We start from the raw sequence: 55827 nt of genomic DNA, 5'->3' as shown, positions 1-55827 counted from the left end.
GTCATTCGAGCCAGTACCGACAAAAACTGTACTGCTGTACCGGTGTTTTCTTACAGTCTTTTCCCATGAAACAGCGCCGAACGCACTAAATTGCACCAATATCGTGCAGATAGGTACAGTTGCCTCAATATCGACCAGTACACCACTCTTTAACAGTTAACTGGTCTCTCACAATACAGATGAACTGTATCTAGAGAGACTGGCCAAACGAGAGGATCATGGGCACCAGTCAAACCACTACCTAATCCCGCCACAAGCGGAAGGATGTCAACCATGGAACGTACACTCAGTTCCGAGCTGTTTTTCGAAGACAAAGCTGCAAAAAACCAGGCTTCCCTGCCTCTTCGCGTTATTGCCAACCTGATGTTGTGGCAGCGCCGCATCGCCAGCCGTCACCAACTGGCTCGTCTGGATTCGCGCCTGCTGGCTGATGCCGGTATCAGCGAAGCACAACGCTACGAAGAGCTGAGCAAGCCGTTCTGGCGCTAACTCAGCGTCGCTGGCCCTGACCCACCGGGTCCACCGCCAGCACCGAATTGAACACACAAGACCCGTCGCGGGTAACCGCGACGGGTCTTGTCGTTTCCGGGCCCGATTTGAACGAAAGCATTGGAGACATAACAGTTTAAAAAATATATAAAACACACCAGTACAGTAAGCCGGCTCCCTGCCGTCAATGACTGTCACAAGGGCTGTCAGCCAACGCGTTCCTGTCCTAATATCGAGCCGAACGTGGCGAAGCGAGTCGAACATGCGTCTCTTCTTCCAGCTACACGCACCGGCATCACCTCATCATTCAAGGAGTTTCATCATGATCCGTCTTCGCCTGCTCAGCGCAGTTGCCCTGCTGGCCGTAGCCGCCCACTCCAACGCCAGCAGCTTCATCGTCACCACCGACTCCATCGTCGGAGCACTCAAGGCCACCTCCGACGCGACCTCCGATGCAACCTCATCCCTGCGTGACAACAAGATCGTTCAAGCCGCCCGTGATGACGCCGCCAGCTTCGTCGCCAGCGAAGGCGCCATCCGTGGCGTAAAACTGGAAAGTGCCCTGGATTACATCCGTCAGCAGGCACCGCAGCTCAACGCCACCGATGCGCAATTGGCCCAAGCCATCCTGGTAATCTGATGCAACATGAAACATCGGGCGCCAAATGGTGTTCCGATGTTTCAGTGCTGGCTCTGGCCCGCGGGTTTGCGCTAGCCTTCAAACTCGCCATCAACCGTCGAGTCCCATGCGTTTCTACTCAGATCTGTTCATCGCGTCTTTCTTCATCGTTTTTTGCTGGTCTGTTCCGGCCCATGCCTTCGATGTGTCCACCCAGCAAGTGGTGGTCAGCGGCTATGCCACGAGCATGGTGACCTCCGCGCCCTTCGACCATAAACTGATCGTCGCCGCTCACGATGACGCTGCGGCATTCGTCGCCAGCGACGGGCAACTGCGAGATGCACAACTGGAGTCGGCCCTGGATTACCTGCGCCGGACCCAGCCAAAACTTCACGTCAGCGACCTTGAACTGGCACAGGCAATTCTCGTCCAATAGCTATCCTTATTTTTCCGGAGTCGTTCCATGCGTAGCCCGCTGATTGCTGCCGCCTTAGGCCTGCTGGTGTTGGCCGATGTGGCCCAGGCACATACCCTGGTAGCCACCAGTAACATCATCGTTCGCGCTTCCCAGCGCACGATCGATTTCACTTCCGACACCACCACGTCCATCCGTGATTCGAAAATCGTCCGCGAAGCCCATGACGATGCGGCCAGTTTTGTCGCCAGCAATGGTGAAATTCGTGGCGCTCACCTCGAGGCCGCCTTCGACACCTTGCGCACCCGCGTGCCGGAAGCCCGCGACGCCAGTGACCAGGTTCTCGCCGAAGCCATCCTCGCATTGTGAGGCGGTTCGCCGCCTGGCTGGCGGCCGGGGTCTTGCTGCTCACGGGCAGCATGGCTCAGGCCGGCCTGCGATTGCACCTCAACGTCGAAGGCCTGAGCCCGGCGCAACAGCAGGCCAGCCAGGCGCTGCTCGACGAAGCCATGCAGGCCCTGCCGCCGCGCTTCATCGAGCGGCTGGACCGGCGCATCGATGTCGGCTGGACCGACCAGATGCCCGCCAATGCCTACGGCCAGGCCTCGCTGGTGTCGCAACTGGACCTCAATAGCAACCTGCTCGACAGCCTTGTCGACGGCAGCGCCGCGACACAAAAGACCCATCGCCCCCACGGCACCGTGCGCCGGGAAATGCTCGCCACGGTCCTGCACGAACTGACCCATATCTATGACCGCTCGCGTCTATGGCCAGAGACCGAACGCGCACTGATCCAGCGTTGCACTCGACGCCACAGCAGCGCCGGGTTGATCGGGCTTCCCGATGAATGCCGGGGCCAGAACGACCGCCGTTTCACCCTCAGCGATGATCCTCGCTTGTTGGACCTCGCCGGCTGGCCACAATACGTCGGTCGTCGCGGTGAACGGGAACAGCACAACCGCCAGGTCGCCCGCAGCCCGGATCTCTATGAAACGAGCAGCCCCAAGGAGTTCGTCGCGGTCAACATGGAGTACTTTCTCCTGGACTCCAGCTATGCCTGCCGACGCCCCGCCCTGTATCGCTATTACCAGGAACACTTCGGTTGGGCCCCCGCCGCCAAGGACACCTGCGCCCAATCGTTCGCCTTCCTCAACGCCGGAAACGACTTCGCCAAGACACCGCTGGGCAAGGTCGATCCGGAACGGGTCTATGCCATCGATTACCTGCTGGCCGAGGCCAATCAGAACTGGGTGAGCCGCTGGGGCCACAGCATGCTCCGGCTGGTGATCTGCGCACCGGGCCGCCCACGTGGCCCGGACTGCCGACTGGATCTGGATCAACACCTGGTGCTGTCATACCGCGCCTTCGTGGGCGATGTGCAGTTGTCGAGCTGGGACGGGCTGGTCGGCAAATACCCGTCGCGCCTGTTCGTATTGCCGTTGGCCCAGGTGATCGACGAATACACCAAGACCGAGCTGCGCAGCCTGGCATCGGTGCCGCTGAACCTGTCACGCACCGAGATCGAGGAAACGGTCGAGCACGCCGCCGAAATGCACTGGAGCTACGACGGCAACTATTACTTCCTGTCCAATAACTGCGCCGTGGAGAGCTTGAAGCTGTTGCGCAGCGGCAGCAATAACGAGCAACTCAAGGGCCTGGACAGCATCATGCCCAACGGCCTGCTGGAAGTACTCAAGGGCCGGGGCCTGGCGGATACCAGCGTGCTGGATGATCCCAAGGAAGCCTTGCGGCTGGGCTACCGCTTCGACTCGTTCCGCGAGCGATACCAGGCGATGTTCGAGGTGCTGAAGAAGTATCTGCCGATCAAGCAGCAAACGGTGGAAGACTGGCTGGCCCTCGACGCCGCCGAACGCCGGGTCTGGTTCGAACAGGCCGACCTGCGCACCAGCGCGGCATTGTTGCTGCTGGAACAGGCCAGTTATCGCCGGCAATTGTTGTTGGCGCAGGATGAAGTCAAACAGCGCTACCTCGGCGCCCGTGAATTGCAGAACGGCGGTATGGAACGGGCCAATGCGACGCTGCAGCAGATCCTCGCCAACAGCGGTTTCCTGAGCCGTCCGGCCGAACTGTTGGGCAGCAGCGGCTACGGCTTGCCGCAACCCAGCGAGTGGCAACGCCTGGAATCGGAAAGCAGCTTACGGCAGAAACAACTGCAAACGCTGACAGGCGACCTGGACAAGGAAGTCCGGGCGTTGCTCGAGCCTGGCCGCGCGGCTGAAATTGCGGCGAGCGAGGCCAATGTGAAAGAAATTGGCGAGCATTTGCGCAAGCTGCACAAGGCCGGGGGCGGGTTGGAGTTGCCTTGAGCCTGCAAAAGGCAGCGTCAAGACTGCTCTTGGTGGAATAAAAAAGGGTTCAGAACCGAGTTCTGAACCCTTTTTTCGTGGCTGTCAGTTGAATCAAATCAGCTGAGACGCGCCTTGCGCACACCATCGGCCAGGGCGGCACACAAGCTCAACACCCCATCAATTGCCTGTTCCGATGTTTCGGCGCTGGCGATATGGTCGATCAGCGCCGAGCCCACCACCACCCCATCGGCCAATCGTGCGATGGCGGCAGCCTGCTCCGGCGTGCGGATGCCAAAACCAATGCTGATGGGCAGATCGGTATGGCGACGCAGGCGCGCCACGGCTTCTTCCACATGCTCCAGCGTCGCGGCACCGGCACCCGTCACGCCCGCCACCGACACGTAGTACACAAAACCCGAACTGCCGTTGAGCACCGTCGGCAAACGCGCATCATCGGTGGTCGGCGTCGTCAGGCGAATGAAGTCCAGGCCAGCCGCCTGGGCCGGTTCGCACAGTTCGCTGTTGTGCTCGGGCGGCATGTCCACAACGATCAGGCCATCGACACCGCAATCCAGCGCTTCGCCAATGAAACGTTGCACGCCATAACGGTGGATCGGGTTGAAGTAGCCCATCAGCACCAGCGGCGTCTCGGTATTGTCCTTACGGAACTCGCGAACCATCTGCAGGGTTTTCGCCAGGTTCTGCTGGGCGCCCAAGGCACGAATATTCGCCAACTGGATCGCCGGGCCGTCGGCCATCGGGTCGGTGAACGGCATGCCCAACTCGATCACGTCGGCACCGGCCGCCGGCAGCCCCTTGAGAATCGCCAGCGACGTGTCGTAGTTCGGGTCGCCGGCCGTGACGAAAGTGACCAGGGCGGCGCGGTTCTGTTCCTTGAGTTCGGCAAAACGGGTTTGCAGGCGGCTCATCAGTGTTTCTCCTGCTGGGACTGTTCCATGTGGTGCATCACGGTTTGCATGTCTTTGTCGCCACGGCCGGACAGGTTGACCACCATCAGGTGATCTTTCGGCAGGTTGGGTGCGCGCTTGAACACTTCCGCCAGGGCATGGGCGCTTTCCAGTGCAGGAATGATCCCTTCCAGGCGACAGCATTTGTGAAAGGCTTCCAGGGCTTCGGCGTCGGTCACCGAGGTGTACTGGACGCGACCGATGTCGTGCAACCAGGCATGTTCCGGGCCGATACCGGGGTAGTCGAGACCTGCGGAAATCGAATGGGCATCGATGATCTGGCCGTCGTCGTCCTGCAACAGGAAGGTGCGGTTGCCGTGCAGTACACCCGGAACGCCGCCGTTCAGGCTCGCCGCATGCTTACCGGTCTCGATGCCATAACCGGCGGCTTCGACGCCGATGATCTCGACACTCTTGTCGTCCAGGAACGGGTGGAACAGGCCCATGGCGTTGGAGCCGCCGCCGATGCATGCCACCAGGCTATCCGGCAGGCGACCTTCCTGGGCTTGCAGTTGATCGCGGGTTTCCTTGCCGATCACGGCCTGGAAGTCGCGCACCATGGCCGGATACGGATGCGGGCCAGCCACGGTGCCGATCAGGTAGAACGTGCTGTCGACGTTGGTGACCCAGTCGCGCAGGGCCTCGTTCATGGCGTCCTTCAGGGTGCCGGTACCGGCGACCACCGGGATCACTTCGGCGCCCAGCAGCTTCATGCGGAACACGTTGGCCTGCTGGCGTTCGATGTCGGTGGTGCCCATGTAGATCACGCAATCCAGACCGAAACGCGCGGCCACGGTGGCGGTGGCCACGCCGTGCATGCCGGCGCCAGTCTCGGCGATGATGCGTTTTTTGCCCATGCGCCGCGCCAGCAGGATCTGGCCGATGCAGTTGTTGATCTTGTGCGCGCCGGTGTGGTTCAGCTCTTCACGCTTGAGGTAGATCTTGGCGCCGCCGCAGTATTCGGTCAGGCGCTCGGCGAAATAGAGCGGGCTCGGGCGACCGACGTAGTCGCGCTGGAAGTAGGCCAATTCCTCAATGAAGGCCGGATCTTCCTTCGCCACTTCATATTCACGGGCCAGATCAAGGATCAGCGGCATCAAGGTCTCGGCCACATAGCGGCCGCCGAATGCACCGAACAGGCCGTTGGCGTCGGGGCCGCTGCGCAGGTTGAAAGGGGTCGTAGGCTGGGTCATCGGGGGCTCCAGGCAAATGCGTTGAAAGACGATGAGGTTCACTCTACCCCTGACATCCCCCAGTGAAAACCGATAAGATCGCCGCAACCTGTCAGGAAAACTCACAGATAAAATGAGCCACGATCTTCCTCCTCTCAACGCCCTGCGCGCCTTCGAGGCTACCGCCCGCCTGAACAGCGTAAGCCAGGCGGCCGAACAGCTGCATGTCACCCATGGGGCCGTGAGTCGACAGCTGAAAGTGCTGGAAGAGCATCTGGGCGTCAGCTTGTTCATCAAGGACGGGCGCGGCCTGAAACTCACAGATTCCGGCTTGCGCCTGCGGGACGTCAGCGCCGATGCGTTCGAGCGGTTGCGCGGTGTTTGCGCGGAGCTGATGCAAAGTACGGCAGATGCCCCGTTTGTCCTGGGCTGCTCGGGAAGCCTGCTGGCGCGCTGGTTCATTCCCCGTCTGGGCAGGCTCAACGCCGACCTGCCGAATTTGCGCCTGCACCTGTCCGCCGGCGAAGGCGACCTGGACCCCAGGCGACCGGGGCTGGATGCCTTGCTGGTATTCGCCGAGCCGCCATGGCCGGCCGACATGCAGGTGTACGAACTGGTGAGCGAGCGGATCGGCCCCGTGATGAGCCCCCACTACGCCGGATTCGAGCGCCTGCAAGCCACACCGGCCAGCGCGCTGCTGGACGAGCCGTTGCTGCACACCACGTCCCGCCCTCAGGCCTGGCCGGCCTGGGCACGACAAAACGCCCTGGAACCCCAGGCACTGAAGTTCGGGCAAGGATTCGAGCATTTGTATTATTTGCTGGAGGCCGCCGTGGCGGGGTTAGGCGTGGCGATCGCGCCCGAGCCGTTGGTGGCCGAGGACGTACGCGCCGGTCGCCTGGTCGCGCCGTGGGGCTTCGATGAAACCGCGGCGCGACTGGCGTTGTGGCTGCCCAAGCGCGCCGCAGACGGGCGCGCTCGGCAATTGGCCCAGTGGCTCAGGCATGAGCTGAGCCAACCGACTCAGTCACCGCGCTTGCACAGCAGGTAAGCAGCCAGCAGACCCAGCGCACCGACTGCGACACCGGCCGTGGTCCATGGGTGTTCCTGGGCGTAGTCGCGTGTGGCGATCCCGGTTTCACGGGTTTTCACCTTGACCTCTTCATAGGCATCGCTGAGCAGATGACGAGAATGTTTCAGCGCGTTCTCGGCATTGGCCTTGAGCGACTTGAGGGTCTTACGCGACTCGTCCGATGCGTCGTCCTTCAGGCTTTCCAACGACTTGAGCAGACTCTCGATCTCCGCTTCCATGCTTTGCAACGAGGCTTTGCGTAACGAATTGCTGGCCATGGTGGCTCTCTCCTGCAGTGGTTGAGTGGCGTGTGTGAATTGGGACTCCGGTCGTTTCTGAAAGTGCAGTAAATCTGAACTTCAGCGCGCGAACGACGACACACGTAAGGCGAAAAATCGCTGCTAGGCTGTTAAACACAACCAAGGAGAATCCCCATGAGTGATCATCACACTTACAAGAAAGTCGAGCTGGTCGGCTCGTCTCCCACCAGCATTGAAGACGCCATCAACAATGCCTTGGCCGAGGCCAGCAAAAGCCTCAAGCATCTGGAATGGTTCGAAGTCACGGAAACCCGCGGCCACATCGAGAACGGCCGGGCCGCGCACTTTCAAGTGACCATCAAAGTCGGGTTCCGGATAGCCAATAGCTGAGGTTCTTTTGAACTTGCACGCTGGCGGAGTGCCATAGGGAGTGGCGATGCGCTATGGTCTGCGCATTACGTTTTTCCAAGACCTGCCCTATTTGATCCGACCAAGGAGTGCGAGCGATGAAAAAGTTGATGGTGGCCCTGGGTTTGCTGAGCCTTGCCGGTGGTGCGTTTGCGGCCGGTAAGCCCTGCGAAGAGCTGAAAAGCGAGATCGCAGCGAAGCTGGACGCCAAGGGCGTGCCAGGCTACTCGCTGGAAATCGTCGATAAAGGCGCAAATGCTGACGGAAAAGTCGTCGGCTCCTGTGAGGGCGGTGCGAAAGAAATCATCTATAAAAATTGATTCTTTCGAACATCAAAGCCGACGCATTGCGTCGGCTTTTTCATGGGCGTCATTCAGCCTTTCATGACCTGCGCCAACAACTCGTAGGAATGCAAGCGATCGGCATGTTCGTACAGGTCACTGGTGAAAATCAGCTCATCGGCCTGGGTTTGCTCGATCAATACTTGCAGCTTGGCGCGAATCTTCTGCGGACCGCCAACCATGGCCAGGCCCAGGAAATCGCCAACCGCCTCTTTCTCATGGGGCAACCACAGACCGTTCATGGTTTCCACCGGCGGACGCTGCACCAGGCTCTGGCCCCGCATCAGTGCCAGGATCCGCTGGTACACCGACGTCGCCAGGTAATCGGCCTGTTCATCGGTATCCGCCGCGACCAGCGGCACGCCGAGCATCACATAAGGCTTGTCGAGCACCGCCGACGGTTTGAAGTGGTTACGGTAGATGCGAATCGCCTCGTGCATGAAGCGCGGCGCGAAATGGGAGGCGAATGCGTAGGGCAAACCACGCTCACCGGCCAATTGCGCACTAAACAGACTCGACCCCAGCAGCCATACCGGCACATTGGTCCCGGTGCCGGGCATGGCGATGATGCGTTGATCCGGGGTACGCGGGCCGAGATAGCGCATCAGTTCGGCCACGTCCTCGGGGAAATCGTCCGCGCTGCCGGAACGCTCGCGACGCAGCGCCCGCGCGGTCATCTGGTCGGAACCTGGCGCACGTCCCAACCCCAAATCGATTCGACCCGGGTAGAGGCTTTCCAGCGTGCCGAACTGTTCGGCAATGATCAACGGCGCGTGATTGGGCAGCATGACGCCGCCGGAGCCGACGCGAATGGTCGAAGTGCCCCCCGCCAGATAGCCCAGCAGCACTGCCGTCGCCGAACTGGCGATACCGTCCATGTTGTGGTGTTCGGCCACCCAGAAACGGGTGTAGCCGTATTTTTCCACGTGCTGCGCCAGGTCCAGCGAGTTGCGCAAGGACTGGGCGGCATTGCCATCGGCGCGCACGGGCACCAGGTCGAGGGTTGAGAATTTCACGTCGGACAGCTGTTTCATGGGCCGGGATCTCCAACGGCGTTCCGGGCTTTTCCTACGGGCAAAAGCCTGCCGTTTCTATAGGTGTGTTCCATGCAATGTGGGCATATACCCGAGTTTCAATAGCTGTGACAAAATTTCCTACTAAATTCGTCGGCTAATCGACAGGGTGAACTTTTACGGGCGGTCTATCCTCACAACCCAGACAGTTAAAAAACACCCAGGCGCGGCTTTCGCGCCGAATCTTCAGGAGGCAGACATGGCTATCATCAAGAAAGCATCGGCTCATTGGGAAGGTGACCTGAAAACCGGTATCGGCTCCATCTCCACGGAAACCGGTGTGTTGCGCGAAGCGCCCTATGGCTTCAAGGCACGATTCGAAGGCGGCAAGGGGACCAACCCCGAGGAGTTGATCGGCGCGGCCCATGCCGGCTGCTTTTCCATGGCCTTTTCGATGATCCTCGGCGATGCCGGGCTCAAGGCCGACAGCATCGACACCAACGCCGAAGTGACCCTGGACCAGGTTGAGGGCGGTTTTGCGATCACGGCGGTCAAGCTGGTGCTCAAGGCGAAAATCCCCGGTGCCAGCCAGGCGCAATTCGATGAGCTGAGCAAGAAGGCCAAGGAAGGGTGCCCGGTTTCCAAGGTACTGAATGCCAACATCACCCTGGATGCGACGCTGGTGAGCTGACGCATGAAAGGATCGCAGCCTTTGCCGACGCTGGCGAAGGCTGCGATTTTATTGAATGCGGTCGAGCTGTTTACCCTGGCGCAATTATGGTCGAATGAAGCCTGCAGTTTCAGCGCACAGGCAGTGCGCGCTGCCACGAGGAATTCGAACATGAAACGATCAGCCCTGGTGGTCATCGGCTGCGCATTCGCGGCATCAGCCCTTGCCGCACCCAAATCCTGTGAAGAGCTAAAAGCGGAAATCGAAGCGAAGATCCAGGCCAACAACGTGTCGTCCTATACCCTGGAAATCGTCACGAATGATGAAGTCCACGACCAGAACATGGTGGTGGGCACTTGCGAAAACGGCACGAAGAAAATCATCTACCAGAAGAACGACCGCTAAGAGGCCCTATGGCATGCAGCGGGCTTGTCGGTCTTCGGCAACGCCTTCTCGCTTGGCGTTATAAAGTCGGGCGCTTGGGGTGTATGCCAGGTTACGCGCCTCCAGGCGATAGCGTTGGCCGGCCTTGAAATGATCGTATCGCACGGTCAGATAACACAGTCGTTCTTGCGGCTCGCTCATCAAACCCAGCCCACCGCCACCAAATACCTCGAAGTCGAAGCGCACTTCCAATTCATGGCTACCCGGCGAAACCTGGAAGAAGCGCCCGTCTCGCAGCCGCTGGCCATCCAGCTTTTCAGCCATCAGTACCTTGCCACCCGGCGTAGGCGTCGCGAAATCGACCCAGGCCATGTTCGGGTCGACCGATGGCAGCGGGGTCGCTGTGCAACCGCCCATGGCAACGGAGGCCATTAACAGCATGTGAAGGCGCATCGTGAGTTTCCTGAATGATCAGGTCTTGAGCATAACGCTGATCAACTTTGCTGGCAGCCCGCCGGTGTACCCTGCCCCACTACTTTACGCTGCTGATCGTAAAGCTTGGCCCACGGTCGGAAACCAATGCTGCCGGCCTGTAGCTGGTAACGTTGGCCCGCGTTAAAGTCCTTGAATTTCAGGTTCAACCGGCAATCGCGCCACAGCGGCTCGGCATCGGGGCCGATGTTGCCGGGTTCGACGGCAAATTGATAACGCACCGTCAACTCGTGGCTGCCGGGTTGCACTTCGAAATAACGCCGGTCAATGGACATCTTGTCATCGACTTCCAGCGCTTGTAGCGCGGTGTCCTGCTGGTTTCCCAGGTCGATCCACGCCTGGGAGGGATCAGGATCAGGCAAACCGGCGCAACCGGTCAGCAGCAACAGGCCACTCGTCAGCATCAACACGCGCATAGCGAAGCTCCAGGCAAGCGAGATAGTCTGTGGGCAGACTTCCCAGGGTGATTCCAATTGATCAGGCCGCGTTCAAGCCATCGGTTACTCGACCGTGTTTTCCAGATTTTGTTTCCAGGCCTCCTGCTTTTGTTACTGAACGGTTGCAGTAGCGTCGGTTACTACAGCCAGCTCGTCGGCGGACAGCTGCGGTTGTTACAGGCCCGAGAGCCTATCGACCAAGTCATCGCCGACCCCGCCCGCGATACCCAACTCAAGGCACATCTGGCCAAGGCGCGCGAGGCACGGGCGTTTGCCAGCGATCACCTGCATTTACCGGACAATCGAAGCTATCGCCTGTATGCGGATATAGGCCGGCCATTCGTAGTCTGGAATGTCTTTGCCACGCCAGAATTTTCCCTGGCGCCGCGCAATCATTGTTTCCCCATTGCCGGTTGCGTGGCTTATCGCGGTTATTACAGCCAGGGCGCCGCCCGTGGCGAGGCCGCGTTGCAGCGCTTGCAGGGCATGGACGTGGAGATTGGCGGTGTAGAGGCCTATTCGACGCTGGGCTGGTTCAACGATCCGATCCTGAGCTCGATGATGCACTGGGGCGACGAACGCCTGGCGACGCTGATCTTTCATGAACTGGCGCACCAGCGGTTTTATGTAAAGGATGACACTGAATTCAATGAATCCTTCGCCACTTTCGTTGAGCAGGAAGGCACCCGGCAATGGCGTGCCAGTCGTGGGCTGGCGCCGGGCAACGACCAGCAGGTGCGCCAGCGCGACCAGTTCATCCAACTGATCCTCGACACCCGCCAGCGCCTGGAAACCCTCTACGCCCAGCCCCTGACAGCCGAACAGATGCGCCACCGCAAAGCGGCGGAATTCGAGCGCCTGCGTGCCGACTATGTGCAAATGCGCGACACCCAGTGGGCGGGCGACAAACGCTACGACGCCTGGGTCTACGCGCCACTGAACAATGCGCGACTATTGCCGTTCGGGCTGTACGACCAGTGGGTACCGGCGTTTGCGGCGCTGTTCAGGCGGGAGGGCGGTGATTGGGTGGCCTTTTATGCGGCGGTGGAAAAGCTGGGCGAATTGCCGATCGAAGCGCGCAAGGCGGCCTTGAAGATCTTGGCGCAGCCGAAGACTTCCGCTGACTAGGCGGACGTCATCGCGAGCAAGCTCGCTCCCACATTGGAACTGCGTCAAGCCTGATGGCATGCATAGCGACGAACAAGTGTGGGAGCGAGCTTGCTCGCGATGACGACAGTACCGACACCATTGAAGCAAGCTGACCCACCGCTATCGCGAGCAAGCTCCATACATTGGATGCCTGGCCACAGCCAGCAACCCCGCACAAAAAAGGGCATACCGACTCATCGATATGCCCTTTTGATTGCCGCTTCCTTTTCCCCCGGCCGAGGTACTCGTAGCAATTATGGGTTGACGCTTTCTTTCAAGGACTTGCCTGGTTTGAAGGCAACGGTGTTGCTGGCCTTGATCTTTACCGGTTCACCGGTCTGTGGGTTTTTGCCAGTGCGGGCGCCGCGGTGGCGTTGCAGGAAAGTGCCGAAACCCACCAGGGTAACGCTGTCCTTGCGGTGCAGGGCGCCGGTGATTTCCTCCAGGACGGCGTTGAGGACGCGGTTGGCTTGTTCTTTGGTGAGGTCTGCTTTTTCCGCGATAGCGGCGGCGAGTTCTGGTTTACGCATGAATGAAGCCCCTTTGACGGTTTTTTTGTTGTTATGTCCGTGCTGCTCTCTTTGGAACAGCCCCTAAGGCGCCGCAGGCTCTACTCTGCGGCAGACGGGAGTGAGGATGGCACGGTGCCGAAAACGGCGCCAGTGTCCGGGCGACCTTTGTGGGACCAAAAGTAGGGTTTTTGCGACAGAACGACCAGTATTTACGCCAGCAGGGCTGGAAGCTCCTTGTTCAGCGCCAGTTTCTCCATCACCGCCGTGCCTGTCAGGGCATAGCCCAACAGGTTGCCTTGAGCGTCGCGGCACAGCGCCTTGATGTCCGCCCCCTGCCCTTCGATGCTCCACACGCCCTCGCGGCCTCGCGGTGGCGGCGACACCACCAAGGGGCACACCGGGGTTTTTACGGTAATCGGCATGGGACCGTAGCTGACGGCAGTCGGGTTGCCGGCCAGGGTTTGGGCCAGGGCCCGGGCGCAGCTCATCAGCGGCATGACATACAGCAGGTTCAAGCCGTCGACCTCGGCGCAGTCGCCCAGGGCGTAGATATTGGCGTGAGAGGTCTTCAGGTGACGGTCGACCACGACGCCGCGGTTGACCACCAGGCCGGCCGCGGCTGCCAGGTCGATACGGGGACGCAGGCCGATGGCCGAGACCACCAGGTCGCAGGCGATCACCTGGCCGTCGGACAGATGCGCCTCCAGACCGTCGGCGACCTTCTGCAAGCGGTTGAGCACAGGGCCCAAGTGGAAGCGCGCACCGAGGCTTTCCAGCCCGGCCTGGACCGCTGCCGCGGCGGCCGGGTGCAGCAGCGTCGGCATGACTTGCTCGCACGGCGCCACCAGTTGTACTTCGTAGCCACCCAGGCTCAGGTCGTTGGCGAACTCGCAGCCAATCAGGCCGGCCCCCAGCAGCAACACCCGGCGCTTGCCGGCCGCCGCGGCCCTGAAGCGTGCGTAGTCTTCCAGGTCGTTGATGGGGAAGATCAAGTCCGCCCCATCGCCCTGTACCGGCACGCGCACGGTTTCGGCGCCCCAGGCCAGGATCAGGTCGCGGTAGTTCACCGCCTCTTCGCCGATCCACAGCCGTTTGTGGCCCGGATCAATGCCGCTGATGCGGGTATGGGTGCGCACTTCGGCCTTGAGTTGCTCGGCCATGGCCCCCGGCTCGGCCATGCTCAGGCCGTCGGCGTCTTTGTTCTTGCCAAAGCCTGTGGAGAGCATCGGCTTGGAATACGAGCGACCGTCGTCCGCAGTGAACAGCAGCAACGGAGTTTCGCTGTCGAGCTTGCGAAACTCCCGGGCCAGGTTATAACCGGCCAGGCCTGTACCGACGATGACGACAGGTGCGCTCATGTTGCTCTCCATTTGATGAAACGATCAGTTGATTTCGATCATTTCGAAATCCATTTTGCCGACGCCGCAGTCCGGGCACAGCCAGTCTGCCGGTACGTCTTCCCAGCGGGTGCCGGGCGCGATGCCATCGTCAGGCCAGCCGTCAGCTTCGTTATAGATCAGGCCACAGACAATACATTGCCACTTCTTCATTCCAATACTTCCTCAAGATGTCAGGCCTTGGCCGGTATTTTCCGGCTCAGGGCCGTTTTGTACTGATCGGTCGCGACAGATGCAAGCACGATCAGCAGGGCAGCCGGCCAGGCCCGTCAAAACCCGCGACCGACATGGTAAGCTCGCGGCCTCATTTGCTGCCATTCAAGACCTCTGTGCCGCATACAAATTCGATATTTCCTACACTCCAATGGCTGCCCCAGCACCTGCTGTCGCCCCGCCCCGATGCGGGTGTACTCGATTGGCTATTCGACGAAGGCTCCCTGACCCGGCGCCTCACGCGCCTGTCGGACGGCCATTTCAGCGTGACGCCGCTGTTCGAAGGCTGGCAGCCCTTGCGCGCCGACGAATGTGCCGCCCTGGACCTGGCCGAGGGCAGCGAGGGCTGGGTACGCGAAGTGTATCTGCGCGGCCGCGACCAGCCCTGGGTGTTCGCCCGCAGTGTGGCGGCGCGCAGCGCCTTGCAGGGTGACGGGTTGCAAATGGACGAACTGGGCAGCCGCTCCCTGGGCGAATTGCTGTTTTGCGACCAGGCGTTCCAGCGCCGGGCCATCGAGGTTTGCCATTACCCCGAGGCCGGGTTGCCGCAAGACGTCCGCGCCAGCGGGCTGTGGGGTCGCCGTTCACGTTTCGATCGCGGTGCGTTGAGCGTGCTGGTGGCGGAAATCTTCCTGCCACGCTTGTGGATCGTCGCCCGCGCCTATTCGGAGAATGTTTGATGTACGTGCAACTGCTCAAATCCTTGAATCGCCTGAATCCACGGGCGTGGGACTTCGTGCAACTGACCCGTATGGACAAGCCCATCGGCATCTACCTGCTGTTGTGGCCGACGCTGTGGGCGTTGTGGATTGCCGGTGAAGGCTCGCCGTCCATCGCCAACGTGGTGATTTTCGTCCTCGGCGTGGTGCTGACCCGCGCCGGCGGCTGTGTGATCAATGACTGGGCCGACCGCAAGGTCGACGGCCACGTCAAACGCACCGAGCAGCGCCCGCTGGTAAGCGGCAAGATCAGTTCGAAAGAAGCGCTGGTGTTCTTCGCCGTGCTGATGAGCGTGAGCTTCCTGCTGGTGCTGTGCACCAATGCACCAACCATCCTGTTGTCCCTCGGGGGTCTGGCGCTGGCGCTCAGCTACCCGTTCATGAAGCGCTATACCTACTACCCGCAAGTAGTGCTGGGCGCGGCGTTCTCCTGGGGCATGCCGATGGCGTTCACTGCCGAAACCGGGCATCTGCCGGCGGCCGCGTGGTTGCTGTATATCGCCAACCTGCTGTGGACGGTGGGCTACGACACCTATTACGCAATGACCGACCGGGACGATGACCTGCGCATCGGCGTGAAATCCACGGCGATCCTGTTTGGCGACGCTGACCGGGTGATCATCCTGACGCTGCAAGGCCTGGCCTTGGGCTGCCTGCTGCTGGCCGGGTCGAAATTCCAGCTGGGTGGCTGGTTCCACCTGGGGCTGGTGGCCGCTGCCGCGTGCTTCGCCTGGGAGTTCTGGTACACCCGTGGCAGGGACCGGATGCGTTGCTTCCAGGCGTTCCTGCACAACCACTGGGCCGGCTTGGCGATTTTCGTGGGGATTGTGCTGGATTACGCGTTTCGCTGAGGCCGCTGACCCAACACTGAACCTTGGCTCATGAAAGGCTTTGTGGCGAGGGAACTTGCTCCCGCTCGGTTGCGCAGCGACCGCAAGATTTTGGGGCCGCTTCGCAGCCCCGCGGGAGCAAGCTCCCTCGCCACAAAAGCGTTTCGGGGCGGTCAGTTGGGTTTGGCGACCTTCCAGGCGCCGTTCATTTTGCCGTCACCGGTGACGTCCCCCGCCTTCTTGTCCATGACGAAGGTGTACAGCGGCTTGCCATTGTAGGCCCACTGCTTCTTGTCGTCGTCGCGGGTGATCACGGTCCATTTACCCATGGGCTTGTCATTTTCTTCGGCCATGAGCGGTGGCCAGTTGGCAGCGCATTTGTCGTTGCACATCGACTTGCCGCCCGAGTCTTGGGCAAACGTATACAGCGTCATCTCCTTGTGGTCAGTCAGCACCCCCGTTTTTGAGACCATCGCCGGCTCAGCCGCGAATGCCCATGCCGGCAGCGCCAGGGCAACCGTGACTGCCAGTACCTTGATGGATTGGGTGAAGTAAGTCATGGAAACCTTCTTTTGTGGTTGTCAGGATTCGGACTGAAAAGCTTAGTCCAGGATCCCCCTTGCTGCCGGGTCAGGAAATAACTGTCACACGACTGCAATAATTCCGTTATCTAATGCGGCGCAAGACAGTTAAATGACAAGAGGATTACCCCATGGTTGGCAGGAGCATTCTGATCGTCGACGACGAGGCACCCATCCGCGAGATGATCGCCGTTGCGTTGGAGATGGCCGGCTATGACTGCATGGAAGCAGAAAACTCTCAACAGGCCCATGCCATCATCGTCGACCGCAAGCCCGACCTGATCCTGCTGGACTGGATGCTTCCCGGCACGTCAGGCATCGAACTGGCGCGACGCCTCAAGCGCGACGAGCTGACCGGGGATATCCCGATCATCATGCTCACCGCCAAGGGCGAAGAGGACAACAAGATCCAGGGCCTGGAAGTCGGTGCCGACGACTACATCACCAAGCCGTTTTCCCCACGGGAACTGGTGGCGCGCCTGAAAGCCGTGCTGCGCCGCGCCGGGCCGACCGATGGTGAAGCGCCGATCGAAGTCGGTGGCCTGCTGCTCGACCCGATCAGTCACCGCGTGACCATCGATGGCAAACCCGCCGAGATGGGGCCGACCGAATACCGCCTGCTGCAATTCTTCATGACTCACCAGGAACGTGCCTACACCCGCGGCCAATTGTTGGACCAGGTCTGGGGCGGCAACGTCTACGTCGAGGAACGCACCGTGGACGTGCACATCCGGCGCCTGCGCAAGGCCCTCGGCGATGCTTATGAAAATCTGGTACAAACCGTGCGCGGCACCGGTTATCGTTTTTCGACCAAGGCCTGATCCGAGCCCTTACCGCCCGACAAGCTGACAAGGACGCGCGTCACGTGAATCAAAACTGGCATGGCACCCTGATTCGCCACATGTTGTTGCTGGTGACCGGTTGTTTGTTGATCGGCCTGATCAGCGGTTATTACGGCTGGAGCCTGGCCGCCGGGTTGGGGCTTTACCTGGCCTGGACCCTCAAGCAATTGCTGCGCCTGCATGAATGGCTGCGCCTGCACCAACCCGACGAAGCCCCGCCCGACGGCTATGGCCTGTGGGGTGAGGTGTTCGACAGCATCTACCACCTGCAACGGCGCGACCAGCGTGTTCGCGGCCGCCTGCAGGCGGTGATCGACCGGGTCCAGGAGTCCACCGCCGCGCTGAAAGACGCGGTGATCATGCTCGACAGCGACGGCAACCTGGAGTGGTGGAACCGCGCCGCCGAGACCCTGCTGGGCCTCAAGACGCCCCAGGACAGCGGCCAGCCAGTGACCAACCTGGTGCGTCATCCGCGCTTCAAGGAATATTTCGAGCAAGCCAACTACGCCGAGCCGCTGGAAATCCCTTCGCCCACCAACGATCGGTTACGCATCCAGTTGTACATCACCCGCTACGGCAACAACGAGCACTTGATGCTGGTGCGCGATGTCACGCGGATCCATCAGTTGGAACAGATGCGCAAGGATTTCATCGCCAACGTTTCCCACGAGCTGCGCACGCCGTTGACGGTGATCTGCGGTTACCTGGAAACCCTGCTCGACAACGTCGAGGAGGTGAACCCGCGCTGGACCCGGGCCTTGCAGCAGATGCACCAGCAAAGCGGGCGCATGCAGACCCTGCTCAACGATTTGTTGCTGCTGGCGAAGCTGGAAGCCACCGACTACCCGTCGGACAACCAGCCAGTGCCCATCGACGACCTGCTGCAAACCATTGCCGAAGATGCGCAGGAACTGTCCGGCCCCAAGCAGCAGACCATTACCCTGGAAGCCGACCCGGCCGTGCAGCTCAAAGGCAGCGAGGCGGAACTGCGCAGTGCGTTTTCCAACCTGGTGTTCAACGCGGTCAAGTACACACCGGAGCAAGGTCGGATCCATGTGCGCTGGTGGGGCGATGAGCAAGGCGCGCACCTGAGCGTGCGCGATTCGGGCATCGGTATCGACAGCAAGCACCTGCCGCGCCTGACCGAACGCTTCTACCGCGTCGACTCCAGCCGCAACTCCAACACGGGAGGCACCGGGCTGGGCCTGGCCATCGTCAAACACGTCCTGCTGCGCCATCGCGCCCGCATGGAAATCAGCAGCGTGCCCGGCCATGGCAGCACCTTTACCTGCCATTTCGCCCCGGCCCAGGTGGTTCGCGCACGCCTCGACCGCCCCGCTGATTGAGCACGCCCCCTAGGCAATCGCCGAGTCAGCCGCTACATTGACTGACTTGCGCCTGCCTTTTCGGGCGCCCATTTCCAATTCCCACGACTATTCGGAACCCGCAAAACCCCATCATGGACCCTTCCCCTGGCTTGTCCCTCGTCACCCTCTTCGCCGAATTCGGCATGATTCTTTTCGCTCTGATCCTGGTTTTGCTCAACGGCTTTTTCGTTGCGGCCGAATTCGCCATGGTCAAGCTGCGCTCGACCCGGGTCGAAGCCATTGCCGAGCAGAACGGCTGGCGCGGGCACATCCTGCGCACCGTCCACAGCCAGCTCGACGCCTACCTGTCTGCGTGCCAACTGGGTATCACCCTGGCGTCCCTGGGCCTGGGCTGGGTCGGCGAACCGGCGTTCGCCCACATCCTCGAGCCGTTGCTGGGCGCGGTCGGCGTACAGTCGCCGGAAGTGATCAAGGGCGTGTCGTTCTTCACCGCATTCTTCATCATTTCGTACCTGCACATCGTGGTCGGTGAACTGGCGCCCAAATCCTGGGCCATTCGCAAACCCGAGCTGCTGTCGCTGTGGACCGCCGTGCCGCTGTACCTGTTCTACTGGGCCATGTACCCGGCGATCTACCTGCTCAACGCCAGCGCCAACGCCATCTTGCGCATCGCCGGCCAAGGCGAGCCCGGCCCGCACCATGAACACCATTACAGCCGCGAAGAACTGAAACTGATCCTGCACTCCAGCCGAGGCCAGGACCCGAGCGACCAGGGCATGCGCGTGCTGGCCTCGGCCGTGGAGATGGGCGAGCTGGAAGTGGTGGACTGGGCCAACTCCCGGGAAGACCTGGTGACGCTGGAGTTCAACGCGCCGCTCAAGGAAATCCTGGCGATGTTCCGTCGCCACAAGTTCAGTCGCTATCCGGTGTACGACAGCGAGCGCCAGGAGTTCGTCGGCCTGCTGCACATCAAGGACCTGCTGCTGGAACTGGCGGCCCTGGATCACATTCCCGAGTCGTTCAACCTGGCCGAACTGACCCGGCCGCTGGAGCGGGTGTCGCGGCACATGCCGCTGTCGCAGTTGCTGGAGCAGTTCCGCAAGGGCGGCTCGCACTTCGCCTTGGTCGAGGAAGCCGACGGCAACATCATCGGCTACCTGACCATGGAAGACGTGCTGGAAGTGCTGGTGGGCGACATCCAGGACGAACACCGCAAGGCCGAACGCGGCATCCTGGCCTACCAGCCGGGCAAGCTGCTGGTACGCGGCGACACACCACTGTTCAAGGTCGAGCGCCTGCTGGGGATCGACCTGGACCACATCGAAGCCGAAACCCTGGCCGGCCTGGTCTATGAAACCCTCAAGCGCGTGCCGGAAGAGGAAGAAGTGCTGGAAGTCGAAGGCCTGCGGATCATCATCAAGAAGATGAAAGGGCCGAAGATCATCCTGGCGAAGGTGTTGATGCTCGATTGAGTGTCAACCGCTTTCCGGCGACTACCCTCGCCACAAAAGCGCCTTCGCTTGTGCAGAGGCTACTGCTTGCCCAACGCAAAGTTGGGCAAGTCGCCCACCGGCTGATTGAACTGGTAGGGAATCGACACCAGCCCCAACCCGGTATTGCGCTGCACCACGAAATGCAGGTGCGGGCCTGAGCTGTTGCCGGTATTGCCCGACAACGCCATCGGCGTGCCCACCCCGACCCGCTGCCCTTCCCGTACGCTCACCGAACCCTTCTGCAGGTGCAGGTAGACACCCATGGTGCCGTCATCGTGCAGCACCCGCACGAAGTTGCCCGCGGGGTCGTCCCCGCGGCCGGTCTGCTCGTTTTCGGTCTTGATGACCACGCCGCCCCGCGCGGCGATGATCGGCGTACCCACGGGCATGGCGATGTCCATGGCGTAGCGGTTCTTCGGGCCGTAATGGCTGTATTGGCCGTTGGCCCCCTGGCTCAGCCGGAACGGCCCGCCGCGCCAAGGCAGCGGGTACCGATAGGCCTCGGCGGCGCCTGCGGGGTCGCCCAGGGAATATTCGAACCTTGGGGTATACACCAGCGGCCTGCCGGGCCGGGTGGCCGTGAGCAGCGCCAGGCGCAGGTTGCTGCGCGCCGGCAGCACCCGACGAATCGGCCGGCTCGGCGCCCCGCTGACATTGCGCAACCCGGCGAAACTCAGCTCGATCTCCACCGGCGCGTACAGATCGTTGCGCACGAACACCGCGTCCGCGCCGTTCTGTTTCTTGATATCCAGGAACACCTGCCGCTCCAGGCGTTCGACCATGCGGTCGCGGAACACGAACACCTGGGCGCCCTTGCTGGGGCGGTCGCTATAGGACACCACGCCATTGGCATCGGTGGATTTGTAGATCGTCATGGCCACGGCCGAGGTGGAGGCCAGGACAAGACCACAGGCAAACAGCAGGGGCACGAGCATGGGCAAAGGTTCTGTCGAAAATGAAGGCCTGCACAGCAGCCTAGCAGCTGGGATGGACCAGCGTAGTCGACGAATGTTTCAAAATGGGTGGACACAACTTGCCGAGGCTGGCGCCTCTTCGCACAAGACTGCGCCCAATGGATCTGCACTTGCCCTGATTTCTTCAGGGCAAATGCAGTGTGGCGCTCAATTGCGATGGTGCTGACGGACACCGCTGGATCAGTAGGTTAAAAATATCTCAACTCCAGGTCGGGCGACCCCACAGCTCCGCCGACCTGGCGATCGACAATACTCCACATCTGGACCACTGTTCCCTGAGGCAACTCCGGCGCCGGCACCTCAAAGATTATTTCACCCGCATCGATGTCCGCCGCTCTTACAAGATGACGCAGCACAAAGCTCGAGAAAAACACGAATTGCGCCGCAACCGAGAGCATCAATATCGCCACATCTCCGGCAACCATTCCCCGGGTCTCCTGTCGCACCGTAATCTTGCCGTTCCACTCGGGGAACCAGCGATGGCTGGCAGGCCCATCCATCCATTGGAGCGGTTCAGGCATCGCCAAGTCACCCGCCACTTCTAGCGACGTAAGAGGAGACGTCTCGATACCCGCCGTAGACTGCACCGTGTAGATAATCCGTGCATGGCCGTATTTGATCGGCGTCAGATACGCCGGTTCGATGGGCAGGATCAGGTCCTCAGCCGTGCCCGGGCCGATGGTCAGGTGTTTGACGAAGCAGGCATCGGCGCTGGAGCCCCACCAATAGACTGAAACGAGTGCGCCCTGCGTGAACACCGGTGTAACTCTGATTCTCAGATGTGCACCTTGCGAGAGCACGGACACGGGGATAACACCGTCAACCGCCTCATCCACCAGCGGCGGATACATCAGCGTCTCAAAAGAAAAACGGGCGACCGGTGCATTCGGCTCTTCGAATTCGCTATAGGAAGAAGACAGCCTAGCCTCCTGCCCCTTAAATTGCAGCGCTCGATCAGCCGGCACCTCCACAGTAATATCCTGGTTCTCCTCCTCGATTAATCCACCTTGGCCAAACGTAGACTGCGTTGACAAAAGAGACACGTGATATCTCCCCCCCACCCGCATCCCATCGACAAACGGGAAACGAATGGTCAATCCCTTTTCCATATCGGCAAGCGAGACTTTCCCGTCCACGGCTTCATCAATCGTAGCCGGGAGTAGAGGGCCCTGATTCTGGCGGAATGCGTCGGCAATCCGGTTTCTTTCTTCCAGATCGATGAACTTGATCATCGTAAGCTCCTGTTGTCGTGCGCTCACGAAAAGTGATCGCTCGCGACAACCTAGGGAAGCTCCGCGGAAAATAAACCTGTAAGGAACAACAGTTCAGACCGGCGGCCAGGCCGCGGCAGATTTCAGAGACGCCACCAGGAGGGAGAGCCCCAGCGCGAGCAAGCTCGCTCCCACAGGGGGATTTGCATAGGGCACACTGTGGGAGCGAGCTTGCTCGCGATAGCGGACTCAAAGTCGCCGCCGGATCAGGCACCCGGCACGAAATGTTTCTGCGCCGTGCCGCGGGCGATCAGGCGGGAGATGTAATCGAGTTTCTGCGGGTCTTTGTCGACGAAGCGGAACGTCAGTTGCAGCCATTCGCTGTCGGGGGTCTGCTCATGGGCGACGATGGCGTGCAGGTAGCCGTTGAGACGGGCAGTTTCGGCGTTGTCGCCCTGCTCCATGTCCAGCACCGCGCTTTCGAGCACTTGTGGCAGGGTGTCGGTGCGCTTGACCACCAGCAGCGCTTCCTTGAGGCTCAGGGCTTTGATCACGCATTGCTGGGTGCCGCTGGACAGGCGCAACTGGCCTTGGCCACGGTTGGGCGTCGAAGCGGCGGCTACCGGCGCCTTGACCGGTGGGCTGTTGAGCAGTCCACGGGCCGGGGCAGCTGCGGCTGCGGGGGCGGCCGGCTTGGCCAACGGATTCGCCGCAGGCGCCGAAGCAACAGCCGCAACCGGCGCCTTATTGCCCGTCAGGGCGCTGAGGGAATCATTACCGAACGCCGAATTCATCTTGGTCGGGGCACTGTTCATCAGCGTGTCGAGCTTGCCGACCTTGTGCAGGGCATGCTTGACCTTGGTCAGCAACTGTTCGTTGGTGAACGGCTTGCTGACGTAGCCGGAAACGCCGGCCTGGATTGCCTGGACCACGTTTTCCTTGTCGCCGCGACTGGTGACCATCACGAAGGGCATGCCCTTGAGGGTGTCCTGCTGGCGGCACCAGGTCAGCAGTTCCAGGCCGGACATTTCCGGCATTTCCCAATCGCACAGCACCAGGTCGAATGCCTCGCGAGCCAGCAGGGCCTGGGCTTTCTTGCCGTTCACCGCGTCTTCGATACGCACGCCCGGGAAGTAGTTGCGCAGGCACTTCTTCACCAGGTCACGAATGAACGAAGCATCGTCCACGACCAACACACTGACCTTACTCATCCAGATACACCTCTAAAAAATCCCGGCAAGCATACCGCTTTTACTGATGGCATATTGCCAAAAAAACCGTCAGTCACGCCGGGACTTTTCGTTCGCGGGGTGCTGCTTTGGATTAAAAAAAATCCAAAAAAAAGCCCGACCAGAAGGCCGGGCGCTTTTCTTGGCAATCTTACTTATCGTCAGTTTCGCCCGGAACATTAGCGGTTTCGGACGGGGTGCCCTCAACTTCTTCCTTCATCCGCTTGAGCCCCAAATGGCGCACATCGGTGCCGCGCACCAGGTAGATGACAAGTTCCGAGATGTTGCGTGCATGATCGCCGATACGTTCCAGAGAACGCAGCACCCAGATAATGCTCAAGACCCGGGAAATGGAGCGCGGGTCTTCCATCATGTAGGTCGCCAGCTCACGCAGGGCGGTCTTGTATTCGCGGTCGATGATCTTGTCGTACTGGGCCACTGACAACGCCAGGTCGGCGTCGAAGCGGGCGAAGGCGTCCAGTGCGTCGCGAACCATGTTGCGCACCTGATCGCCGATGTGGCGAACCTCGACGTAGCCGCGCGGCGCCTCGCCTTCTTCGCACAACTGAATGGCGCGACGGGCGATCTTGGTGGCTTCGTCGCCGATCCGCTCAAGATCGATCACCGACTTGGAGATGCTGATGATCAGGCGCAGGTCGGACGCAGCCGGCTGACGACGGGCCAGGATACGCAGGCACTCCTCGTCGATGTTGCGTTCCATCTGGTTGATCTGGTCATCGATTTCGCGCACCTGTTGGGCCAGGCCGGAGTCGGCCTCGATCAGCGCGGTCACCGCGTCGTTGACCTGCTTTTCCACTAGCCCGCCCATGGCCAGCAGGTGACTGCGCACTTCCTCCAGCTCGGCGTTGAACTGTGCGGAAATATGGTGAGTAAGGCCTTCCTTCGAAATCATCTTGTTCGCTCCGCGAAAGTTGCAAGCTTCAAGCTGCAAGCTTCAAGCAGTTAAATGTTGATCCTGATAACGCAGTGCGCGCCTCGACTAGCCGTAACGACCGGTGATGTAGTCTTCGGTCTGCTTCTTCGCCGGATTGGTGAACAGCGTATCGGTATCGCCGAATTCCACCAGTTTGCCCATGTACATGAACGCGGTGTAGTCGGAAACCCGCGCCGCCTGTTGCATGTTGTGGGTCACGATGACGATGGTGAACTTGGACTTGAGCTCGTAGATCAGCTCTTCGACTTTCAGCGTCGAGATCGGGTCGAGGGCCGAGCAGGGTTCGTCGAGCAGCAGCACTTCCGGTTCCACGGCGATGGTGCGGGCGATCACCAGACGTTGCTGCTGGCCGCCGGACAGACCGAGGGCCGATTCATGCAGACGGTCCTTGACCTCATCCCACAGCGCTGCGCCCTTGAGGGCCCATTCCACGGCTTCGTCGAGGATGCGCTTCTTGTTGATGCCCTGGATGCGCAAGCCGTAGACCACGTTCTCGTAGATGGTTTTCGGGAACGGGTTCGGCTTCTGGAACACCATGCCGACGCGACGGCGCAGCTCGGCCACGTCTTCGCCCTTGCGGTAGATGTTGTTGCCGTAGAGGTTGATTTCACCTTCGACGCGGCAGCCGTCCACCAGGTCGTTCATGCGGTTGAAGGTGCGCAACAAGGTGGACTTGCCGCAGCCCGACGGACCGATGAACGCGGTGACGCGCTGTTTCGGGATATTCAGGCTGACGTCGTACAGCGCCTGCTTCTCGCCGTAGAACAGGCTCAGGCCGGGTACTTCGATGGCGACGGTTTCCTGCGCCAGATCCAGGCTCTGCTTGTCGCGGCCCAGGGCCGACATGTTGATGCCGTGTGTATGTGCTTCGTGTTGCATGGGAGGCTCCCTGTGCTAACAAATTCGGTTCGGAACGCCTGTGTGGCGGCCCCATGAAATTCCAGTGAACGCCGATCAGTGTGGGAGCGAGCTTGCTCGCGAAGGGGCCTCGAGGCCGCCAGAAGCTTCGCGAGCAAGCTCGCTCCCACAGACCATCAACTATCCAGTGCCTTGTACTTCTCGCGCAGGTGGTTACGGATCCACACGGCCGACAGGTTGAGCGTGGCGATCACCAGCACCAGCAGCAGAGCCGTGGCATAGACCAGCGGTCGCGCGGCTTCGACGTTCGGGCTCTGGAAACCGACGTCATAGATATGGAAGCCCAGGTGCATGATCTTCTGGTCCAGGTGCAGGTACGGGTAGTTGCCGTCCAGCGGCAGCGACGGGGCCAGTTTCACCACGCCCACCAGCATCAACGGGGCCACTTCACCGGCGGCACGGGCCACGGCGAGGATCATGCCGGTCATCATCGCCGGGCTGGCCATGGGCAGGACGATTTTCCACAGGGTCTCGGCCTTGGTCGCGCCGAGGGCCAGGGAGCCTTCGCGCACGGTACGCGGGATCCGCGCCAGGCCTTCTTCGGTGGCCACGATCACCACCGGCACCGCCAGCAGCGCCAGGGTCAGCGATGCCCAGAGCAGGCCCGGGGTGCCGAAGGTCGGCGCCGGCAAGGCCTCGGGGAAGAACAAGCGGTCGACCGAACCACCCAGCACGTAGACGAAGAAGCCCAGGCCGAACACGCCGTAAACAATGGCTGGAACGCCCGCGAGGTTGTTCACCGCGATGCGAATCAGACGGGTCATCGGGCCCTGGCGGGCGTATTCACGCAGGTAGACCGCCGCCAGCACGCCGAACGGCGTCACGATCATCGCCATGATCAGGGTCATCATCACGGTGCCAAAAATCGCCGGGAAGATACCGCCTTCGGTGTTGGCTTCACGGGGGTCGTCGCTGAGGAACTCCCAGACCTTGCTGAAATAGAAACCCAGCTTGGTGAACGTGCCCATGCCGTTTGGCTGGTAGGCGTGCACCACTTTGCCGATTTCGATCTCCACTTCCTTGCCGTTGGCATCGCGGGCCGTCAGGCTGTCGCGGTTGAACTGCGCGTGCAGGTCGGCCAGGCGCGCTTCGATGTCCTTGTAACGGGCGTTGAGTTCGGCGCGCTCGCTTTCCAGATCGGCCTGGGCCGAAGCATCGAGTTTGCCGTCCAGCTCCAGCTTGCGACCGTGCAGGCGGATACGCTCCAGACCGGCGTTGATGGCGCCGATGTCGACTTTTTCCAGGGTCTTGAGTTCGGCGGCCAACTGGTTGACCCGCTGTACGCGAGCCTGCAGTTGCGGCCAGGCCGCTTCGCCCTCGGCGATGACCTTGCCGCCTTCCTTGACGTTGACCAGGTAACCGTAGAAGTTGCCCCACTCACGACGCTCGATGGCCATCAGTTCCGGCGGTGTGGTCTGGTTGCTCAGCCAATCGCCGACGATCCAGGTGAAGTCAGTGCCGTTCAGGTCTCGGTTGCCGACCTTGATCAGTTCGCGGGTCATGAACTCGGGGCCTTCGTCCGGCACCGGCAGGCCGGCGCTTTTCAGGCGCTCGCGGGGCACTTCTTCTTTCTGCACCACTTCGCCGACCACCAGGTGCGCAGGCATGCCCGGCACGTTGTAGTTGGCGTGGATCAGGTCCGCCGGCCAGAAGTGGCCCAGGCCGCGCACAGCGATCACCGCCAGCAGGCCAATGGTCATGATGACCGCGATGGACACCGCGCCACCGCTGATCCAGACGCCGGGGGCGCCGCTCTTGAACCATCCTTTCAGGGAGTTCTGTTTCACAGACTTCTACCTTTCTTAAAGCGACGAATATTTCTTGCGCAGACGCTGACGGATCAGCTCGGCGAGGGTGTTCATGACGAAGGTGAACAACAGCAACACCAGGGCCGACAGGAACAGCACGCGGTAATGGCTGCCGCCGACCTCCGACTCGGGCATCTCCACCGCCACGTTGGCCGCCAGGGTGCGCAGGCCTTCGAACAGGTTCATTTCCATGACCGGCGTGTTACCGGTGGCCATCAGCACGATCATGGTCTCGCCCACCGCACGGCCCATGCCGATCATCAGCGCCGAGAAGATGCCCGGGCTGGCGGTGAGGATCACCACGCGGGTCATGGTCTGCCACGGCGTGGCACCGAGCGCCAGGGAGCCCAGGGTCAGGCCGCGCGGCACGCTGAACACGGCGTCTTCGGCGATGGAATAGATGTTCGGGATCACCGCGAAGCCCATCGCCAGGCCTACCACCAGGGCGTTGCGCTGGTCGTAGGTGATGCCCAGGTCATGGGAGATCCACATGCGCATGTCGCCGCCGAAGAACCAGGCTTCCATGTACGGGCTCATGTACAGCGAGAGCCAGCCCACGAACAGGATGACCGGGATCAGCATGGCGCTTTCCCAGCCGTCCGGCACTTTCAAGCGAATGGATTCCGGCAGGCGGCTGAAGGCGAAACCGGCGACCAGGATGCCAATCGGCAGCAACATCAACAGGCTGAAGATACCCGGCAGGTGCCCTTCGACATACGGCGCCAGGAACAGGCCGGCGAAGAAACCGAGGATCACCGTCGGCATCGCCTCCATCAACTCGATCACCGGCTTGACCTTGCGGCGCATGCCCGGGGCCATGAAGTAGGCGGTGTAGATCGCTGCGGCGACCGCCAGCGGCGCGGCCAGCAGCATCGCGTAGAACGCCGCCTTCAGGGTACCGAAGGTCAGCGGCGAGAGGCTCAGCTTGGGTTCGAAGTCGGTGTTGGCGGCGGTCGATTGCCAGACATATTTAGGTTCGTCGTAGTTTTCGTACCAGACCTTGCTCCACAACGCGCTCCACGACACTTCCGGGTGCGGGTTGTCCAGCGTCAACGGTTGCAACTTGCCGCCCTGTTCGACGATCAGGCGGTTGGCCCGTGGCGACATGCCGAACAGGCCCTGGCCGTCGACCACCTGGTCCACCAGCAGGGTGCGGTGGGCGGTGCTGTGGAACACGCCCAGCTTGCCGGCGGCGTCGAGCGCCACGAAGCCTTTGCGACGCTCTTCGGCGCTGATCTCGACGATAGGCGCGCTGCCCATCTGGAAAGTTCGAATCTGTTTGAAACGCTGCTCACCGTCCGGGTCCCGGGCCATGAACCATTGGGCCAGGCCGCCCTTGGAGTCGCCGATGATCAGCGAGATCCCGCCCACCAACTGGGTGGCGGCGGTGACTTGGGCGTCGGCGTTTTCCAGCAGTTTGTAACGGCCGTTGAGACTCTTGTCCCGCAGGCTGAACACATCGGCCTGGGCACGTCCGTTGACTACATACAGCCATTGCTGGCGCGGGTCGACGAAGATGTTCTTCACCGGCTCGGTCATCTGCGGCAGGTCGATACGCGTCTGCTCGCTGGTGACTTCACCGGTCATCATGTTTTCTTCGCTGGTGAGCGACAGCACTTGCAGCTGGGCGCCGCTGGAGCCGGCCAACAGCAGGGTCGAATCCGTGGCGTTGAGGCTCACATGCTCCAGGGCCGCGCCCTGTTCGTTCAAGGCGATCGGCGTCTCGCCGTAAGGGTATTCGACGGCGGGCGAGATGGTTTTCTTGCCGTCCGGGTAGGTGACCTTATAAGTGTGGCGGAACACCAAGGCCTGGCCGTTGGACAGACCGATCGCCACCAATGGGCTGCCGGGCTGGTCCTCGCCAATGGCGGTCACGCTGGCGCCGGCCGGGATCGGCAGGTCGACGCGGCGCAGTTCGGCGCCACTGCTGACGTCGAAAAACAGCGCCTGGCCCTTATCGGAAACCCGCATGGCGACCTGGTTCTGTTCTTCGATGGAGATCATCAGCGGTTTGCCGGCGTCTTGCATCCAGGCCGGGGTGATCGAGTCCTTGGCGGTCAGGTCCGCGCCCTGGAACAGGGGCAGCACCACGTAGGCCAGGAAAAAGAAAATCAGCGTAATGGCCGCCAGGACGGCGAGGCCGCCGACCAGCACATACCAGCGGGTCAGGCGATCCTTGAGCGCGCGGATGCGACGCTTGCGTTGCAACTCAGGCGTATTGAAGTCAATGCGCTTGGGAGGGGAAGTCGTAGTCATTGTGGAGTTGGCCAGATCATTCATGCGCACACCCTAGCGATCCTGTATGACAGAAAGATGACAGTGAAGTGACGCAACAAATCCGCCGCCAGCTAGAAGCGGCAGCGGACGGAAAATTCGTGTCTGTGGGAGCGGCCTTGCTCGCGAAGGGGCCAGCCCATTCGACATGGATGCCGACTGATCCACCGCATTCGCGAGCAAGCCCGCTCCCACAGAGAGCCCGGGTGTTGGCCCGGGCTCAGGTATTACTGCTTGGCGACGTTGCCGCCTTCCTGCAGACCCAGGTCAGCCAGTGCCTTGGCGGCGACTTTGGCAGGTACCGGGATGTAGCCGTCCTTGACCACGACTTCCTGGCCTTGCTTGGACAGGACCAGCTTCACGAACTCGGCTTCCAGCGGGGCCAGAGGCTTGTTCGGCGCCTTGTTGACGTAGACGTAGAGGAAACGCGACAGCGGGTACTTGCCGTTCAGGGCGTTTTCTTCGGTGTCTTCAACGAACTCGCCGCCTTCTTTCTTGGCCAGGGCAACGGTTTTCACGCTGGCGGTCTTGTAGCCGATACCCGAGTAACCGATGCCGTTAAGCGAGCTGCTGATCGACTGCACGACCGAAGCCGAACCCGGCTGTTCGTTGACGTTTGGCTTGTAGTCGCCTTTGCACAAGGCTTCTTCCTTGAAGTAGCCGTAGGTGCCGGACACCGAGTTACGACCGAACAGTTGCACCGGCTTGTTGGCCAGGTCGCCGGTCACGCCCAGGTCGCCCCAGGTCTTGACGTCAGCCTTGGCGCCGCACAGGCGAGTCGAGGAGAAAATGGCGTCGACCTGAGCCATGGTCAGGTGCTTGATCGGGTTGTCCTTGTGCACGAACACGGCCAGGGCGTCCACGGCAACCGGAATAGCGGTTGGCTTGTAGCCGTACTTCTGTTCGAAGGCCTGCAGTTCGTTGTCTTTCATCTTGCGGCTCATCGGGCCCAGGTTGGCGGTGCCTTCGGTGAGCGCGGGCGGCGCGGTGGAGGAACCGGCGGCCTGAATCTGGATGTTTACGTTCGGGTATTCTTTCTTGTAGTTCTCGGCCCACAAGGTCATCAGGTTGGCCAGGGTATCGGAGCCGACGCTGGAGAGGTTACCCGACACACCAGTGGTCTTGGTGTAGCTCGGGATCGCAGGGTCAACAGCGGCAACCGCGTTGGCAGTCGCGACGCCAGCAGCGACAAACGTCATTGCCGCCATCAAACGCTTCAGTTTCATGCCTTACTCCTAGCAGATAGGTGTGTTAAGTCGGCCAAGTATTGGTAAGCCGTGTGAACACTCTATGGCTGAAATATGACAATTGGATGAAAGGCCAGCATTGAGTTTTACAGGATGATTCATGCCGCCCCAATCGCGAGCAAGCTCGCTCCCACAGGGGATTTGCGGTGAGCGCAGCCCTCTGTGGGAGCGAGCTTGCTCGCGATGAAGCCCGTGCAGTCAGCGAACGATTCGGACCTAGCGCCCCTTCTTCCAGAGATAACCGCCCACCACAATCCCTATCCCGCAAATGATCGCCACGTAATACGCCGGCCCCATCGGGCTCTCTTTCAACAGCAAGGTCACGATCATCGGGGTAAGGCCGCCGAAGATCGCGTAGGCCAGGTTGTAGGAGAACGACAGGCCGCTGAAGCGCACCACGGCCGGGAACGCCTTGACCATGACGTAAGGCACCGCGCCGATGGTGCCCACCAGCAGGCCGCTCAGCGCATAGAGCGGGAATAGCCAGTCGGGATGGTCGAACAGGCTGTGATAAAAGGTCCAAGAGGTGATCAGCAGCAACCCGCTACCAAAGACAAATACCCGCCCGGCGCCAAAACGGTCGGCCAGCACGCCGGAGCCGATGCAACCAAAGCTCAGGAACACGATCGCCAGGCTGTTGGCCTGCAACGCGGTGGTCGGGCTGAAGTGGTAAACGGTCTGCAACACCGTCGGGGTCATGAGGATGATCACGATGATGCCGGCCGACAGCAGCCAGGTCAGCAGCATCGAAATCGCGATGGCGCCGCGATGATCGCGCAGCACGGCCCGCAGCGGTATTTCCTCGGCCAGGGCCTTGCGCAGTTGCAGCTCGGCGAACACCGGGGTTTCGTGGAGCCAGCGGCGCAGGTACACCGAAAACAGCCCGAACACACCGCCCAGCAGGAACGGGATCCGCCAGGCGTAATCCGCCACTTCCACCGGCGTATAAAGGCTGTTGATGGCCGTGGCGACCAGCGAACCCAACAGAATCCCCGCCGTCAGGCCGCAGGTCAGGGTGCCGCAGGCATAGCCGATGTGGCGCGCCGGAACGTGTTCGGAAACGAAGACCCAGGCCCCCGGCACTTCCCCGCCGATGGCCGCGCCCTGGATCACCCGCATCAGCAACAGCAGGATGGGCGCCCACATGCCGATCTGCGCATAGGTGGGCAACAGGCCCATGATCAGGGTCGGCACCGCCATCATGAAAATGCTCAGGGTGAACATTTTCTTGCGCCCCAGCAGGTCGCCGAAGTGGGCCATGATGATCCCGCCCAACGGCCGGGCCAGGTAACCGGCGGCAAAAATGCCGAAGGTCTGCATCAGGCGCAGCCACTCAGGCATTTCGGCAGGGAAGAACAATTTGCCGACCACGGTGGCAAAGAACACGAAGATGATGAAATCGTAGAACTCCAGCGCTCCGCCCAACGCTGAAAGCGACAGGGTCTTATAATCGTTGCGGGTCAGTGGACGTGCTGGTTGTGCGGGCATCGCCGTGCTCGAAGGCGCAGTGGTCATGGCAAGGGCTTCTCTTATAGTCGATTCTGCAACCCTGGCAATACGGGTTGGGGCCTGGGCAGGTCCGGCACGATAGCAAATTGTTCGAAAAAGCACATAGAGGCGCGTATTTGATAGTCGAAATCAGAACCGAGTGGTCGTCTCGACGTCTATCGCCCGATATACTCGCAACCTTGCAGTACTCTGTAAGGGGTTGCTGTGCGAAAACGTCGTTGGTGGCGTAGTACCAGAACCAGCCGGTTTCGCAGAGTTTCCCTTTGGCACGCCTTTACGAAAAACGTGACGAACGCAGTATGTTCGGGCTGAATCGTTTTTTTCAAAGACGGCTATTCACCTGAAGTACCAGACAGCGTTACGGGTCAGAGGCCCCCCCGGCATGATAGAGCTCGAACAAGAAGATCCAATCCCGCAGGGCGACCTGGCCCTGCAAATCACCGCACTCCCTCGCGAGACCAACGGCTTCGGCGATATTTTCGGTGGCTGGCTGGTGTCCCAGATGGACCTGGCCGGCACCGCCATGGCCAGCAAAGTGGCCGGCGGACGCGTGGCCACCGTGGCGATCGATCGCATGGCGTTCCTGGTGCCGGTGGCGGTGGGTGCGCAGCTTTCCTTTTATACCCAGGCGCTGGAAATCGGCCGCAGCTCGATCCAGATGATGGTCGAAGTCTGGAGCGACGATCCGCTGTCCAGTGAATGGCGCAAGGTGACCGAGGCGGTCTTTGTCTTTGTCGCCATCGACGGCAGCGGTCGTACCCGCTCGGTTCCGCCGCGCGCCCGTTAAACACGGCGGCCGTTTTGCGGTCCATTGCAGTCCCTGTTCCCGAGCGAGATTTGCAACATGCCTACGCCCAACGTCGAAGCGGTCAAACTGGATGAACTGAACGCCTGGCGCATCCGTCACGGTCAGGCCGAGTTGCTGGTGGCCCAGCAAGGCGCGCACATCCTCAGTTATCAAGTGGACGGTCAGCCGCCACTGATCTGGCTCAACGACCATGCCACGTTCAAGGCCGGCAAGAGCATCCGCGCGGGCGTGCCGGTGTGCTGGCCGTGGTTCGGCAACCTGACGCGCAACCCCGACAGCGTACAGGCCATGCGCGTGACCAATGACCCGGCCACGGCCCACGGCCTGGTGCGGGCGATGGATTGGGAATTGAAGGGCATCGAAACCGAAGGCGAGAGCCTCAAGGTGGAATTCGTGCTGCCCTACCCTGAAAACGGCCTCTCGGGCTGGCCTCATCAGGTAGACCTGACGCTGACCATCGTGATGGACGAGCAACTGCACATCCGCCTCACCAGCCATAACCGTGGCAGCGAAACCGTCAGCCTCAGCCAGGCGCTGCACAGCTACTTCGCCGTGAGCGACGTGCGCAACGTGCGGGTCGAAGGGGTGGATGGCTTGAGCTACATCGAGACCCTGGACGACTGGAATACCCACACCCAGGCCGGCGACCTGACATTTGCCAGCGAGACCGACCGCATCTACCTCGATACCCCGCCGACGCTGAGCATCATCGACCCGCACTGGGAACGACGGATCGTACTGACCAGCAGCGGTTCGCGCACGGCGGTAATCTGGAACCCCTGGACCGAACGCGCCAAGGCCTTCAGCGACATGGCCGACGATGGTTGGCAGCGCATGTTGTGCATCGAGACGGCGAATGTGATGGATGACGTGGTGACGTTGTTGCCGCAGGCCAGCCATACCCTCGGGGTGAGCATCTGCAGCAAGCCGCTCTAACCCCCACCACAAAAACCACTGTGGGAGCGAGCTTGCTCGCGATAGCGGACGGACAGTCAACCTCAGCGTCGACTGACATACCGCCATCGCGAGCAAGCTCGCTCCCACATTGGGTTTTGGGTCAAGCCAAGCTGCCGCCCTACAAATCCGCCTCCTGCACCACCCTCACCTTGTCCGCGTCCAGCGCATACGCCGCGCTCGCCAGGTCATTGTCGACCTTTTCGATCTTCAGCGTGCCTGTCACCCACAGCGGCGTGTAGATGTCGTCCAGCTTCAGGCCCTTGGGATAGCGCACCAGCACCAGTTGGTTAGGCGGCGGTGGCGGGACGTGGATGCAGGCGCCAGGGTAGGGCACCAGGAAAAACAGCGTGCTGCGGCCCTTGGCGTCGGTTTCCAGCGGCACCGGGTAACCGCCGATGCGGATGTGCTTGTCGTTCATCGCCGCCACGGTCTTGGTCGAATACATCACCGCCGGCAAACCCTTGCTTTGTTTCAGGCCGCCTTTTTCGGTGAAGGTGCCGTTGGCTTCCGGGGAGTTGTGGTCAATCTCGGGCATGGCCTCGAGGGCTTTCTGGTCCGACTTGGGCATCAATTCGAGCCAGTCGGTTTCCGGCAGCTCGGCGGCATGGGCCAGGCCACTGCCCAGCAGAAGAAGGGTCAATACTAGACGGCGCATGAAAGGGCTCGGCAATGAATGGAAAGTGAAACGCCGAGCATTCTAGCCCCCTCTGCTCGCCACGCGGAGAGGGCCTTGCTGCATTTGGATCAGTTTCTTTTGATCAGGCCGTAGATCACCAGCAACACGATCGCGCCCACCAGGGCGCCGATGAAACCTGCGCCTTGGCCGGCCTGGTAGATGCCCAGGGCCTGGCCGCCGTAAGTGGCTGCCAACGAACCGCCGATACCGAGCAGGATGGTCATGATCCAGCCCATGCTGTCATCGCCCGGTTTCAGGAAGCGCGCCAGCAGGCCAACGATCAAGCCGATAAAGATGGTTCCGATGATTCCCATGGCATTTCCTCTCTCATTGAGTCGCTAAGCCAAAGCCCGGTCAGGCTTTGGCACTTAGCCATGAGAAAGATTAGCCGACGAATGGTTCCACCGCCGTTCCAGATTATTGTTCGGCGATCAGCGTCTCGACCTTGATGATCTGCTGGGCCAGCGTGGCCCGGTCAGCGCAGCGCAGGTTGGCGTGACCGACCTTGCGCCCGACCTTGAACGCCTTGCCGTAGTGATGCAAATGGCAGTCAGCAATCGCCAGGACCTTGTCGCTGTCCGGAACCTTGCCGATGAAATTGAGCATCGCGCTTTCACCGACCTTGGCGGTCGACCCCAGTGGCAGCCCGGCCACCGCCCGCAGGTGGTTTTCGAACTGGCTGCACTCGGCGCCTTCGGTGGTCCAGTGCCCGGAGTTGTGTACCCGCGGCGCGATTTCGTTGGCCTTGAGGCCGCCGTCCACTTCGAAGAACTCGAACGCCATCACACCGACATAGTCCAGTTGCTTGAGCACCCGGCTGGAGTAGTCCTCGGCCAGGGCCTGCAACGGATGATCGGTGCTGGCGACGGACAGCTTGAGGATGCCGTCCTTGTGGGTGTTGTGCACCAGCGGATAGAAGCGGATTTCACCATCGCGGGCGCGCACGGCGATCAGCGAGACTTCCCCGGTGAACGGCACGAAACCTTCCAGCAGGCAGGCCACGCTGCCAAGCTCGGCAAACGTACCGACCACGTCTTCAGGCTTGCGCAGGACTTTCTGGCCCTTGCCGTCGTAACCCAGGGTACGGGTCTTGAGCACGGCGGGCAGGCCGATGGCGGCGACAGCGGCGTCCAGGTCGGCCTGGGACTGAATGTCGGCGAAGGCCGGCGTGGGGATGCCCAGGTCCTTGAACATGTTCTTTTCGAACCAGCGGTCACGGGCGATCCGCAGGGCTTCGGCGCTCGGGTAGACCGGAACGAACTGGGACAGGAAGGCCACGGTTTCGGCCGGGACGCTTTCGAATTCGAAGGTCACCAGATCGACTTCATCGGCCAATTGGCGCAGGTGATCCTGGTCGCCGTAGTCGGCCCGCAGGTGTTCACCCAGCGCCGCGGCACAGGCGTCAGGCGCCGGGTCCAGGAAAGCGAAGTTCATCCCCAGCGGCGTACCTGCCAGGGCCAACATGCGACCCAACTGGCCGCCACCGATTACACCGATCTTCATTCGTCAACAACCTCAGGCAATGCGTGGGTCTGGATTGTCCAGGACGCTGTCTGTCTGCTCAGCGCGGAATTTTTTCAGCACGGTATGAAACTGTGGATGCTTGGCGCCCAGGATGCTCGCCGACAGCAGGGCCGCGTTGATCGCGCCGGCCTTGCCGATGGCCAGGGTCGCGACCGGGATACCGGCGGGCATCTGCACGATCGACAGCAACGAGTCGACGCCCGAGAGCATCGACGACTGGACCGGCACGCCCAGCACCGGCAGGTGGGTCTTGGCCGCGCACATGCCCGGCAGGTGGGCCGCGCCACCGGCACCGGCGATGATCACCTCGATGCCACGTGCCTCGGCCTCTTCGGCGTACTGGAACAGCAGGTCCGGGGTACGGTGGGCGGAGACCACTTTCACCTCGTAAGGGATGCCGAGCTTTTCCAGCATATCGGCGGTGTGGCTAAGGGTGGACCAATCGGACTTGGAGCCCATGATCACGCCAACCAGTGCACTCATCGTCGTGCCTCTTCTCTCTGGGCGCCCGCAGGCGCGTCAAAAAACAACAAGCCACGCAGGAAACCGGCGTGGCTTGTTGTACGAATGATGGCCGGGCGAACCGACCGAAGGCCGGGCAGTATACCGAAAATGGTGCGTTAAACGCACTTTCGCCGACCATCTGTCATTTGGGGTGAAGTGGCGGTTTTATTGACTCGCAGGTCAGCGAGGGAACAGCATAAATCCCCTGTGGGAGCGGGCTTGCTCGCGAATGCGGGGTGTCAGTCATGTAGGTGGCGACTGACACTCCGCATTCGCGAGCAAGCCCGCTCCCACCGGAGGGGTTTCCGTTATTGTCAGGATCCGATGGCACCCTGCGCCGCGCCGCCTTCGAGCTTGCGCCACAACAGCCGCACATTGGCCTTGCGCACCAGGGCGCAGCGGTACAGGCGGATCTCCAGGGGCACGTGCCATTGCGTGCCACCGCAGATCACCAGTTCGCCCCGGGCCAGTTCGGCGCGTACGCTCAGGTGCGGCACCCAGGCGATGCCCAGGCCTTCCAGGGCCATGCTTTTCAGGCTGTCGGCCATGGCCGTCTCGTAGATCGTGGTGAACCGCAGCGCCCGCTGGCGCAACAACTGGTTGACCGAACGCCCCAGGAACGCCCCGGCGCTGTAGGCCAGCAGCGGCACGCTGGACTCGCCTTCAAGGTCGAACAGCGGGTCGCCATTGGCATCGGCGGCGCACACCGGGAGCATTTCGGTCTGGCCCAGGTGCAGCGACGGAAAGATCTCCGGGTCCATCTGCATGGCCGAATCTGGATCGTAGAAGGCCAGCATCAAATCGCAGCCACCTTCACGCAGGGCGTGGACAGCGTCGCCGACGTTGGTCGCCACCAGCCGCGTGGCAATGTTCATCCCTTCGTTGCGCAGTTGCGCGATCCAGCGTGGGAAGAAGCCCAGCGCCAGGGAGTGGGCGGCGGCCACCTGGATGACTTCGCCCTGCCCGCCTTCCAGGTGATGCAAATGGCGCAGCACTTCGCCCAACTGCTCCACCACCGTACGCGCCGTCACCAGGAACAACTGCCCCGCCGCCGTGAGCTCGACGGGCGTACGGGAGCGGTTGACCAGGGTCAGCCCCAGCGCAGCTTCAAGGCTGCGAATTCGCCGGCTGAATGCCGGTTGCGTCACGAAACGCCGTTCGGCCGCCTGGGAGAAACTGCGGGTCGCGGCCAGGGCACTGAAGTCCTCGAGCCACTTGCTTTCAAGATTCATCACGTCCTCCCCTACACGCACCAAAACAGGTCACACGTTCGCCGCACCGTCGGCGTCACACCGGCATTATGCCGAATCTGCATAGGCCAGTGTTTAACAGCATTGGCCCTATTTTTCCCCAGAGCCTAGGATCCACAGCGTTCCGGCTCAGACCGGGTCCTTATCGAGATGATTTCCGTCATGTCCTCCGCTGCATCATTCCGCACAGAAAAAGACCTGCTTGGCGTACTCGAAGTACCAGCGCAAGCGTATTACGGCATCCAGACCCTACGAGCGGTAAACAACTTCCGTCTCTCCGGCGTCCCGATCTCGCATTACCCCAAGCTGGTGGTCGGTCTGGCAATGGTCAAACAGGCCGCCGCTGACGCCAACCGCGAACTGGGGCAGCTCAGCGAAGCCAAGCACGCCGCCATCAGCGAAGCCTGTGCACGATTGATCCGCGGCGACTTCCACGAAGAGTTCGTGGTGGACATGATCCAGGGCGGTGCCGGCACGTCGACCAACATGAATGCCAACGAAGTCATCGCCAACATCGCGCTGGAGGCCATGGGTCACCAGAAAGGCGAGTACCAGTACCTGCACCCCAACAACGACGTGAACATGGCGCAGTCCACCAACGACGCCTACCCGACCGCGATCCGTCTGGGTCTGCTGCTGGGTCACGACGCGTTGCTGGCCAGCCTCGACAGCCTGATCCAGGCGTTCGCCGCCAAGGGCGAAGAGTTCAGCCACGTCCTGAAAATGGGCCGCACCCAGCTGCAGGATGCCGTGCCGATGACCCTCGGCCAGGAATTCCGCGCCTTCGCCACCACCCTGAGCGAAGACCTGGCACGCCTGAAAACCCTGGCGCCTGAACTGCTCACCGAAGTGAACCTGGGCGGCACCGCCATCGGCACCGGCATCAACGCCGACCCGCGCTACCAGGCCCTGGCCGTGCAGCGCCTGGCGACCATCAGCGGCCAGCCGCTGGTGCCGGCCGCCGACCTGATCGAAGCCACCTCCGACATGGGCGCCTTCGTGCTGTTCTCCGGCATGCTCAAGCGCACCGCGGTCAAGCTGTCGAAAATCTGCAACGACCTGCGCCTGCTGTCCAGCGGCCCACGCACCGGCATCAACGAAATCAACCTGCCGGCCCGCCAGCCAGGCAGCTCGATCATGCCCGGCAAGGTCAACCCGGTGATCCCGGAAGCGGTCAACCAGGTGGCATTCCAAATCATCGGCAACGACCTGGCCCTGACCATCGCGGCCGAAGGCGGCCAACTGCAACTGAACGTGATGGAGCCGCTGATCGCCTTCAAGATCTTCGACTCGATCCGCCTGCTGCAACGGGCCATGGACATGCTGCGCGAGCACTGCATCGTCGGCATCACCGCCAACGAAGCGCGCTGCCGCGAACTGGTCGAGCACTCGATCGGCCTGGTCACCGCCCTGAACCCGTACATCGGCTATGAAAACGCCACCCGCATTGCCCGTGTTGCCCTGGAAAGTGGCCGCGGCGTGCTGGAACTGGTGCGCGAAGAAGGCTTGCTCGACGACGCCATGCTCGACGACATCCTGCGCCCGGAAAACATGATTGCTCCGCGTCTGGTCCCGCTCAAAGCGTGATCGACACGGCCACCGCTCACCAGGTCGAGGGACTAGACACCTCTCACCTTTTGAGGGCTTGGGGATCTTCCCCAAGCCCTTTTTTTAATGGATAGCAGCCAGGGATGACCGAACCTGTGGGAAGGAACCTGCTCACGATAAACGACGACACGCTGCCCGTTGTAAACCGTGTCGCCAACCAACGCGAGCAGGCTCGCCCCCACAAGAACCTGACCGTAAGGCCAGGTGTTCCAAAGGGTCCGTTTCGTCGGACGCACCACAACTGTGCAGACGGGCACCGCACTGATAGGTATAGTGCCGCCCCTCTTCGCATGAGCGGTCGTCCGCAACGAGACCCTTAAACATGCGAAAACCGAACTAATAACAAACCCGCGAAAATGGACCGGGACGAAACTTCGCCTCATCTGTCGGGCCGCGCGCCGACCGGTGTAACGCGATGTTTCCAAATGGCCAGCATTTGCTTAAACAAAAAACAGCGAGGAATACTCATGCTCGAAGTCATCAACGACTTCCTATCAGGGAAAGTGCTGATCGTGCTCATTGTCGGGCTCGGTGGCTACTTCACGATCCGCTCGCGTTTCGTCCAGTTCCGTCACTTCTTCCACATGTTCACGGTGTTCCGTGAAAGCCTGAAAAGCAGCACTGACCAGCTCAGTTCCTTCCAGGCCCTGATGCTCAGCCTGGCCGGTCGTGTCGGCGCGGGCAACATCGCCGGTGTCGGCATCGCCGTGACCCTCGGCGGCCCTGGTGCGGTGTTCTGGATGTGGGTAACCGCCCTGGTCGGTATGTCCAGCAGCTTCTTCGAGTGCTCCCTCGGCCAGCTCTACAAGCGCTGCGACTCCGAAGGCCAGTACCGTGGCGGCCCGTCGTATTACATCCAGCACGGCCTGCAGAAACGCTGGTTGGGCATGATCATGGCGTTCCTGCTGCTGGTCACCTTCGGCTTCGCCTTCAACGGCCTGCAAGCCCACGCCGTGACCCACTCCCTGAACAACGCTTTCGGCTTTGACACCACCTACACCGGCCTCGGCCTGGCGGTGCTGCTGGGCCTGGTATTCATCGGCGGCATCAAGCGCATCGCCAAGGTTGCCGACCTGCTGGTACCGGTCAAGACCCTGGCGTATATCGCCGTGACCCTCTATGTGATCGTGCTGCAGTTCGAACATGTACCGGGCATGCTGGCGACCATCGTCAAGAGCGCCTTCGGTCTGGACCAGGCGTTCGGCGGCCTGATCGGCAGCGCCATCGTCATGGGCGTCAAGCGTGGCGTGTTCGCCAACGAAGCCGGCCTGGGCAGTGCGCCTAACGTCGCCGCCGTCGCGTCGGTCGAGCACCCGGTCGCCCAGGGCGTGGTCCAGGCATTCAGCGTGTTCCTGGACACCTTCGTGATCTGCACCTGCACTGCGCTGCTGATCCTGCTGTCGGGCTTCTACACCCCAGGCTTCGAAGGCGACGGCATTGCCCTGACCCAGAACTCCCTGGCAGCCGTCGTGGGTGACTGGGGCCGGATATTCATCTCCGTGGCCCTGTCGTTGTTCGTGTTCACCTCGATCCTCTACAACTACTACCTGGGCGAGAACAACCTGCGCTTCATGATCGGTGACAATCGCAAGGTCCTGATGGGCTACCGCGCGCTGGTCCTGGTCCTGATTTTCTGGGGCGCCATCGAAAACCTCGGCACCGTGTTCGCGTTCGCCGACATCACCATGACCCTGCTGGCGTTCGTGAACCTGATCGCGCTGTTCCTGCTGTTCAAGGTCGGCATGCGCATCCTGCGTGACTACGATGACCAGCGTTCGGCCGGCATCAAGGTGCCCGTGTTCGACTCCAGCAAGTTCCCGGACCTGGACCTGGACCGCAAGGCGTGGCCAGTCACCCCGTCGGCACCGGTTGCCAAGCCCGACGCCGCGACTGCTGGCGTGGCCGCAGCGCAACGCTGATCGGCAGGCCGATTGTAAAAAAACCGGGCGCATCCCCTGCGCCCGGCGTGACACAGCGTAGGGTCGGCGTCATGCTCGGCCTTATGTTGTGGCAGCGAAGTAAAGCTGCCGTTTTCGTCCTCGGAGAACAACCATGAATTCCTCGACCTACCCTGCCGCCCAGCACGTCATGGTGCTCTATACCGGCGGCACCATCGGCATGCAGGCCAGCGCCCACGGCCTGGCCCCGGCATCCGGTTTCGAAGCGCGGATGCGCGATTACCTGCACAGCCAACCCGAACTCGTCGTGCCGCAATGGCGCTTCCGGGAAATGTCGCCGTTGATCGACAGCGCCAACATGACCCCGGCCTATTGGCAGCAACTGCGCGAAGCGGTGGTCGATGCCGTGGACGTGCAGGGCTGCGACAGCGTACTGATCCTGCACGGCACCGACACCCTGGCCTACAGCGCGGCGGCGATGAGCTTCCAACTGCTGGGCCTGCATGCGCGGGTCTGCTTCACCGGCTCGATGCTGCCCGCCGGCGTGGCCGACAGCGACGCCTGGGAAAACCTCAGCGGTGCCCTGGTCGCCCTTGGCCAGGGCCTGGCGCCGGGCGTGCACTTGTACTTCCACGGTGAACTGCTGGCGCCGACCCGTTGCGCGAAGGTGCGCAGCTTCGGTCGCCACCCGTTCAAGCGCCTGGAACGCCAGGGCGGCGGCACCCCGGCGCCGACCCTGCCTTCGCAGTTGAACTACAACCAGCCCAAGCGACTGGCGAACATCGCGGCGCTGCCGCTGTTTCCCGGCATCAGTGCGCAGATCCTCGATGGCCTGCTGGGCAGCGGTATCCAGGGCCTGGTGCTGGAATGCTACGGCAGCGGCACCGGGCCGAGCGACAACCCAGCCTTCCTCGCCAGCCTCGAGCGAGCGCGGGACAGCGGCGTGGTGGTCGTGGCGGTGACCCAATGCCACGAAGGTGGCGTCGAGCTGGACGTGTATGAAGCCGGTAGCCGCTTGCGCGGTGTCGGCGTGCTGTCCGGCGGCGGCATGACCCGCGAGGCAGCGTTCGGCAAGCTGCAGGCATTGATCGGCGCAGGGTTGCCGGTGGAAGAGGTGCGGCGGCTGGTTGAGCTGGACCTGTGTGGCGAATTATCCTGACACTGGCCCAGCATTAACCTGGGCGGCCTTCGAGTTGGAAGGCCCATGCCGCTGAGTCACCCTCAGCGCTGAGCAATTGCCTGAACCGGGTACTGCTTATCGGCTTAAAGCAGTGCCCGTCCGATCTAAAAACTGCGGCGATAAATGGGCATAATTACGCCGATCCTCATGGCGGCGCTGCTGACACACATCGGCAGCAGGCAAGGCAATAGCCCAGACACACTATTGCTTTATTTTTTTGGCCCTTGCTTTATAGATGCCAACTAAAAAACGGGAAGTGCCTCTCGGGCTGACCATGACTCGTAGCGAATCACGAAAATAAACCTGGGCACTTGGTCACCTTGGAAAAATTCAACTATTCAAATGGAATTGTTTTTATGGAAATCAGTAATGCCTACCCGGTTTTAGCCTTCGACTTTTCTGGCGTCGGCGCCGGATGGATACGCCACGCTCGCGCCTTCAATAGCCCAAAACTATCCTCCACCCAGTGCACCGCATTGACTAAAGCCGCAGGATGCTGCTGAACATGATCTCCCTATTGCGCTCCCTAAGCCCGGTTGCTGTCATGGCGGCCAGCATTTCGTTGTTGGCGGGGTGTGCCCCCATCGCCCCCATTCAACCTATTGCCCAAACCGATATAATGCAAGACTCGGGGCCGGACGCCGAAGCTATTGAGCTTCAGAAGCGCGAAGACCAACTTTTCGCTGACGCCAAGTCGACGGGCAAGGTGGTATTAGTGGTACCCACCGCAAGCCTGGATAGCTTGAACACAGACTTCCAAAACAATGATTCAACAATGGAGTTTCTAAAATTGCGTTCGGCCGTCACCGAATGGACGAACACACAGGATTCCAATGCCCAGTTTAAAGTCGGCTACGATACTCAGAAAACCGCCATCGGCTCTCCGCAAGGTTCTTATTTTCAAGTTGTATTTGGCCGTACACTGTACAAGATTTATTTGATAGATCCTGGCCACTATACAATCAGCGGCGTCAGCTATGACGTACCGAGGACAAGCGCCTATGAGCCCCCAGGTGACCACGGTATTCGGGCTTCAAGCTTGGGCTATATCACCCTCTCGCCCAAGAGCTTCGTTGAGTATGACCGTGGCGAGCGATGGGAGGATGCCAGTTACACGACCGATACGGTCCAAGAGGAGCGTTGTACTGCAGTTCGTGTTGTCAATGGCGAGTGCGTGAGCACTGGCAAATACTCTTACGAGGTACGGCGCCAAACGTCTCCCGCAGGCTGGCAAAAAACTATCCAACAGCGCGATGTTGAAGGCAGGACGGTATCTGCTCATTTGTCCAAGGACTTTGCCTCATTTGATGTAGCGGCAGGCGAGGTGGTACTGATCGATGGCTTCTTTGCTGATCCACCGAGTTTTGAATATAAGGAGGGAAGCTGCCGGCAAACTCAGCAGAGCCAAATGCGCTGTGAGCTTCAGCAAGTCAGGCTGGTAAAACTGATCGCCGAGGTTGATCAGGTTTTGCAGGTGTTAAATGCTGCAGATTACGGTTTTCCTAAGATGGCCGAGGTGCTCAAACAACTGACCTACCGCCCTTTAAAAGTACTGGCTAAAAAATCCACTGGCCATTCAACTTGGGGACCGGTTTATTCGGTGCAGGCCGATTGATGGATTGCTGCTCTAACGTTGATGCCCACTCGCCACCGATAGATGCCCTCGCCACAATCGCTGTACCACACCCGCGGCATGCAATTTGCTCGACCTCCAGCCTCCCCAAGGCTGGAAACGAACATGCTGCATTCCCACCTCACCACCCTCAACGCCGTCTCACTGGTACTGAGCACCTTTAAAAACGAAGGCTTGCCCAGCGATGCCTTGCTGGCCGGCAGCGGCATCAGCGCGGCGGACCTGAGCCGGGCCGATACGCGCATCACCACCAACCAGGAGATGCAGGTCTGCGCCAACGCCGTGGCCCTCAAGCGCGATATCGGCCTGGAATTGGGCCTGCGCATGCACGTTTCGTCCTACGGCATGCTCGGCTATGCCCTGCTCACCAGTGCCACCTTAGGTGACGCTTTGCGCCTGGCACTGCGCTACCCGGCGCTGTTGGGAACACTCTACGAGCTGAATCTGGACGACGATGGCGAGCACATCTGGTTCAGCGCCAACGATTATCGGGAGAACCCGGCCCTGGCGGTGTTCAACGCCGAGTTCTGCATGGTTTCGCTAAAGGTGATCTGCAACGACCTCCTCGGCCATGCATTGCCGTTGCACGCCGCGCGCTTCGAACACCCGGCGCCCGACTACCAGGCGCGCTACACCACGCTCTTCGACTGCCCGGTGCGCTTCGACAGCATCGATAACGCTTTCGCCTTCGACCGTCACTGGCTCGACCAACCCTTGCCCCTGGCCGACCCCATCACCCATCACGCCATGGCCGAACGCTGTCGTCGGCAGAACACCGAATTCACCGGACGCCAAGCCTGGCTGGGACGGATCCGCCAGTTGCTCGAGACCCAACTGGACGCCGCCCCCGGCCTGGAAGGCCTGGCCGAACAGATGAACTGCTCGGCGCGCACCTTGCGCCGCCACCTCAAGGACCTGGGCTGCAGCTACCAGGAGCTGCTGGACGAACTGCGCTTCGAGCGGGCCAAGCAGATGCTCTGCGAGGACCAATTGCCGATCTATCGAATCGCCGAACGACTGGGCTTCAGCGAAACCGCCAGCTTCCGCCATGCCTTCGTGCGCTGGAGCGGCGTGGCGCCCAGCCAGTTCAGGGCCTGAATCACCGCTACACCTTGAGGCCGGGGGGTGTCTGGGCTGCCGCCATCGCGAGCAAGCTCGCTCCCACAGAGGATTGCCACTGTTCACAAATGTTGCGAGCAGCCCCACCCCCTGTGGGAGCAAGCTTGCTCGCGATGACGATCCAGTCAGCGCAGCAAAAACGCCTGATGCAACGCCTCCACCGTCTGGAAGTGATACGCCGGGCGCTCGGTGCTGAGTTCTTCGTGGCTGCCAAACCCATACCCGACCGCTGCCGCATCCAGGCCATTGCTGTGGGCGCCGATCAGGTCGTGTTTGCGGTCGCCAATCATCAGGGTGCTGGCCGGGTCGAGGCCTTCTTCGGCCAGCAGGTGGGCGATCAGCTCGACCTTGTTGGTACGGGTGCCGTCCAGTTCGCTGCCGTAGATCATCTTGAAATGCCGGGCGAAGTCGAAGTGGCGGGCGATTTCCCGGGCGAAGACCCAGGGTTTGGACGTGGCGATGTACAACTGGCGCCCTTGGCCGCCCAAGGTTTCCAGCAGCGGCATCATACCGTCGAAGACACGGTTCTCATAAAGGCCGGTGACCTTGAAGCGCTCACGATAGAAATTCACCGCCTCCCAGGCCTTGGCTTCGTCGAAGTCATAGAACTGCATGAAGGCCTGCAACAGTGGTGGACCGATGAAGTGCTCGAGGCGGGTGAGGTCGGGCTCGTCGATGCCCAATTTACCCAGGGCGAACTGGATCGAACGGGTGATGCCTTCGCGCGGGTCGGTGAGGGTGCCGTCGAGGTCGAAGAGTACGGTTTGGTAATGCATGACATTTCCTGGGCAATGGCGGGACGATTCAGGCCTGGTCGTAGCCTTCGGCCAGATGCAGGTCCTTGAGCTTCACGTAGTTCGCCGCGCTGTAGGTGAAAAACGCGCGTTCCTTGTCCGTCAGCGGCCGAACCTGTTTCACCGGGCTGCCCACGTACAAAAAGCCGCTTTCCAGGCGCTTGCCCGGCGGTACCAGGCTGCCGGCACCGATGATCACGTCGTCTTCGACCACCGCGCCATCCATCACGATGCTGCCCATGCCGATCAGCACACGGCTGCCCACCGAGCAACCATGGAGCATGACCTTGTGGGCGATGGTCACGTCGTCGCCGACCAGCAACGGGAAGCCATCCGGGTTGAAGGGCCCGGCGTGGGTGATGTGCAGCACACAACCATCCTGGACACTGGTACGCGCACCGATACGGATGCGGTGCATGTCGCCGCGAATGACCGTCAGCGGCCAGACGGAGCTGTCTTCGCCGATTTCGACGTCGCCGATCACCACCGCGGTGCTGTCGACAAAAGCGCCACGGGCTAGCCGCGGGCTGTGGTTCTGGTACGTGCGAAGGGTCACGATAGGCTCTCTCTTGTCCGGTGATAGGCGCTGCTAGCTGCGGTGAACGCCGATTGTAATTAAGATGGGCCGATGTTTCTTCCAGCCAAGGTGTCGACCGTGAGCGTGAACAACCTTCTTTTGCAGCCCTATGACCTGCCGCCATTCTCGGCGATCCGTGCCGAGCACGTGCAACCGGCCATCGAGCAGATCCTGGCTGATAACCGTGCGGCCATTGCCGAAATCCTCAAGACCCAAGTCCAGCAGCCTACCTGGGCCGGCCTGGTTTTGGCGATGGACGAGCTCAATGATCGCCTGGGCGCCGCCTGGAGCCCGGTCAGTCATTTGAACGCCGTGCGCAACAGCCCGGAACTGCGCGAAGCCTACGAGGCCTGCCTGCCGGCGCTGAGTGCCTACTCCACCGAACTGGGCCAGAACCGCGAATTGTTCCAGGCCTTCGAAGCCCTGGCGAACAGCCCGGAAGCCGCCGGTTTCGACGTGGCGCAGAAAACCATCCTCGAACATTCCCTGCGTGATTTCCGCCTGTCGGGCATCGACCTGCCGCCCGAGCAGCAGAAGCGCTATGCCGAGGTGCAGAGCAAACTGTCCGAACTGGGCAGCCGCTTCTCCAATCAACTGCTGGACGCGACCCAGGCCTGGACCAAGCACGTCACCGACGAAGCTGCCCTCGCCGGCCTGACCGACTCGGCCAAGGCGCAAATGGCCGCCGCTGCCCAGGCCAAGGAGCTGGACGGCTGGCTGATCAACCTGGAATTCCCCAGCTACTACGCAGTGATGACCTACGCCGAAGACCGCGCCCTGCGCGAAGAAGTCTACGCCGCCTACTGCACCCGCGCCTCGGACCAGGGCCCGAACGCCGGACAGAACGACAACGGCCCGGTGATGGAACAGATCCTCGACCTGCGTCAGGAACTGGCCCAATTGCTCGGTTTCGCCAACTTCGCCGAGTTGAGCCTGGCGACCAAGATGGCCGAATCCAGCGATCAGGTCCTCAGTTTCCTGCGTGACCTGGCCAAGCGCAGCAAGCCGTTCGCGGCCCAGGACCTGGAACAGCTCAAGGCCTATGCCGCCGAACAGGGCTGCCCCGACCTGCAAAGCTGGGACAGCGGTTTCTACGGTGAAAAACTGCGCCAGCAGCGTTATAGCGTGGCCCAGGAAGCCCTGCGCGCCTACTTCCCGATCGACAAGGTCCTGAGCGGCCTGTTCGCCATCGTCCAGCGTCTCTACGGCATCGAGATCGCCGAACTGAAAGGCTTCGACAGCTGGCACCCGGACGTGCGCCTGTTCGAAATCAAGGAAAACGGCCAACACGTCGGCCGCTTCTTCTTCGACCTCTATGCCCGCGCCAACAAGCGTGGCGGCGCCTGGATGGACGGCGCCCGCGACCGTCGTCGCACCTTCGAAGGCGTCCTGCAGAGCCCGGTCGCGAACCTGGTGTGCAACTTCACCCCGGCCGACAGCGGCAAGCCGGCGCTGTTGACCCACGATGAAGTCACCACCCTGTTCCACGAGTTCGGCCATGGCCTGCATCACCTGCTGACCCGCGTCGAGCACGCTGGCGTGTCCGGCATCAACGGCGTGGCCTGGGATGCCGTGGAACTGCCAAGCCAGTTCATGGAGAACTGGTGCTGGGAACCCGAAGGCCTGGCGCTGATTTCCGGCCACTATGAAACCGGCGAACCACTGCCCCAGGACCTGCTGGAAAAAATGCTCGCGGCGAAAAACTTCCAGTCCGGCCTGATGATGGTCCGTCAGCTGGAGTTCTCGCTGTTCGACTTCGAGCTGCATGCCACCCACGGCGATGGCCGCAGCGTGCTGCAAGTGCTCGAAGGCGTGCGCGACGAGGTGTCGGTCATGCGTCCGCCGGCCTACAACCGTTTCCCCAACAGCTTCGCCCACATCTTCGCCGGCGGGTATGCGGCGGGCTACTACAGCTACAAGTGGGCGGAAGTGCTGTCGGCCGATGCGTTCTCCAAGTTCGAAGAGGACGGCGTGCTCAACGCAGCCACCGGTCGCGCCTTCCGCGAGGCAATCCTGGCCCGTGGCGGCTCCCAGGAACCGATGGTGCTGTTCGTCGACTTCCGTGGCCGTGAGCCGTCGATTGACGCACTCTTGCGCCATAGCGGCCTGACCGAGGACGCGGCAGCATGAGCGAGGGGCCTGTGATTACCAAACGACGCTTCATCGCCGGGGCGGTCTGCCCGGCGTGCAGTGAGCCGGACAAGTTGATGATGTGGAACGAAGACGGCGTGCCGCACCGCGAATGCGTGGCCTGCGGTTATTCCGACACCCTCAACGAGCAAGGCCTGTCAGTGCCGAAGGAACTGGGCACCCGCGTGAACACCCCGGCGCCCAAGGTGCCGGACGCCAAGGTCCAGGCGGTGCAGTTTTTCCCCAACCCCAAGTTGAAGAAAAAAACCGACTGACATCTGCGGCATCACCTTCCGGGCCGCCCGGTCCGGAAGCGATACATATTTACCACCGGGCCCGGGCCCTTCCTTTACAGACTGTCCAGCATGTACAGACTGACAGGAAGGCTCCCATGCTCGACGCTGACAATCCGCTGTTGCAGGCCTATGACCTGCCCCCGTTTGCCCACATCCAGGCCCGGCATTTCGCGCCGGCCCTGGACCGGATCCTGGTGGAAAGTCGCGCCCAAGTGGCCGATATCATCAGGACCCAGACCCCCTTTCCCACCTGGGATGACCTGGTGCTGGCCATGGACGAAATCCATGGGCGCCTGGAGAGTTTCGGCTACCTGCTGCATCTCCTGACCACGACCAGGCCAGGGGCGGCCTGGGCGCAGGCGTCCCTGGAGTGCACTGAACGGCTGCATGACTTCCAGGTTGAACTGAAACAACACCCCACGCTGTTCACGCTTTACCAGCGCTTGGCAGACAGCCAGATCGCCGAGCATTTCGCCCCGGCTCGCAAACGGGTCCTGAAGAAAATCCTCGGCCAGTTCCACCAGAACAGGTCGGCAGAGCACCTGTCGGCCGACCTGAATCTGTTGAAGTTGCGCATCGACGAACTCCAGGGGTTATTCCTGGAGAACCTGCACATGGCCAATCAGGCCTGGAGCAAAGCGTTTGACGATGAAGCCCGGTTGAGCGGCCTGCCGTCGCGCTTCAAACAACAGATGGCCCAGCGGGCACGCGACGCCGGGCGCCCGGGATGGTTGCTGACGCTCAGCGAAGAATCGTTTGGCATCGTCACTCAATACGCTGACAACCGCGCCCTCCGTCAGCAGATGTACGAGGCCTACAGCACGCGCGCATCGGATCAAGGCCCCCAGGCGGGCCATTTCGACAACAGCGACATCCTCAGGCAGTTGCTGGAAGACCGCCATCGGTACGCCACCGCCCTGGGCTATTCGGATTTCGCTCAAATGGCGATCGAACCCGAGCAAGCCGTGTCCACCGAAGAAGTCCTGGCGTTCCTGCGGGCCCAGCTCAAACGACAACACGGCGCTTTCGAGCGGGACGCGCGCCAGCTCAGGGCCTTCGCCACGCAACAGGGTTTCAACGAACTCCAGCCATGGGACTACCCCTACCTGGCGAATCAACTTCGCCAACAGGCAGCGGGCCTTTCCAAGGAGGCGCTGAGCGTCTGGTTCCCCTTGGAGTCCACCTTCGCACAACTATTGCAGATGGCGACGGAGCTGTTCGGGGTGAGCTTCGCCGAGCGACATGACGTGGCGACCTGGCACCCGGATGTGCGCCTTTTCGAAGTCAGCGAATGGGGAGCGGTCATTGGCTACCTCTATTTCGATCCGTTTTCGGATGCAAGCCGAGACGGTTACCCCAATACCACCACCCTGCGCAGCCGCCGCATCACCGCCGAGGGCCGCCCGCGACATCCCATTGCGATGCTGCATGCCTGGCTACCGCGCAGCGTAGGGGCGGCCCCGGTCCTGCTCGATCATCTGCAACTGCGCATTCTTTTCCATGAGTTCGGTCATTGCCTGCAGCATGTCCTGACCCGTGCCGAATACCGTGACCTGTCGGGCATCTCTGGTCTGTCCCGCGACACCGCCGAATTTGCCGGGGTGTTGTTCGAGCAATGGTGCTTCTCCAGGCAATGCCTGGTGCGGGTATCCAGGCACTATCAAACTGGGGCGACGATGCCTGACAAGGTCGCCGGCCAAGTGTTGGCCTTTGCCACCACCCAGGCCAGTTGGGAAACCGCCGTCCTGTTGCGCAACGCGTTATTCGATATGGAGCTGCACCGCACCCACGGCGACGGGCGAACCGTCCAGCAGGTGTTCGATCAAGCCAGTGCGCAGGTGGGGCATTTGCCGGTGTCCGCGAACGAGCGCTGGCCCAATGGCCTGGATTACCTGGTGACCGGCTATGGCGCGCGGATCTACGCCTATGCCTGGTCGAAGGCACTGGCCGCCAAAGTGTTCCAGCGATTCCAGCGTGACGGGCTGTTCAACCCGGCAACAGGCCGGGCAATGCGCGAAACCATTTTTGCCCCGGGCGACTTGCGACCGTTGTCCGAATCCATCGCCGCCTTTACCGGCACACCGCCGATCAATGCTGCGGCAGCGCCACCTGGGGGTCGAGGTGCTGCGCCGGCATCGTTGAATTGACCCAGCTTTCCAGGGAGCAAAGGGCAAAGACGCTGGTGCTGCAATCGCCGTTCGCCAGCGCCGTGCGGAGTTTGTCGATGTCGGCCTGCATCATGTAGCGCACCCCGTCCTTGAAGTGATGACTGTCACCGAAGCCACCTTCGGTCATTTCGTTCAGGGCGTCTTCTTTGCTCCAGCCCTGGACCACCACCCGGTACATGGCTGCCACCAGCCCGGTGCGGTCCGAGCCGTGCTTGCAGTGCATCAGCACCGGCCCCTTGGCTTCGGCCGCCTGGACGGCGCGCAAGGCCCTGAGTATGTCGCTGTCATCGACATGATTGGTGCGATAGGGCAACTGCACCTGCTCGATGCCGGGGGTGGACAGCCAGCGCTTGTCCGACTCCGGCAGGAAGGTGATGACCGTGCCGATCCTGAGCTTCGTCAGCAAGGGCACCGCCCCGCCGTCCGGCAGGGAGCTGCGGTAGAGCGTGGGGGACATCTGGTAGAGGTTGTAGTCCTTCTCCACTGGCTGCGCCCATTCGGCGGGCCTCGCCTCAAGGGAATCGGCCGCTTGGGCGGGCGCTTCGGCCAGCGCGGTGAACAAGGCCAAGCAGAGCAACGAACGAGAGCAGAACTTGAGCATGCACGGACGACCGAAAGTGAAGAAACACGGGAGGCTCAGTCTCGGCTCGCTGCGGTTAAAAGCCCGTGAGCAGAACGTCAAAGCGTTGTGAACGCCGATCCGGTATTTGGGCTGCTGAATGGCACTGGCCTTAATCGAACACAGCGAATACTGTATGCACATACAGCTTTCGGAGTATTCCCATGCCAGCCACCCTTCCACCGCGCGGCCGCGGCACCGCGACCAACCCGCACAACCGCTTCGCCCCGAGTCGCTCGGTGGCCGAAGATGACGGCTGGTATCAGGAAGTCCCGCAGACCCAGGGCACCGAAGTGCGCATCGAAACGGCGAAGACCATCATTACCCGCAACACCTCGTCCGATATCCCGTTCGACCGCTCGATCAACCCGTACCGAGGCTGCGAGCACGGCTGCATCTACTGCTATGCACGACCCAGCCATGCCTATTGGGACCTGTCGCCGGGGCTGGATTTCGAAACGAAGCTGATCGCCAAGACCAACGCCGCCGATGTGCTGGAAGAGCAATTGTCCCGGCGCGGCTATCAATGCGCACCGATCGCGCTGGGGTCCAACACCGATCCCTATCAGCCTATCGAGCGCGAACAGCGGATAACCCGCCGGATTCTCGAGGTGCTGCTGCGTTATCGGCATCCGGTGACCATCGTCACCAAGGGTTCGCTGATCCTGCGCGACCTGGACCTGCTGACCGAGCTGGCGCAACAACGCCTGGTGCACGTGATGATCAGCCTCACCACCCTGGACGATGAACTCAAGCGCATTCTCGAACCCCGCGCGGCGGCGCCCAAGGCGCGGCTGCGGGCGATCAAGGTCATGCGCGAGGCGGGAATTGCCGTGGGGGTGCTGTGCGCACCGATGATCCCGATGATCAACGACAGCGAGATCGAGAGCCTGCTGGCCGAAGCCCACGCCGCCGGCGCGCAGAATGCCGCCTACGTCATGCTGCGCCTGCCGCTGGAAGTCGCGCCGCTGTTCGAGCAGTGGTTGCAGGCGCATTACCCGCAACGCGCCGCCCACGTGCTGAGCCTGGTGCGCCAGAGCCGCGGCGGTGAACTGTATGACAGCCGCTTCGGGGCGCGGATGCGCGGCGAAGGCCCGTTCGCCGACCTGCTGGCCCAGCGATTCGCCAAGGCACTCAAGCGCTTGGGACTGGACCGCCGCGACGGCTACAATCTTGACTGCGATGCCTTCTGTCCGCCGGGCCGACAGATGTCGTTGATTTGATTAAAGTTGAACCTGGAACGGCTCTGGACATGATCTGCGCCAGCGTTTCGCCACCTCTGGAATCATTGTCCTAGAGCCTTCGATTTCAGTTTGAGTTAAGTTTCGGCCGCTACCTTGTTCAGCAAGTGACTGACAGGTCGAACACCCGACCTGGACGTATTTTAACCAGCCACTGGCGTCTCAAAAGAGGATGAATCATGAGTGACAAGGATAAACAGCCGTTGGCTGCGTCGGCTTCAGCCCAACCCGAGGCGGAAACCGCCGATGCAGCGCTGCAGCATATTGTTGACGGCTTTTTGCATTTCCATCACGAGATCTTTCCGCAGCAGGAAGAACTCTTCAAGAAACTCGCCACCGCCCAGGCACCCCGGGCGATGTTCATCACCTGCGCCGATTCGCGCATTGTGCCCGAGTTGATCACCCATAGTTCCCCCGGCGACCTGTTCGTGACCCGTAACGTCGGCAACGTCGTGCCGCCTTACGGGCAGATGAACGGCGGCGTCTCCACCGCCATCGAATACGCCGTGCTGGCCCTCGGTGTGCAACACATCATTGTCTGTGGCCATTCCGACTGCGGCGCCATGCGTGCCGTGCTCAACCCCGACACCCTGGAAAAAATGCCCACGGTCAAGGCCTGGCTGCGCCACGCCGAAGTGGCCAAGACCATGGTCCATGACAACTGTCCGTGCGGCGACGAAAAACAGACCATGCCCGTCCTCACCGAAGAAAACGTGATCGCGCAGCTGCAGCATTTGCGAACGCATCCCTCGGTAGCGTCGCGCATGGCCAGCGGTCAGTTGTTCATCCATGGCTGGGTGTACAACATCGAGACCAGCGAGATCAAAGCCTTTGACGCGGACCAGGGACGTTTCCTGCCGCTCGATGGCAGCCATCCGATACCGGTGGCGACGCCCAAAGCGCGCTTCTAACCACTCTTAAACTTGTGTGGTTCAAGCCTTGCCGCCATTTGCGCGGCAGGGCCTCGCCATGCCTGAAGAAAACTTCGGGAGAGTTGCCATGCGTGCTGCTCAATTAAAAGCTGTTCTGCCACGGGAGCTGTTGGCTTCGGTGGTTGTGTTTCTGGTGGCCCTGCCTTTGTGCATGGGCATCGCCATCGCCTCTGGCCTACCGCCGGCCAAAGGTTTGATTACCGGGATCGTCGGTGGTCTGGTGGTGGGTTTCCTGGCCGGCTCGAAACTGCAAGTCAGCGGCCCGGCCGCCGGCTTGGCGGTGTTGGTGTTCGAGCTGGTGCGCCAGCATGGCGTGGCGATGCTCGGGCCGATCCTGTTGCTGGCCGGTCTGCTGCAATTGTTGGCCGGGCGTTTTCGCCTGGGCTGCTGGTTCCGGGTCACCGCGCCTGCCGTGGTGTACGGCATGCTCGCGGGTATCGGCGTGCTGATCATCCTGTCCCAGGTCCATGTGATGCTCGACGCCGCGCCCAAGCCCTCCGGGCTGGATAACCTGGCGGCGTTCCCGGCGGCGGTGGCCCAGGCCTTGCCGTCCTTCGGCTGGCAGGCGGGCCTGCTCGGTCTGTCGACGATTGCGGTGATGTGGCTGTGGGAAAAGTTTCGCCCCCACCGCCTGCGCTTCATTCCTGGCGCCTTGCTGGGTGTCGGCCTGACGACCGTCGCCAGCCTGCTGCTGGCCTTGCAGGTCAAGCGTGTGGAAGTGCCGGAGAACATGGCCGAAGCCATTGATTGGCTGCGCCCGGCGGACCTGCTGAACCTGGCCGACCCGACGCTGCTGATCGCCGCGTTCGCGGTGGCTTTCATCGCCAGCGCCGAAACCCTGCTGTCAGCGGCCGCTGTCGATCGCATGCACAGCGGTGACCGTGCGGACTTCGACCGGGAACTGTCGGCACAAGGTGTCGGCAACATGCTCTGCGGCCTGCTCGGCGCCTTGCCGATGACCGGGGTGATCGTGCGCAGCTCGGCCAACGTCCAGGCCGGGGCCACCACGCGGATGTCGACGATTTTCCACGGCCTGTGGTTGCTGCTGTTCGTATTGTTCCTGTCCAGCGTGCTGCAAAGCATTCCGGTGGCGAGCCTGGCGGGTGTGCTGGTGTACACCGGTTTCAAACTGGTGGACCTCAAGGCGTTTCGCAGCCTGGGCCGTTATGGCCGGATGCCGATGTTCGTTTACGCCGCGACGGCGTTGGCGATCATCTTCACCGACCTGCTGACCGGCGTGCTGATCGGTTTCGGCCTGACCCTGGCGAAACTGGCCTGGAAAGCCTCGCGCCTGAAAATCAGCCTGATCGACCTGCCCCAGGAAGGCGAGATGGAACTGCGCCTGGTCGGGGCGGCCACCTTCCTCAAGGTGCCGGCATTGACCCAGGTACTGGGCACCATACCCACCGGCGCGACCGTGCATGTGCCGCTCAATAACCTGAGCTACATCGACCACTCGTGCCTGGAGTTGCTGGAAGAATGGGGCCGGGCGAACGCCAGCAAGGGTTCGAAGCTGCTGATCGAATCCCGTGGGCTCAAGCGCAGGTTGGAGGGGCGGTTGCGCACGACCGTGGGGGTTGGCGCGGCGTCCGCCTGACACCCAAGAAACCCTGTGGGAGCGAGCTTGCTCGCGATAGCGGTGTGTCAGGCAACTGTGATGTTGCTGGTCCAATGC

Annotated in this window: 56 protein-coding genes; 29 read left to right on the top strand and 27 right to left on the bottom strand. The window is 61.5% G+C overall.

The features are described from left to right. Positions 1–273: 273 nt before the first annotated feature. The 5 genes from BM321_RS25485 (at position 274) to BM321_RS25465 (ending at position 3850) form a co-directional block, all read left to right on the top strand. Positions 274–489 carry a DUF1127 domain-containing protein gene (locus BM321_RS25485; RefSeq protein ID WP_072398028.1) on the top strand — a complete coding sequence of 72 codons (216 nt, stop codon included), beginning with the start codon at positions 274–276 and terminating at the stop codon, positions 487–489. A 322-nt stretch (positions 490–811) separates the two neighbouring features. After that, the gene (locus BM321_RS25480) at positions 812–1129 is read left to right on the top strand and encodes a DUF2388 domain-containing protein (protein ID WP_092333642.1); all 318 of its coding nucleotides are present in this window, start codon (positions 812–814) and stop codon (positions 1127–1129) included. Between the two features lie 106 nt (positions 1130–1235). Continuing rightward, on the top strand, positions 1236–1544 hold the full coding sequence (locus BM321_RS25475; RefSeq protein WP_092445535.1) for a DUF2388 domain-containing protein: 309 nt from the start codon (positions 1236–1238) through the stop codon (positions 1542–1544). 27 nt (positions 1545–1571) lie between these two features. Beyond that, positions 1572–1892, top strand: a complete 321-nt coding sequence (locus BM321_RS25470) for a DUF2388 domain-containing protein (protein WP_003187020.1) — start codon at positions 1572–1574, stop codon at positions 1890–1892. Next, positions 1889–3850, top strand: coding sequence for a DUF7844 domain-containing protein (locus BM321_RS25465; RefSeq protein WP_092445533.1), 1962 nt, complete (start codon positions 1889–1891; stop codon positions 3848–3850). Before BM321_RS25470 ends, BM321_RS25465 begins: the two co-directional genes overlap by 4 nt. A gap of 98 nt (positions 3851–3948) precedes the next feature. On the opposite strand, the gene trpA is transcribed toward BM321_RS25465, so the two are convergent. Together trpA and trpB are read right to left on the bottom strand one after the other, a co-directional pair. Then, positions 3949–4761, bottom strand: coding sequence for a tryptophan synthase subunit alpha (trpA, locus tag BM321_RS25460; RefSeq protein WP_092333648.1), 813 nt, complete (start codon positions 4759–4761; stop codon positions 3949–3951). After that, positions 4761–5993 (bottom strand): tryptophan synthase subunit beta, encoded by a 1233-nt coding sequence (gene trpB / locus BM321_RS25455; RefSeq protein WP_053127073.1) that lies wholly within the window; start codon positions 5991–5993, stop codon positions 4761–4763. Before trpB ends, trpA begins: the two co-directional genes overlap by 1 nt. A gap of 112 nt (positions 5994–6105) precedes the next feature. Here trpB and BM321_RS25450 point away from each other — a divergent pair, with 112 nt between their 5' ends. After that, entirely contained in the window at positions 6106–7023 is a 918-nt protein-coding gene (locus BM321_RS25450) for a LysR family transcriptional regulator (protein ID WP_092445531.1), read from the top strand. Here the strand turns inward: BM321_RS25450 and BM321_RS25445 are convergent. Then, positions 6996–7322: an ElaB/YgaM/YqjD family protein gene (locus BM321_RS25445; RefSeq protein WP_003196426.1), complete on the bottom strand. Its 327-nt coding sequence runs from the start codon at positions 7320–7322 to the stop codon at positions 6996–6998. The two genes, BM321_RS25450 and BM321_RS25445, sit on opposite strands and share 28 nt — an antisense overlap. Before the next feature lie 156 nt (positions 7323–7478). Between BM321_RS25445 and BM321_RS25440 the strand changes: the two genes are divergently transcribed. Together BM321_RS25440 and BM321_RS25435 are read left to right on the top strand one after the other, a co-directional pair. Beyond that, complete coding sequence (locus tag BM321_RS25440; protein WP_003177209.1) at positions 7479–7694, top strand: dodecin; 216 nt, start codon at positions 7479–7481, stop codon at positions 7692–7694. A gap of 116 nt (positions 7695–7810) precedes the next feature. Then, on the top strand, positions 7811–8032 hold the full coding sequence (locus tag BM321_RS25435; protein ID WP_092445529.1) for a DUF1161 domain-containing protein: 222 nt from the start codon (positions 7811–7813) through the stop codon (positions 8030–8032). A gap of 53 nt (positions 8033–8085) precedes the next feature. On the opposite strand, the gene BM321_RS25430 is transcribed toward BM321_RS25435, so the two are convergent. After that, positions 8086–9087 carry an LLM class flavin-dependent oxidoreductase gene (locus BM321_RS25430; RefSeq protein WP_092167650.1) on the bottom strand — a complete coding sequence of 334 codons (1002 nt, stop codon included), beginning with the start codon at positions 9085–9087 and terminating at the stop codon, positions 8086–8088. Between the two features lie 238 nt (positions 9088–9325). Here BM321_RS25430 and BM321_RS25425 point away from each other — a divergent pair, with 238 nt between their 5' ends. After that, positions 9326–9757 carry an OsmC family protein gene (locus tag BM321_RS25425; protein WP_060739797.1) on the top strand — a complete coding sequence of 144 codons (432 nt, stop codon included), beginning with the start codon at positions 9326–9328 and terminating at the stop codon, positions 9755–9757. A 150-nt stretch (positions 9758–9907) separates the two neighbouring features. Then, positions 9908–10141 carry a DUF1161 domain-containing protein gene (locus tag BM321_RS25420; RefSeq protein WP_003196417.1) on the top strand — a complete coding sequence of 78 codons (234 nt, stop codon included), beginning with the start codon at positions 9908–9910 and terminating at the stop codon, positions 10139–10141. Between the two features lie 6 nt (positions 10142–10147). Here BM321_RS25420 and BM321_RS25415 read toward each other — a convergent pair whose 3' ends face one another. Further along, positions 10148–10573: a PA0061/PA0062 family lipoprotein gene (locus tag BM321_RS25415; RefSeq protein ID WP_092445527.1), complete on the bottom strand. Its 426-nt coding sequence runs from the start codon at positions 10571–10573 to the stop codon at positions 10148–10150. A gap of 41 nt (positions 10574–10614) precedes the next feature. Beyond that, positions 10615–11028, bottom strand: coding sequence for a PA0061/PA0062 family lipoprotein (locus BM321_RS25410; protein ID WP_092333657.1), 414 nt, complete (start codon positions 11026–11028; stop codon positions 10615–10617). Between the two features lie 57 nt (positions 11029–11085). On the opposite strand from BM321_RS25410, the gene BM321_RS25405 reads away from it, so the two are divergent. Continuing rightward, positions 11086–12177 (top strand): aminopeptidase, encoded by a 1092-nt coding sequence (locus BM321_RS25405; RefSeq protein WP_092445525.1) that lies wholly within the window; start codon positions 11086–11088, stop codon positions 12175–12177. A gap of 275 nt (positions 12178–12452) precedes the next feature. Here the strand turns inward: BM321_RS25405 and BM321_RS25400 are convergent, their stop codons facing one another. The 3 genes from BM321_RS25400 to BM321_RS25390 form a co-directional block, all read right to left on the bottom strand. Continuing rightward, the gene (locus BM321_RS25400) at positions 12453–12728 is read right to left on the bottom strand and encodes an HU family DNA-binding protein (protein ID WP_060739802.1); all 276 of its coding nucleotides are present in this window, start codon (positions 12726–12728) and stop codon (positions 12453–12455) included. A gap of 191 nt (positions 12729–12919) precedes the next feature. Beyond that, positions 12920–14068 carry an NAD(P)/FAD-dependent oxidoreductase gene (locus tag BM321_RS25395; protein ID WP_092445523.1) on the bottom strand — a complete coding sequence of 383 codons (1149 nt, stop codon included), beginning with the start codon at positions 14066–14068 and terminating at the stop codon, positions 12920–12922. A 24-nt stretch (positions 14069–14092) separates the two neighbouring features. Further along, on the bottom strand, positions 14093–14260 hold the full coding sequence (locus BM321_RS25390) for a rubredoxin (RefSeq protein WP_003177199.1): 168 nt from the start codon (positions 14258–14260) through the stop codon (positions 14093–14095). A 176-nt stretch (positions 14261–14436) separates the two neighbouring features. Between BM321_RS25390 and BM321_RS25385 the strand changes: the two genes are divergently transcribed. After that, positions 14437–15000 carry a chorismate--pyruvate lyase family protein gene (locus tag BM321_RS25385; RefSeq protein WP_092445546.1) on the top strand — a complete coding sequence of 188 codons (564 nt, stop codon included), beginning with the start codon at positions 14437–14439 and terminating at the stop codon, positions 14998–15000. Then, complete coding sequence (ubiA, locus tag BM321_RS25380; RefSeq protein ID WP_092445521.1) at positions 15000–15890, top strand: 4-hydroxybenzoate octaprenyltransferase; 891 nt, start codon at positions 15000–15002, stop codon at positions 15888–15890. The genes BM321_RS25385 and ubiA overlap by 1 nt, the downstream gene beginning before the upstream one ends. Before the next feature lie 152 nt (positions 15891–16042). Here ubiA and BM321_RS25375 read toward each other — a convergent pair whose 3' ends face one another. Next, positions 16043–16429 (bottom strand): COG4315 family predicted lipoprotein, encoded by a 387-nt coding sequence (locus BM321_RS25375; protein ID WP_092445519.1) that lies wholly within the window; start codon positions 16427–16429, stop codon positions 16043–16045. 152 nt (positions 16430–16581) lie between these two features. Between BM321_RS25375 and phoB the strand changes: the two genes are divergently transcribed. The 3 genes from phoB (at position 16582) to BM321_RS25360 (ending at position 20092) form a co-directional block, all read left to right on the top strand. Continuing rightward, positions 16582–17271 (top strand): phosphate regulon transcriptional regulator PhoB, encoded by a 690-nt coding sequence (gene phoB / locus BM321_RS25370; protein ID WP_003177195.1) that lies wholly within the window; start codon positions 16582–16584, stop codon positions 17269–17271. A gap of 80 nt (positions 17272–17351) precedes the next feature. Continuing rightward, positions 17352–18638, top strand: a complete 1287-nt coding sequence (gene phoR, locus BM321_RS25365) for a phosphate regulon sensor histidine kinase PhoR (protein WP_256326652.1) — start codon at positions 17352–17354, stop codon at positions 18636–18638. A 113-nt stretch (positions 18639–18751) separates the two neighbouring features. Continuing rightward, positions 18752–20092 (top strand): hemolysin family protein, encoded by a 1341-nt coding sequence (locus BM321_RS25360; RefSeq protein WP_014335895.1) that lies wholly within the window; start codon positions 18752–18754, stop codon positions 20090–20092. A 59-nt stretch (positions 20093–20151) separates the two neighbouring features. On the opposite strand, the gene BM321_RS25355 is transcribed toward BM321_RS25360, so the two are convergent. The 9 genes from BM321_RS25355 to BM321_RS25315 form a co-directional block, all read right to left on the bottom strand. Further along, positions 20152–21048 carry a peptidoglycan DD-metalloendopeptidase family protein gene (locus BM321_RS25355; protein WP_092445517.1) on the bottom strand — a complete coding sequence of 299 codons (897 nt, stop codon included), beginning with the start codon at positions 21046–21048 and terminating at the stop codon, positions 20152–20154. A gap of 227 nt (positions 21049–21275) precedes the next feature. Beyond that, positions 21276–22319 carry a hypothetical protein gene (locus BM321_RS25350; protein WP_092445515.1) on the bottom strand — a complete coding sequence of 348 codons (1044 nt, stop codon included), beginning with the start codon at positions 22317–22319 and terminating at the stop codon, positions 21276–21278. Between the two features lie 245 nt (positions 22320–22564). After that, positions 22565–23509: a response regulator gene (locus tag BM321_RS25345; protein ID WP_092445513.1), complete on the bottom strand. Its 945-nt coding sequence runs from the start codon at positions 23507–23509 to the stop codon at positions 22565–22567. Positions 23510–23678: 169 nt separating this feature from the next. Then, complete coding sequence (gene phoU, locus BM321_RS25340; protein WP_018609970.1) at positions 23679–24440, bottom strand: phosphate signaling complex protein PhoU; 762 nt, start codon at positions 24438–24440, stop codon at positions 23679–23681. 87 nt (positions 24441–24527) lie between these two features. Continuing rightward, entirely contained in the window at positions 24528–25361 is an 834-nt protein-coding gene (gene pstB, locus BM321_RS25335) for a phosphate ABC transporter ATP-binding protein PstB (protein WP_058544183.1), read from the bottom strand. A gap of 155 nt (positions 25362–25516) precedes the next feature. Then, positions 25517–27187, bottom strand: a complete 1671-nt coding sequence (gene pstA, locus BM321_RS25330) for a phosphate ABC transporter permease PstA (RefSeq protein ID WP_092445511.1) — start codon at positions 27185–27187, stop codon at positions 25517–25519. A gap of 15 nt (positions 27188–27202) precedes the next feature. Further along, the gene (locus tag BM321_RS25325) at positions 27203–29236 is read right to left on the bottom strand and encodes an ABC transporter permease subunit (protein WP_175534975.1); all 2034 of its coding nucleotides are present in this window, start codon (positions 29234–29236) and stop codon (positions 27203–27205) included. Between the two features lie 473 nt (positions 29237–29709). Continuing rightward, the gene (locus BM321_RS25320) at positions 29710–30708 is read right to left on the bottom strand and encodes a phosphate ABC transporter substrate-binding protein PstS (protein ID WP_092445507.1); all 999 of its coding nucleotides are present in this window, start codon (positions 30706–30708) and stop codon (positions 29710–29712) included. Between the two features lie 237 nt (positions 30709–30945). Beyond that, a complete protein-coding gene (locus BM321_RS25315) occupies positions 30946–32244 on the bottom strand; it encodes an MFS transporter (protein ID WP_092445504.1) in 1299 nt (432 codons plus the stop codon). A gap of 376 nt (positions 32245–32620) precedes the next feature. Here BM321_RS25315 and BM321_RS25310 point away from each other — a divergent pair, with 376 nt between their 5' ends. Both BM321_RS25310 and BM321_RS25305 read left to right on the top strand, forming a co-directional pair. Further along, on the top strand, positions 32621–33025 hold the full coding sequence (locus BM321_RS25310) for an acyl-CoA thioesterase (protein ID WP_003177184.1): 405 nt from the start codon (positions 32621–32623) through the stop codon (positions 33023–33025). A gap of 57 nt (positions 33026–33082) precedes the next feature. Next, positions 33083–33982, top strand: coding sequence for a D-hexose-6-phosphate mutarotase (locus BM321_RS25305; RefSeq protein WP_092445502.1), 900 nt, complete (start codon positions 33083–33085; stop codon positions 33980–33982). Positions 33983–34121: 139 nt separating this feature from the next. On the opposite strand, the gene BM321_RS25300 is transcribed toward BM321_RS25305, so the two are convergent. The 5 genes from BM321_RS25300 to BM321_RS25280 all read right to left on the bottom strand — a co-directional run bounded on the left by BM321_RS25300 (position 34122) and on the right by BM321_RS25280 (position 37939). Continuing rightward, positions 34122–34658, bottom strand: coding sequence for a DUF3299 domain-containing protein (locus tag BM321_RS25300; RefSeq protein WP_092204884.1), 537 nt, complete (start codon positions 34656–34658; stop codon positions 34122–34124). Between the two features lie 89 nt (positions 34659–34747). Then, on the bottom strand, positions 34748–34993 hold the full coding sequence (locus tag BM321_RS25295) for a GlsB/YeaQ/YmgE family stress response membrane protein (protein WP_003187057.1): 246 nt from the start codon (positions 34991–34993) through the stop codon (positions 34748–34750). A gap of 103 nt (positions 34994–35096) precedes the next feature. Further along, complete coding sequence (locus tag BM321_RS25290; RefSeq protein WP_060739813.1) at positions 35097–36182, bottom strand: 5-(carboxyamino)imidazole ribonucleotide synthase; 1086 nt, start codon at positions 36180–36182, stop codon at positions 35097–35099. Between the two features lie 12 nt (positions 36183–36194). Continuing rightward, the gene (gene purE / locus BM321_RS25285) at positions 36195–36686 is read right to left on the bottom strand and encodes a 5-(carboxyamino)imidazole ribonucleotide mutase (protein ID WP_003196369.1); all 492 of its coding nucleotides are present in this window, start codon (positions 36684–36686) and stop codon (positions 36195–36197) included. A gap of 335 nt (positions 36687–37021) precedes the next feature. Next, a complete protein-coding gene (locus tag BM321_RS25280) occupies positions 37022–37939 on the bottom strand; it encodes a LysR substrate-binding domain-containing protein (RefSeq protein ID WP_092445500.1) in 918 nt (305 codons plus the stop codon). Positions 37940–38119: 180 nt separating this feature from the next. Here BM321_RS25280 and aspA point away from each other — a divergent pair, with 180 nt between their 5' ends. From aspA to BM321_RS25255, 5 genes are all read left to right on the top strand, one after another. Continuing rightward, positions 38120–39544 carry an aspartate ammonia-lyase gene (gene aspA, locus BM321_RS25275; RefSeq protein WP_003196363.1) on the top strand — a complete coding sequence of 475 codons (1425 nt, stop codon included), beginning with the start codon at positions 38120–38122 and terminating at the stop codon, positions 39542–39544. A 488-nt stretch (positions 39545–40032) separates the two neighbouring features. After that, positions 40033–41484, top strand: coding sequence for an alanine/glycine:cation symporter family protein (locus tag BM321_RS25270; protein ID WP_092445498.1), 1452 nt, complete (start codon positions 40033–40035; stop codon positions 41482–41484). A gap of 133 nt (positions 41485–41617) precedes the next feature. Further along, entirely contained in the window at positions 41618–42622 is a 1005-nt protein-coding gene (locus BM321_RS25265; protein ID WP_092445496.1) for an asparaginase, read from the top strand. A 526-nt stretch (positions 42623–43148) separates the two neighbouring features. Then, entirely contained in the window at positions 43149–44258 is a 1110-nt protein-coding gene (locus tag BM321_RS25260; protein ID WP_256573499.1) for a hypothetical protein, read from the top strand. Between the two features lie 123 nt (positions 44259–44381). Next, entirely contained in the window at positions 44382–45374 is a 993-nt protein-coding gene (locus tag BM321_RS25255) for an AraC family transcriptional regulator (RefSeq protein WP_092445493.1), read from the top strand. A 146-nt stretch (positions 45375–45520) separates the two neighbouring features. Here the strand turns inward: BM321_RS25255 and BM321_RS25250 are convergent, their stop codons facing one another. Further along, complete coding sequence (locus tag BM321_RS25250) at positions 45521–46171, bottom strand: HAD family hydrolase (protein WP_092445491.1); 651 nt, start codon at positions 46169–46171, stop codon at positions 45521–45523. Between the two features lie 28 nt (positions 46172–46199). Beyond that, entirely contained in the window at positions 46200–46745 is a 546-nt protein-coding gene (locus BM321_RS25245) for a gamma carbonic anhydrase family protein (protein WP_092204878.1), read from the bottom strand. A 99-nt stretch (positions 46746–46844) separates the two neighbouring features. On the opposite strand from BM321_RS25245, the gene prlC reads away from it, so the two are divergent. From prlC to BM321_RS25230, 3 genes are all read left to right on the top strand, one after another. Continuing rightward, entirely contained in the window at positions 46845–48896 is a 2052-nt protein-coding gene (gene prlC / locus BM321_RS25240) for an oligopeptidase A (RefSeq protein ID WP_092445542.1), read from the top strand. Continuing rightward, complete coding sequence (locus tag BM321_RS25235) at positions 48893–49171, top strand: YheV family putative zinc ribbon protein (protein ID WP_092204877.1); 279 nt, start codon at positions 48893–48895, stop codon at positions 49169–49171. Before prlC ends, BM321_RS25235 begins: the two co-directional genes overlap by 4 nt. Positions 49172–49287: 116 nt before the next feature. After that, positions 49288–51339 carry a M3 family metallopeptidase gene (locus BM321_RS25230; RefSeq protein ID WP_092445489.1) on the top strand — a complete coding sequence of 684 codons (2052 nt, stop codon included), beginning with the start codon at positions 49288–49290 and terminating at the stop codon, positions 51337–51339. Here the strand turns inward: BM321_RS25230 and BM321_RS25225 are convergent. Further along, entirely contained in the window at positions 51281–51961 is a 681-nt protein-coding gene (locus BM321_RS25225) for a phosphatase domain-containing protein (RefSeq protein ID WP_092445487.1), read from the bottom strand. The genes BM321_RS25230 and BM321_RS25225 overlap by 59 nt on opposite strands. 182 nt (positions 51962–52143) lie before the next feature. Between BM321_RS25225 and BM321_RS25220 the strand changes: the two genes are divergently transcribed. From BM321_RS25220 to BM321_RS25210, 3 genes are all read left to right on the top strand, one after another. Then, a complete protein-coding gene (locus BM321_RS25220; protein ID WP_092334379.1) occupies positions 52144–53202 on the top strand; it encodes a PA0069 family radical SAM protein in 1059 nt (352 codons plus the stop codon). 197 nt (positions 53203–53399) lie between these two features. Beyond that, positions 53400–54131: a carbonic anhydrase gene (locus BM321_RS25215; RefSeq protein WP_092204874.1), complete on the top strand. Its 732-nt coding sequence runs from the start codon at positions 53400–53402 to the stop codon at positions 54129–54131. A gap of 88 nt (positions 54132–54219) precedes the next feature. After that, a complete protein-coding gene (locus BM321_RS25210) occupies positions 54220–55749 on the top strand; it encodes a SulP family inorganic anion transporter (RefSeq protein WP_092445485.1) in 1530 nt (509 codons plus the stop codon). Positions 55750–55827 lie beyond the last annotated feature (78 nt).

This window comes from Pseudomonas sp. NFIX10 (assembly GCF_900111955.1).
Classification (GTDB): domain Bacteria; phylum Pseudomonadota; class Gammaproteobacteria; order Pseudomonadales; family Pseudomonadaceae; genus Aquipseudomonas; species Aquipseudomonas fluorescens_AA.
The sequence above is the reverse complement of the archived record's forward strand: the minus strand, read 5'-3'. Positions and strand labels throughout refer to the sequence as shown.

Excerpts from the sequence above, each read along its gene's own strand:
- BM321_RS25280 (WP_092445500.1), bottom strand. The coding sequence starts at position 37,939 with ATGAATCTTGAAAGCAAGTGGCTCGAGGACTTCAGTGCCCTGGCCGCG.
- BM321_RS25360 (WP_014335895.1), top strand. The coding sequence starts at position 18,752 with ATGGACCCTTCCCCTGGCTTGTCCCTCGTCACCCTCTTCGCCGAATTC.
- pstB (WP_058544183.1), bottom strand. The coding sequence starts at position 25,361 with ATGCAACACGAAGCACATACACACGGCATCAACATGTCGGCCCTGGGC.
- BM321_RS25265 (WP_092445496.1), top strand. The coding sequence starts at position 41,618 with ATGAATTCCTCGACCTACCCTGCCGCCCAGCACGTCATGGTGCTCTAT.
- BM321_RS25470 (WP_003187020.1), top strand. The coding sequence starts at position 1,572 with ATGCGTAGCCCGCTGATTGCTGCCGCCTTAGGCCTGCTGGTGTTGGCC.
- BM321_RS25255 (WP_092445493.1), top strand. The coding sequence starts at position 44,382 with ATGCTGCATTCCCACCTCACCACCCTCAACGCCGTCTCACTGGTACTG.
- BM321_RS25220 (WP_092334379.1), top strand. The coding sequence starts at position 52,144 with ATGCCAGCCACCCTTCCACCGCGCGGCCGCGGCACCGCGACCAACCCG.
- BM321_RS25355 (WP_092445517.1), bottom strand. The coding sequence starts at position 21,048 with ATGCTCGTGCCCCTGCTGTTTGCCTGTGGTCTTGTCCTGGCCTCCACC.
- BM321_RS25230 (WP_092445489.1), top strand. The coding sequence starts at position 49,288 with ATGCTCGACGCTGACAATCCGCTGTTGCAGGCCTATGACCTGCCCCCG.
- BM321_RS25435 (WP_092445529.1), top strand. The coding sequence starts at position 7,811 with ATGAAAAAGTTGATGGTGGCCCTGGGTTTGCTGAGCCTTGCCGGTGGT.
- trpA (WP_092333648.1), bottom strand. The coding sequence starts at position 4,761 with ATGAGCCGCCTGCAAACCCGTTTTGCCGAACTCAAGGAACAGAACCGC.
- BM321_RS25480 (WP_092333642.1), top strand. The coding sequence starts at position 812 with ATGATCCGTCTTCGCCTGCTCAGCGCAGTTGCCCTGCTGGCCGTAGCC.
- BM321_RS25210 (WP_092445485.1), top strand. The coding sequence starts at position 54,220 with ATGCGTGCTGCTCAATTAAAAGCTGTTCTGCCACGGGAGCTGTTGGCT.
- BM321_RS25305 (WP_092445502.1), top strand. The coding sequence starts at position 33,083 with ATGCCTACGCCCAACGTCGAAGCGGTCAAACTGGATGAACTGAACGCC.
- phoU (WP_018609970.1), bottom strand. The coding sequence starts at position 24,440 with ATGATTTCGAAGGAAGGCCTTACTCACCATATTTCCGCACAGTTCAAC.
- BM321_RS25440 (WP_003177209.1), top strand. The coding sequence starts at position 7,479 with ATGAGTGATCATCACACTTACAAGAAAGTCGAGCTGGTCGGCTCGTCT.
- BM321_RS25345 (WP_092445513.1), bottom strand. The coding sequence starts at position 23,509 with ATGAGTAAGGTCAGTGTGTTGGTCGTGGACGATGCTTCGTTCATTCGT.
- ubiA (WP_092445521.1), top strand. The coding sequence starts at position 15,000 with ATGTACGTGCAACTGCTCAAATCCTTGAATCGCCTGAATCCACGGGCG.
- BM321_RS25430 (WP_092167650.1), bottom strand. The coding sequence starts at position 9,087 with ATGAAACAGCTGTCCGACGTGAAATTCTCAACCCTCGACCTGGTGCCC.
- BM321_RS25300 (WP_092204884.1), bottom strand. The coding sequence starts at position 34,658 with ATGCGCCGTCTAGTATTGACCCTTCTTCTGCTGGGCAGTGGCCTGGCC.
- BM321_RS25290 (WP_060739813.1), bottom strand. The coding sequence starts at position 36,182 with ATGAAGATCGGTGTAATCGGTGGCGGCCAGTTGGGTCGCATGTTGGCC.
- BM321_RS25445 (WP_003196426.1), bottom strand. The coding sequence starts at position 7,322 with ATGGCCAGCAATTCGTTACGCAAAGCCTCGTTGCAAAGCATGGAAGCG.
- phoR (WP_256326652.1), top strand. The coding sequence starts at position 17,352 with ATGTTGTTGCTGGTGACCGGTTGTTTGTTGATCGGCCTGATCAGCGGT.
- BM321_RS25295 (WP_003187057.1), bottom strand. The coding sequence starts at position 34,993 with ATGGGAATCATCGGAACCATCTTTATCGGCTTGATCGTTGGCCTGCTG.
- BM321_RS25235 (WP_092204877.1), top strand. The coding sequence starts at position 48,893 with ATGAGCGAGGGGCCTGTGATTACCAAACGACGCTTCATCGCCGGGGCG.
- aspA (WP_003196363.1), top strand. The coding sequence starts at position 38,120 with ATGTCCTCCGCTGCATCATTCCGCACAGAAAAAGACCTGCTTGGCGTA.
- BM321_RS25425 (WP_060739797.1), top strand. The coding sequence starts at position 9,326 with ATGGCTATCATCAAGAAAGCATCGGCTCATTGGGAAGGTGACCTGAAA.
- BM321_RS25390 (WP_003177199.1), bottom strand. The coding sequence starts at position 14,260 with ATGAAGAAGTGGCAATGTATTGTCTGTGGCCTGATCTATAACGAAGCT.
- BM321_RS25420 (WP_003196417.1), top strand. The coding sequence starts at position 9,908 with ATGAAACGATCAGCCCTGGTGGTCATCGGCTGCGCATTCGCGGCATCA.
- BM321_RS25375 (WP_092445519.1), bottom strand. The coding sequence starts at position 16,429 with ATGACTTACTTCACCCAATCCATCAAGGTACTGGCAGTCACGGTTGCC.
- BM321_RS25325 (WP_175534975.1), bottom strand. The coding sequence starts at position 29,236 with ATGCAAGACGCCGGCAAACCGCTGATGATCTCCATCGAAGAACAGAAC.
- trpB (WP_053127073.1), bottom strand. The coding sequence starts at position 5,993 with ATGACCCAGCCTACGACCCCTTTCAACCTGCGCAGCGGCCCCGACGCC.
- BM321_RS25225 (WP_092445487.1), bottom strand. The coding sequence starts at position 51,961 with ATGCTCAAGTTCTGCTCTCGTTCGTTGCTCTGCTTGGCCTTGTTCACC.
- phoB (WP_003177195.1), top strand. The coding sequence starts at position 16,582 with ATGGTTGGCAGGAGCATTCTGATCGTCGACGACGAGGCACCCATCCGC.
- BM321_RS25450 (WP_092445531.1), top strand. The coding sequence starts at position 6,106 with ATGAGCCACGATCTTCCTCCTCTCAACGCCCTGCGCGCCTTCGAGGCT.
- BM321_RS25310 (WP_003177184.1), top strand. The coding sequence starts at position 32,621 with ATGATAGAGCTCGAACAAGAAGATCCAATCCCGCAGGGCGACCTGGCC.
- BM321_RS25320 (WP_092445507.1), bottom strand. The coding sequence starts at position 30,708 with ATGAAACTGAAGCGTTTGATGGCGGCAATGACGTTTGTCGCTGCTGGC.
- BM321_RS25475 (WP_092445535.1), top strand. The coding sequence starts at position 1,236 with ATGCGTTTCTACTCAGATCTGTTCATCGCGTCTTTCTTCATCGTTTTT.
- BM321_RS25415 (WP_092445527.1), bottom strand. The coding sequence starts at position 10,573 with ATGCGCCTTCACATGCTGTTAATGGCCTCCGTTGCCATGGGCGGTTGC.
- BM321_RS25485 (WP_072398028.1), top strand. The coding sequence starts at position 274 with ATGGAACGTACACTCAGTTCCGAGCTGTTTTTCGAAGACAAAGCTGCA.
- BM321_RS25410 (WP_092333657.1), bottom strand. The coding sequence starts at position 11,028 with ATGCGCGTGTTGATGCTGACGAGTGGCCTGTTGCTGCTGACCGGTTGC.
- BM321_RS25215 (WP_092204874.1), top strand. The coding sequence starts at position 53,400 with ATGAGTGACAAGGATAAACAGCCGTTGGCTGCGTCGGCTTCAGCCCAA.
- BM321_RS25270 (WP_092445498.1), top strand. The coding sequence starts at position 40,033 with ATGCTCGAAGTCATCAACGACTTCCTATCAGGGAAAGTGCTGATCGTG.
- BM321_RS25400 (WP_060739802.1), bottom strand. The coding sequence starts at position 12,728 with ATGCGTAAACCAGAACTCGCCGCCGCTATCGCGGAAAAAGCAGACCTC.
- BM321_RS25260 (WP_256573499.1), top strand. The coding sequence starts at position 43,149 with ATGATCTCCCTATTGCGCTCCCTAAGCCCGGTTGCTGTCATGGCGGCC.
- BM321_RS25315 (WP_092445504.1), bottom strand. The coding sequence starts at position 32,244 with ATGACCACTGCGCCTTCGAGCACGGCGATGCCCGCACAACCAGCACGT.
- purE (WP_003196369.1), bottom strand. The coding sequence starts at position 36,686 with ATGAGTGCACTGGTTGGCGTGATCATGGGCTCCAAGTCCGATTGGTCC.
- BM321_RS25395 (WP_092445523.1), bottom strand. The coding sequence starts at position 14,068 with ATGAGCGCACCTGTCGTCATCGTCGGTACAGGCCTGGCCGGTTATAAC.
- BM321_RS25350 (WP_092445515.1), bottom strand. The coding sequence starts at position 22,319 with ATGATCAAGTTCATCGATCTGGAAGAAAGAAACCGGATTGCCGACGCA.
- BM321_RS25250 (WP_092445491.1), bottom strand. The coding sequence starts at position 46,171 with ATGCATTACCAAACCGTACTCTTCGACCTCGACGGCACCCTCACCGAC.